Genomic DNA, 56,055 nt, shown 5'->3' with positions numbered 1-56,055 from the left:
TAGGCGGCCAAACGCTTCGGCGGCGGACGCCACGGCGGCCTCGACGGACTCCCGTGATCCGACGTCGCAGGTGAACGCCCGTGCCGCGCCGCCCTGTTCACGGATTTCTGCGGCTGTTCGCTCCGGGGCTTCCGGATCCAGGTCGGTGACGGCGACCTGGGCCCCTTCGCGGGCGAACCGGAGCGCGGTGGCGGCGCCAATACCGCGAGCCGCGCCGGTGATCAGGACCGCGTAGCCGTCGAAACGGCGCTCTGTGCGAGGCATTTCGTGACTCATGGGCGGACGCTACCTCGGTGAGCCCTCGGTGAGCCCTCGGCGATCCGTCGGGGACCCGTCAGGGACCCCTCGGGGACCCGTCAGGGACCCCTCGGGGACCCGTCAGGGATCAACCAGGGCTTTCCCTGATCGAGTTGCGGCGCGGGGGCGGCCACTATGGATCACACGGGAACGGCGGCGGCGGCTGTTCGGCGACGGCGGTGGCAACTACGCAGCGAGCGAGGCGCGTACGGCCTTCACCAGCGCTTGGGCGCGCGGATCGGCGGTGACGCCCTTCTGCAGACCGTTCGTGACGTACCCGAAGGCGATCCCGGACTCCGGGTCCGCGAAGCCGAGCGCGCCGCCCCGGCCGGGGTGGCCGAAGGAACCAGGTCCGAGGAGTGGGGAGGCGACACCGTGGAGCATGTAACCGAGTCCGAAGCGGGTCGGTACGACGAGGACGCGGTCGGGTCCCGCAGAGGCCTCCTCTCGCGCCTTCTCCATCGTCTCCGGCGTGAGAAGCCGGCTGCCGCCGTCGACGTCGCCGATCAGGGACGCGTAGACGCGGGCCAGGCCGTCCGCCGTACCGATGCCGTTCGAGGCTGGCAGCTCGGCCGCGCGGTAGGCCGGGTCGTTCTCGTCGGGGAGGGGGTCGATGGCGCCGAAGGCGCGGCGGGTGACGGAGTCGGGGTTCTTGTACGCCTCGGAGATGCTCCGCTTGGGGCGGGAGCGCAGGGCTCCGGGGGTGGCGGGCGGCTCGACGGGACCGATGCGTCCGGCGCGGTGGGCCTCGGCGGCGGGCAGGCCCACCCAGAGGTCGGCGGCCACGGGGCCGGTGACGTTCTCGGCTGTCCAGGCACCGACGGTCCGGCCGGTGATACGGCGCACGAGCTCGCCGGTGAGCCAGCTGTAGGTCTGCGCGTGATAGCCGTGGTCGGTGCCGGGTTCCCAGACGGGGGCCTGGTCGGCGACGGCGGCGGCGCCCAGGTCGGGGTCGGCGGCCTCGGCGGGGGTCAGGGGGTGGTCGAGCAGCGGGACGCCGGCGCGGTGTGCGAGGAGGTCGCGCACGAGGACCCGCTCTTTGCCGTGCTGCTTGAACTCGGGCCAGTAGTCGCCGACCGGCGCGTCCAGGTCGAGCGCGCCGCGCTGGTGCAGGAGGAGCAGCGCGGCGGCGGCCACGCCCTTGGTGGCGGAGCGCATGATCTGGGCGGTGCCCTGCTCCCAGGGGGCGTCGCCGTCCACGTCACGGGTGCCGGCCCACAGGTCGACGACCTTGTGTCCGTCGCGGTAGACCACCACGCCGGCGCCGCGCTCGCCGAGCGCGTCGAAGTTACGGGCGAACGCGTCCCTGACCGGTTCGAACCCGCTGACCACTGTGCCGTTCATGTCACTCACGGTCGTTGCAACCACCATCGACCACCGGGGATTCCCAGGGCGCCGTCCCGGGGACCCCCGCGGCGCTCCTCAGGCGGACGTGACCTTCACCGAGCTCGGGTCGAAGCCGAAGGGCAGTTCCAGGCGGTGTTCGCGCATCAGGTCCTCGTCGGCGAGGAGGTCGCCGGTCGTCCCGTCGGCCGCGATCACGCCGTCGCTGAGGATCACGGAGCGGGGGCAGAGTTCGAGCGCGTACGGCAGGTCGTGCGTGACCATGAGGACGGTGACGTCCAACGACCGGAGAATGTCGGCGAGTTCACGCCGGGAGGCCGGGTCGAGGTTCGACGACGGCTCGTCCAGGACGAGGATCTCGGGCTCCATGACGAGGACGGTGGCTACGGCGACGCGGCGGCGCTGCCCGAAGGAGAGGTGGTGCGGCGGCCGGTCGGCGAACTCGGCCATGCCGACCTGGGCGAGGGCCTTGTGCACCCGCGCTTCCAGCTCGGGCCCCTTGACCCCGGCCGCGGCGGGCCCGAAGGCGACGTCCTCGCGGACGGTCGGCATGAAGAGCTGGTCGTCGGGGTCCTGGAAGACGATGCCGACCTTGCGCCTGATCTCGGCCATGTGCTGCTTGCCGACGGGCAGCCCGGCGACCTTCACGCTGCCGGCGCCGCCGCTGAGGATGCCGTTGAGATGCAGCACGAGGGTCGTCTTGCCCGCACCGTTGGGGCCGAGCAGCGCGACGCGCTCGCCACGGCCGATGGTGAGGTCGACGCCGAACAGGGCCTGGTGCCCGTCGGGGTAGGCGTAGGCGAGGCCGCTGACCTCGAGTGACGCGGTGGAGTTTTCGGGGGAGTCAGTCACAGCACCCATCCCAGCAGACAGACGACAAGGGCGGCACAGGGGAGGGTCAGGGCGTACGACCACTGGGCGCGGGACGCGGTGACGTCGTCGATGACCGGCATCGAACCGGCGTAGCCGCGGCTGACCATGGCGAGGTGGACGCGCTCGCCGCGCTCGTAGGAGCGGATGAAGAGGGCGCCGGCGGACTTGGCGAGGACGCCCCAGTGGCGCACGCCGCTGGCCTCGAAGCCGCGGGACTCGCGGGCGATCCGCATCCGGCGCATCTCGTCGGTGATCACATCGCCGTAGCGGAGCATGAACGACGCGATCTGGACGAGGAGGGAAGGCAGCTTGAGCCGTTGCAGGCCGAGCAGCAGCTCGCGCAGTTCGGTGGTGGAGGCGAGCAGGACGGACGCGGCGACGCCGAGGGTGCCCTTGGCGAGGACGTTCCAGGCGCCCCACAGGCCGTTGACGCTGAGGGACAGGCCGAGGACGTCGACGCGCTCGCCCTGCGCCACGAACGGCATGAGCACGGCGAACGCCACGAACGGGATCTCGATGAGGAGGCGCTTGAGGAGGAAGGCGGCCGGGACGCGGGCCACGTAGGCGACGGCGGCGAGCAGAGCCGCGTACAGGGCGAACGCCCACATCGCCTCGCGGGGCGTGGAGACGACCACGATCACGAAGCAGAGGACGGCCGCGAGCTTGGTCTGCGGCGGCAGAGTGTGCACGGGCGAGTGCCCGTGCCGGTAGAGCCTGTGCGCGTGCCCGGCGCCCATGTCAGACGGTTTCCGTGATCTGGCTCGGGGAGGTCTGGGCGCTGCGGCGCCTGCGCAGCGCCCAGAAGATGCCGCTGCCGGCGACGACGGTGACGCCGACTCCGATCACGCCGGCGAGGCCGCCGGAGAGGCGGGCGTCGGTCACGTCCTTGACGCCGTAGCCGGCGAGCGGGGAGCCGTCGGAGGCGTGCTTCTGGGTCTTCTTGTCGATGCCCTTGTCGTGGGCGACCTTCTCCAGGCCGTCGGGGTTCGAGGACGCGTAGAAGGAGACGAAGCCGGCGAGGACGAGGGAGGTGACGAGGCCGGTGATCCAGATCTTGCGGTGGGAGCCGGGGGCGCTGACGGGCTGCGCGGGGGTGTCGGCGGCGTCGACGAGTTCGCCGTTGACGCGGAGCTTGAGCGGCTGGTTCAGGCCGCGGGCGCCGTAGACGAGGTCGGGGCGGACGGCGACGACGGCGCCGACGGTGAGGGCGGTGATGACGGCCTCACCGATGCCGATGAGGACGTGCACGCCGACCATCGCGGTGGCGACCTTGCCGATCGAGACGTCGGTGGTGCCGCCGATCGCGTAGATCAGGGTGAACACGACGGCGGCGGCCGGGACGGAGAGGAGGGCCGCGACGAAGGAGGCGACGGTGATCGAGCGGCGCCCCCGGGGCAGCACCTTCACGAGACCGCGGAAGACGAGGTAGGCGACGACGGTCGTGGTGATCGCCATGTCGGTGATGTTCACGCCGAGCGCGGTGAGGCCGCCGTCGGCGAAGAGCACGCCCTGCATCAGGAGGACGACGGACACACATAGGACACCCGTATAGGGCCCGACGAGGATCGCCGCGAGCGCTCCGCCGAGGAGGTGGCCGCTGGTGCCGGCCGCGACGGGGAAGTTCAGCATCTGCACGGCGAAGATGAAGGCGGCGACGAGGCCGGCGAGGGGCGCGGTGCGCTCGTCGAGTTCGCGCCGCGCGCCACGGAGGCTGACGGCCACGGCACCCGCGGCGACGACACCTGCCGCCGCCGAGACGGGGGCGTTGATGAATCCGTCGGGGACATGCATGGGTGGGGGGCTCCGCTTCGGCACGTGTCGGGGGTCAGACGAACCGTTCGATGATAGTGCCTTGTTGCGAACGGCTCGCAAGAGCGGTGCAGAGACAAGTAGCCCGCCGAATGGACCCCGTACATAGCCTCACATATGTGTTTTATGGGACATTGGATGGCAGCAGATACGTGAGAGATGAGGAGTCTCCCGATGTCCGCCGTCGAGCAGAAGGCACGAGCCCGCGTCGTCACCGACTCCCTCGACGAGCCGCCGGCCGTCCCCGCGCTGCTGAGCTACGACGGACGCGTCCATCTCACCGTCCCCGAAGAGGGCGACTGGAGCTTCACCCGCGACCTCCTCGAGAAGGGGCTGCGCGCCCCCGCCACCGACGGCGACATAAGCATCTGGCCGTGCGGCCGCGTCCAGGCGGTCATGGAGTTCCACTCGCCGAAAGGGGTGGCGGTCGTGCAGTTCGAGAAGAAGGCGCTGGTGCGCTTCCTTCGCCGGACGTACACGTCCACCACCCCAATGGCTAACTGACCGGACCTAATAACAAGGGCTAGACCCGGACCAGCTCCCGGTCCCCGTCGGCGGCGCCGCCCCCACCGGGCGCGTCATCGTCGGAGGCCTTCAGCCCCTCGCCCTCGACGTCGACGTTCGGCAGGATCCGGTCGAGCCACTTCGGCAGCCACCACGCCCGCTTCCCGAGCAGCGCAAGGACCGCCGGCACGATCGCCATGCGTACCAGGAACGCGTCGAAGAAGACCGCGATCGCGAGGCCGAAGCCGATCATCTTGATCATCTGCTCGCTGGAGCCGATGAAGCCCGCGAAGACCGCGATCATGATGACGGCCGCGGCCGTGACCACGCGCGCCCCGTGCTTGAAGCCGGTGACGATCGCCTGCGCGGGCCGCTCCCCGTGGACGAACGCCTCCCGCATCCGGGTCACGAGGAACACCTCGTAGTCCATCGCGAGGCCGAAGACCACGCCCACCATGAAGATCGGCATCATCGACATGATCGGGGTCGTCTGGTCGACGCCGAAGAGCGAGCCGAGCCAGCCCCACTGGAAGACGGCCACGACGGCACCGAGCGCGGCGAGCACCGAGAGCAGGAAGCCGAGCGCCGCCTTGAGCGGCACGAGCACCGACCGGAACACGACCATCAGCAGCAGGAAGGCCAGGCCGACGACCAGCGCCAGATAGGGAACCAGCGCGTCGTTCAGCTTCTGCGACACGTCGATGTTCATGGCGGTCGAGCCGGTGACGCTCAGCTCGGCGCCGGTGTCCGCCTTGATGTCCTTGCCCTCGGCACGAATGGCGTGGACGACGTCCTCGGTCTCGGTCGAGGACGGCTTGTACTTGGAGATGACGGTGACGATCGCGGTGTCGCCGGCCTTGTTGAACGTGGCCGGGGTGACCGCGGCGACGCCGTCCGTGCCCTTGATCGAGGAGACGACCCGGTCGACGGCGGCCTTCGGGTCGTCCGCGCCCTTGGCGTCTACGACAGTGAGCAGCGGCCCGTTGAAGCCCGGCCCGAAGCCCTCGGACAGCAGGTCGTAGGCCTTGCGCTGGGTGGTGTCGGTGGGCTGGACCCCGTCGTCGGGCAGGCCCAGCTGGAGCGAGGCGGCCGGGACCGCCATCACGCCGAGCCCGACCACACCGGCGAGCAGGACAACCACCGGCCGGCGCAGCACGAAGCGCGCCCAGCGCGTGCCCATGTTGGTCTTGGGCTCGGACTTCGCCTCTGCGGCCAGTGCCTTACGGGCCTTGCGGCCGTGCGCCCGCTTGCCGACGTAGCCGAGCAGCGCCGGGATGAGGGTCAGCGCGATGAGCACGGCGATGGCGACGGTGCCGGCGGCGGCGACGCCCATCTTCGTCAGGATCGGGATGTTGACGACGGCGAGGCCGACGAGCGCGATCAGGACGGTGAGTCCGGCGAAGACGACCGCCGAGCCCGCGGTGCCGACGGCTCGCCCTGCGGCTTCCTCGCGTTCCCGGCCCTCGGCCAGTTCGGCGCGGTAGCGGGAGACGATGAACAGCGCGTAGTCGATGCCGACCGCGAGGCCGATCATCATCGCGAGCGTGGACGTGGTGGAGCCCAGGTCGAGGACGTTGGCCAGCGCGGTGATCGCGGAGACGCCGATGCCCACGCCGATGAGCGCGGTCAGCAGCGGCAGTCCGGCCGCGACGAGCGAACCGAAGGTGATCACGAGGACGACGGCGGCGATCCCGACGCCGATGACCTCGGTGGCGCCGGTCTCCGGGATGGCCTGGAGCGCGTCACCGCCGACCTCGACGGTCAGACCGGTCCCCTTGGCCTCGTCGATGACGTGCTGCAGCGCATCCCGGTCGCCGTCGGTCAGCTCCATGCCCGGGACCTTGTACGAGGCCGAGGCGTAGGCGATCGTGCCGTCCTTGCTCACCGTGTGCACGACGAACGGGTCGGCGACCGAGGCGACCTGCTTCGAGCTGGCCTTGATCTGCGCGACGGTGTCCTGGATGTCGGCCTTGTTGGCCGCGTCGGTGAGCTTCTCGCCGGCCGGCGCCTTGAAGACGACACGGGCGGTCGCGCCGTCCGCGGCGGAGCCGGGGAAGCGCTGGTCGAGCAGGTCGAAGGCCTTCTGGGCCTCGGTGCCCGGGATCGAGAAGGAACTGGAGGCCGCCGTCGGCGCGGTGGCCGCGCCCACGCCCGCGAGGGTGAGCAGCGCGACCCATATCAGGGCGACGAAATGCCGTCGGCGGAAGGCGAGCTTGCCGAGTCTGTAGAGGAATGTGGCCATGGAGGGGTGCTCCCGGTCAGGTCGTTGGGGGGTTGGGCAGAGGCCCTTTGGGCAGGGGGGATCAGCCCGACGACGTGAGCGGTCGCGTCAGGTGCTCGGTACTGCTTGGGGGGTGGGGTGAGGATCAGGCGCCGAGGGCGGGGAGGACCACGGCGTCGATGTACGAGATGACGAAGTCCTGCGTGGGTGGCAGCTCGTCGATGAGGGTCCGGGTCGCGAACGCCCCGACGATCATGTGCAGGACGTAGTCGAGCGCCGGATTGTCCGCACGGATCTCGCCCCGGTCGATCGCGCGCTTGAGCACGTGCCGGAACTCCTCCGTCTCGGGTTCGATCAGCAGCTCGCGGAAGGCGCGCAGCAGATCGGGGTTCGAGTGGACCGCCATGGCGAGGCCCCGGATCAGCGCGGATCCCTGGGCCAGCTCGCAGTCGTCCTCGCGCAGGGCCAGGGCGTGGAAGTCGCCCCGCAGCGACCCGGTGTCGATCTCGCTGAGCCCTGACGGCTTCTGGTGCCGCAGCGCCTTCACGACCAGTTCGGCCTTGCTGCCCCACTGGCGGTAGAGCGTGGCCTTGCTGGACCGGGTACGGGTGGCCACGGCGTCCATGGTCAGGGCGTCGTAACCGACCTCGCGGAGCAGGTCGAGCACGGCGCCGTACAGCTCGGCCTCGCGCTCGGGCGTGATCCGGCTGCGACGCGTCGTCGCGGCTTCAGCCATGCCACACACACTCCTTCACTCACGCCTTCACTCGGTACGAAACGGTTTCGTACACCTCGACTGTACGACTCCCCCTTAACGAAACGAAACCGTTTCGTACGTGGCCTGCACCACAGACCGCACGCACCTCCCCACCCAGCCCGTCGAAACCCACAAGTTGCCGGGGCCCCTGGAGCGGAAAAGCATGTGTAGGTGAGCGACGACGCGTACCTCCGGTTCCCTCATCTGCACGACGACCGGCTCTGCTTCGTGACCGAGGACGATCTCTGGGTCACCCCGCTGGATCAGCCGGGCCGCGCGTGGCGGGTCACGGTCGACCGCACCAAGGTGGGCCACCCGCGGTTCTCGCCCGACGGCCGCCACATCGCGTACACGACCTGGCGCAGCCTCGATCCGGAGATCCATCTCGCGCCCGTGGACGGCGGCCCCGCGCGCCGCCTCACCTACTGGGGCAGCACGGACACCCAGGTCCGCGGCTGGACTCCGCCCGACAAGGACGGCCGGTCCGCCATCCTCGCGGTCGCCTCGCACGGCCAGCCGTTCTCGTACTTCACCTGGGCCTACGACGTCCCCACCGACGGCTCGCCCGGCGGCCGCCTCCCCTGGGGCCCGGTCTCGGACATCGCCGTCGCCGACTTCGACGGCGAACGCAAGACCCTGCTCCTGACCGGCACTCCCCCGCACGAACCCGCCTCCTGGAAGCGCTACCGCGGCGGCGCCCAGGGCCGCCTCTGGCTGCACGGCGAACGGCTCCTCGCCGACCTCGACGGCCACCTGGAAGCACCCATGTTCGTCGCCGGACGCATCGCGTTCCTCTCCGACCACCAGGGCATCGGCAACGTGTACTCGTGCCTGCCCGACGGCTCCGACCTGCGGCGCCACTCCGACCACGACGCGTTCTACGCCCGCAACGCGTCCAGCGACGGAACCCGGATCGTCTACCAGTGCGCCGGCGACCTCTGGATCATCGACGAACTCACCCCCGGCTCCGTGCCGCGCAAGCTGGACGTGCGCCTAGGCGGCCCGCGCGTCGGCCGCCGCACCTACCAGGTACCGGCCGCCCACCACGTCGACGGACTCTCCGTCGACGAGACCGGCCGCGCCAGCGCGGTCGTCGTACGCGGCAGCCTCTACTGGCTCACCCACCGCGACGGCCCCGCCCGCACCATCGCCGACACCCCGGGCGTACGCGTCCGGCTCCCCGAGATGCTCGGCCCCGGCGGCGAGGTCGCGTACGTCACCGACGCTGAGGGCGAGGACGCGGTCGAGATCTCGTACCTGCCGCGCGCGACCGGAGACCGCGCGCCCCGCCGCCTGGCCTCCGGCGAACTGGGCCGGGTCCTGGAGATGGTCAGCGACCCCGACGGCGACCGCCTCGCCATCGCCTCCCACGACGGCCGCCTGCTCCTCATCGACACCTCCGAAGAAGTCGAGGAGGTAGAGGCAGTCGCGGAGGAATCCTCCGAAGAGGCTGGGGAGCCGGAGCTGACCCCGCGAACCGTCAGCGGCGAAGTCACCGAACTCGTCCGCTCCGTCAACGGCCCCGTCCGCGACCTCGCCTTCTCGCCGGACGGCGCCTGGCTGACCTGGTCCCACCCCGGAATCGGCCGTTCCCTCCGCCAGATCAAGATGGCCCGGATCGCGGACCGCACGATCGTCGACGTCACCAACGGCCGCTTCGAGGACGAGAACCCGGTCTTCACGCGCGACGGCCGCTATCTCGCGTTCCTCTCCTGGCGCGGCTTCGACCCGGTCTACGACGTGCACACCGGCGACCTGTCCTTCCCGCTCGGCTGCCGCCCGTACCTCGTACCGCTGTCGTCCGCGACCCCCTCGCCGTTCGCCCTGTCGCCCGACGGGCGTACGGCCGCGGGCGGGCTCGACCCGACCGAGGACTCGGGCGCCGACGGGGCGCCGACCGTCGAGATCGAGGGCCTGGAGAACCGGGTCGTGCCGTTCCCCGTCTCGGCGTCCAAGTACTCGGCGATGTACCCCGTCTCGGGCGGTGGTCTCGTGTGGCTGCGCTGGCCGATCTCCGGCGCGCTCGGCGAGACGTTCGTCAACCCGGCCGACACCTCGGGCCGCCCGACCCTGGAACATTTCAGCCTCGGCAAGGGCAAGAAGACCGAACTGGTCACCCACCTCGACTGGTTCGCGCTCAGCGGCGACGGCACCCGGCTCGTCGTCGTCGACGAGGGCGACCTGCGCGCCGTCCCCTCCACGGAGACCGGCGACAGCGACACCACCGTCTGGATCGACCTTCGCCGCATCCTGCACGACGTCGACCCGGCCGCCGAGTGGCGCGGCGCGTACGAGGAGGCCGGCCGCATCATCCGGGGCTACTACTGGGAACCGGACATGTGCCACATCGACTGGGACGCGATCCTCGCCCAGTACCGGCCACTCGTCGGACGGGTCGCGTCCCCCGACGAGTTCGCCGACCTCCTGCGCGAAGTCCTCGGCGAACTCTGCACATCGCACGCCTACGTCTCCGCCGCCCGCCGCAACGAGGGCCCGCCCCACTACCAACGCGCCCAGGGCCTCCTCGGCGCCAACTTCGTTCACCGTGAGGGCGGTTGGCGGCTCGTACGCATCCTGCCCGGCGACTCTTCCGACTCCAAGGCGCGTTCTCCGCTGGCCGGCAGCGGTATCCGCGAGGGCGCCGTCCTGACCCATGTCGACGGCCGCCCGGTCGACCCGGTGGCCGGGCCCTACCCGCTGCTCGCGGGCGCGGGCGGCACGACGGTCGAGCTGACGTTCCGGCCTGCGGAGGGCGACGGCCCGTCCCGCCGCGTCGCGATCGTCCCCCTCATCGACGAACGCCCGCTGCGCTACCAGGACTGGGTGGCCAAACGCCGGGAGGTCGTACGGGAGTTGAGCGGCGGCAAGTGCGGCTACCTGCACATCCCCGACATGGGCGGCTCGGGCTGGGCCCAGTTCAACCGCGACGTCCGCATGGAGGTGTCCCGGCCCGCGCTCATCGTCGACGTACGGGGCAACGCGGGCGGCCACATCAGCGAACTCGTCGTCGAGAAACTGACCCGCAAGATCCTCGGCTGGGACCTCACGCGCAACGCCCAGCCCGTCTCGTACGCGTCGAACGCCCCACGCGGCCCGGTCGTCGCCCTCGCCGACGAGGCGACCTCGTCCGACGGCGACATGATCACGGCGGCGTTCAAACTCCTCGCCCTCGGCCCGGTCGTGGGCCAGCGCACGTGGGGCGGAGTCGTCGGCATGACGGGCCGCCACACTCTGGGCGACGGCACGGTCATCACTGTCCCGATGAACGCGGCCTGGTTCCCCGAATACGGCTGGTCGATCGAGAACAAGGGCGTAGAACCGGACATCGAGGTCCTACGCACCCCCCTGGACTGGGCGGAGGGCCGCCACGCCCAACTGGACGACGCGGTGTACCTGGCCCTGGACCTCTTGGCCACCTCCCCCGCGAAGACTCCCCCCGACTACACAAACACCCCCGACCACACCCGCCCCAAACTCCCGCCCCGCTAATGGCGCTTACCTGGCTGTGCCCACCCGTTCCGCCCCTCCCACCCGCCGCCCCACCTCGCCACCCGCTACGGGCACTCCGGCCACCCCCGCCCCGCCCACCCCCACCCTGCCCACGCGCCGCCGCACCTCGCTGCCCCCTACCTCTGTGGGCAGCTGGCCCGCTCCCCTCCCCCTCCCCCGCCCCTACCTCTGTGGGCAGCTGGTCCGCCAGGGGCGGAACGGGTGGGCACAGCCCATGCGCCGAGCGCCAACACAGAGGCGCCCACCACAAAAAACGGGGTGCACCCGGCATCCCGGGTGCACCCCATCCCACCTAGCTCAACCCAGCGTCACGCCCCGGGCTCCTCATCGAGCCGCTCCTGCGCATCCCGCGCAGACCGCTCCCGCCCCTGCGAGGCCCGCTCCCGCGAAGCGCCCCCCGCCTCGTCCTTCCCCTGCCCCATCTTCTCCTTGGCCTGCGCAGCCATCCGCTCCGCCTTGTCCTGGAACTGGTCCTTCATACCCATGCGATTTCACTCCCATATCGGGTGAGGGGGGTTCGGGCCTCGACCAGCCTGACACGCCAGGACATACGCCGCATTTCGATCAGTAACGCACCGTACCCACCCCAGCCCCACCCCGGAAAACCGCCCTCAGCCACCCCGCACAGACTCGTCGGCAGCCCCACCCGCACCCACAAGCCCGGTCGACACACTCCCAAGACGCGGCTCGAACCGCCGCATCTCCCGCTGCCCGACCGACCCGATGACGGAGGGCAGATACCCGCGAATGCCCTGCATCCCCCGCAGCCACCACTGCGCGTACACATGCGACGACCGCCGCTCGATCCCCGCCACGATCCGGTCCACGGCAGGCCCCAGCGGATACGTCTTGTTGGACGGCCACGGCAGCCGCTGCCGCAACTCCCGCATCACGTCGTCCTGATCGGCCCCGCGCACCATGTCGGTGTCGGTCCACGACAGGTAACCGACGCCGACCCGCACACCCTTGTAGCCGACCTCGGCCCGCAGGCTGTGCGCGTACGCCTCCACGCCCGACTTCGACGCGCAGTACGCGGTCATCATGGGCGCCGGCGTGATCGCGGCGAGGGACGCGATCTGGAGCAGATACCCGCGGCTCTCCATCAGCACCGGCAGGAACGCCCGCGCCGTGACCGCCGACCCGATGAGGTTGACCTCGATGACCCGCCGCCAGGCGACCGGGTCGGACTCGAGGAACGGCCCGCCGTTGGCGACACCCGCGTTCGCCACGACGATGTCGACCTTGCCGAAGCGCTGCTTGACCTCCTCGGCGACCTGCGCCATCGCCACATGGTCGGTGACGTCGGCGTGCCAGAAGTCGCTGTCCGTGGAAAGACGCTCCGAGACCGCCTTCAGCTCGTCCGGCTCCAGGCCGACCAGCGCGATCTTCGCGCCGCGCGCCGCCAGCTTGCGCGCGAGAAGCTCCCCCACACCGCGCGCGGCGCCGGTGACGACCGCGACCTGCCCTTCGAGGCTGACCCTGCTCATGCGGATGCCGCTCCCTTCATCTCCACGTAGCTCGCGGACAGTTCACGTATGCGTTCGGTGACGAGCTCCGGCGCCTCGACGGGCGTCATGTGCCCGATGCCGGTGAGTTCGGTGAGCCCCACACACTGAGGCAGCGTCGCAGCCAGGCGCCGAGCGTGCACGACGGGCGTGAGCCGGTCGGCCGTACCGGCGACGACCGCCGTGGGAACCCGCAACTCGGTGACGCCCTCGTCGAGTTCGAGCCCGGCGAGGACCTGTGACCAGTGATAACGCGGCTTGACCGGGCAGGCGTGCACGATCCGCGCACACGCCTCGACCTTGTCCGGCGACGAACCAGGGCCCATGGTGGCGTACCGCAGGACCTTCTTGCCGACCGGCGTGACGGGCCCGAGCGGCGCCTTCGCACCGAGCACGGACGTGGTCATCCGGGTCCGCAGAGGCCCCGCCTTCATCGGCAGCACCGTCGACTCGGCGACCAGCCGCGAACTGCCCGTACTGCACAGCAGCACCGCCGCCGCGTGCTCCCGGAACTTCGGCCTCCGCGAGGCGGCCATCATCGTCATGCCACCCATGGAGTGCCCGGCCAGCACAGCCTTCTCCCCCGCCCCGAGCGTCGCCCCGAGCACGGCCTCCAGGTCGTCCGCCAGCATCTCGGTCGCATACGGAGCCTGCGCCGCCGGGCTGCGCCCATGCCCCCGCTGGTCGTACGCGACGACCCGGTGACCGGAGGCGAGCGCCCGTATCTGTGCCGCCCAGAAAGCGGTCGAGCAGGTCCACCCGTGCGCGAGCACCACGGTCGGCGCGCCCTCGGGACCATGCACCTCGACATGCAGCCGGGCACCGTCGGCGGACACGGCCGTCAGCTCACGGGCGGCCACCGGCGGCGCGTAAGGGCCGCTCGTCACATGCATCAACCGGCTCACGCGGCCGCCTCCACCTTGTCGCCCCGGCCCTTCTTCGTACGCGCGGCCGGCTTCGCCTTCGCCGCCCGCACCACCTCGTACTCACCGAGGTCGACCCGGCGCGTGGCGGACCGGAACTCGCTCGTCGTGCCCGGCCACAGCGTGGTGTTCACGCCGTTGTCGTCGAGGTACCAGCTGTTGCAGCCGCCCGAGCTCCACACCGTGCGCTCCATCCGGTCCTGGACGCGCCGGACCCAGCCGCCCACGGCGGACGGGCGCGCGTCGAGGGCGACACGGCCACCGAGCACGTCCAACTGGCGCATGTAGTCGGCCAGATAGTTCAGCTGCGCCTCGATCATCAGGATCATCGAGGAGTTGCCGAGACCGGTGTTGGGGCCGATCACCGTCATGAAGTTCGGGAACCCGGCCGCCGTCGCGCCGCGCAGCGACTTCATGCCGTCCTTCCAGGACTCCATGAGCGTCACGCCCTCGGCGCCGACGACGCGGTTCGCGATCGGCATGTCCGTGACGTGGAAGCCGGTGCTGAAGACGATCGCGTCGACCTCGACCTCGCTCCCGTCCGACCCGACGAGCGTGTTCCCGCGGATCTCGCTCAGACCGGAGGCGACGACGTCGACATTCGGCTGGGCGAGCGCCGGGTAGTACGTGTTGGACAGCAGGATGCGCTTGCAGCCGATGCGGTAGTCCGGGGTGAGCTTGGCGCGCAGGGCCGGGTCCTTGACGGACCGGTGCATGTTCCGCTTGGCGAGCTGCTCTACGAGCCCCAGCTCGTTCGGCCGCTTCGTGAACGCCTGAACCTGCAGCTCACGGATGCCCCACAGGATGCCGCGGCGGGCCTGCGTCGTGAACGGCAGCTGACGGTGAAGCCAGCGCTCGGCGCCCGAGATGGCGCGGTCGGCGCGCGGCATGACCCACGGCGGCGTCCGCTGGAACAGCGTCAGCTTGGCCACGTCGCGCTGGATGGCCGGCACGATCTGGATGGCGGAGGCGCCGGTGCCGATCACGGCGACGCGCTTGCCGCGCAGGTCGTAGTCGTGGTCCCAGCGCGCCGAGTGGAACACCTTGCCGGGAAAGGAGTCGAGGCCCTTGATGTCCGGCGTCTTCGGGTCGGACAGCGGCCCGGTCGCCGAGATGACGACGTCGGCTGTGAGCGTCCCCTGCGAGGTCTCGACCTCCCACCACAGCTTCTCGGTGTCCCAGCGCGCCTCCATCACCTCGTGGTCGAAGCGGATGTGCGGGCGCAGCCGGAAGGTGTCGGCGACGCCCTCCAGGTACTCGCGGATGCGCTCCTGGCCGGAGAAGGTGCGGGGCCAGTCGGGGTTGGGCGCGAAGGAGAAGGAGTAGAGGTGGGAGGGCACGTCGCACGCGCATCCCGGGTAGCTGTTGTCGCGCCACGTGCCGCCCACGGAGTCCGCGCGTTCCAGGACCACGAAGTCGGTGATGCCCTCGCGCCGCAGCCGGACCGCGGCCCCGAGGCCGCCGAACCCGGACCCGATCACCGCCACCCGTACGTGCTCATGCTCGTGCTCAGTCATCCCGGCGCCTCCCTGGTCGCACGACCTTGCCAGTGAACACTGGCACAATGGGGAGAGTAGAGCAGCTACGTACTCATGGGTAGGGGTCGGACCCACGAATGTGACATCAGCGGCTCCGCCGCGGGTACTGGCGGTACAACATAGGGTTCCCCTGTGGCGAAGGCAGGGACGAGGACAGCGGCGGAAGCACCGATGAAAGACGCGTCGAAAGACCCGGGCACCCGCGAGTTCCGCATGGAGGAACTGGCGCGGGAGGCCGGCATCACCGTGCGCACCCTGCGCTTCTACCGCGAGCGCAAGCTGATCCCGCCCCCGCGCCGCGAGGGCCGCATCGCCTGGTACGACGAGAGCCACCTGGCCCGCCTGCGCACCATCGCCGCCCTCCTGGAGCGCGGCCACACCCTTAACGGCATCGCGGAACTCTCCGAGGCCTTCGACCGGGGCCGCGACGTCCGCGAACTCCTCGGCCTCGGCGAACCCTCGGAGGAAACCCCGGTCCGCCTCACCCCCGAGGAACTCGCGGACTACTTCGCCGGCCAGGTGACCCCCGAAAACCTCGAAGCCGCGATGGACCTCGGCTACGTAGGAATCGACGGCGAAGAAATAGTCCACGTCAGCCGCCGCCTGCTGGACGTCTCGGCGGCCCTGGTCCGCGAGGGCGTCCCGCTGGCCGACGTCCTGGCCGCGGCCGCCACCGTCCGCGAACACGCGAACGCCCTGGCCACTCTCTTCTCCGACCTCGTCCTCGCCCACGGCACAGAGAAGGACGTCGAACGCCTCCGCCCCTTGGCCAAGTCGGTCGTCGAGGCCGAACTCTCACTGGCGCTGGACCGCAAGATCGCGGACCGGACGACTTAATCGAGGCAGTCACCTTTTCGGGGGAATGCCGCCCCGAACAAACCCGGATCACCGTTCGGAACCCGAGAGTTAGGCCGAAAGAGAAGACCCCGGCGGCTGTCCTACCAGCCCCGGGGCGTGGCCGACCCTTCGAAGGAGTGTCGACGTGTCCGAGCATAACGCTGCCCATTTCCCCCTGAGTTCGCTGCCCGACAGGGCAAAGCGAGCCCTCGGTGCCGTACGCCTCAGCGTCCACACCGAGGTGACCACCTCGCCCGGCCGACAGAGCGCCACCATCCAACTGGCCGCACAGCAGCTGGGCTTGATCCTTATCGCTGAAGCGACCGATCTCGGCGTCTCCGCGCGCCAAGCCTCCCCATTCGACAGGCCGGCCCTGTCTCACTGGCTGAATCGTCCCGGCGAGTACGGGCACATCCTCTGGTCGCACGTCGACCGCGCCGTACGCTCCGTCGCTCACATGTCCCGGTTGATCGACTGGGGCGAGGCGCACGAAACCACCCTCGTCTTCGTCATGCCCGAGGACCCGGGCCCCGTCGTCGTCCCCCCCGCGCGCGGCCGGCTCAGTGATCCGCCAATGCATGACCCTTGCGTACGCCGCCGAACGAGAGACCCATGCCCAGTCCGCCAGGCTCACCGGCGCGCACGAGGCACTGCGCGCGGCGGGGCGCTACGGCGGCGGTCTTGTGCCGTTCGGCTACCGTAAAGCTCCACACCCCTCCGGAACAGGCTGGTGTCTCGCGCCTGACCCCGAGACTGCCGACATTGTTCGGGCGGTGGTCGCCGACGTGCACGCAGGGCTGTCCCTGGTGGCCGTCGCCCTCAAGCTGGAAACAGCGGGTGTATTGGTACCGCGTGACCGCCACGCCCAGCTTCAGGGGCGGCCGACAGGCGGGCGACGCCACGGACGGGACTTCGAACGGTTTCGCTGGACTGCGGGCAGCCTCAGCAAGATCCTCCGCACACCGGCACTGATGGGGCACCGCGTGCACGGCGGGAGGACCGTACGCCGCGAGGACGGTTCACCTGTGCTGATCGGCCCGCCCCTGCTCACCGAGCAGGAGTTCCTGGCACTTCAGGAGCTGCTCGACGCCCGCTCGAACGGCCAGCACCCGAAGAGCAGGGAGACCTCACTGCTGATCGGTGTCGCCCACTGCGCCGGGTGCCAGGGCCGCATGTACTTTGCCGCCCGCAAGGCGTACTCGTACGGCGACTACGTCTGCCGCGCCGCCGCTCGGGGCACGACATGCCCGACCCCGGCGGGGATGCGCGCGAGCTGGCTGGACGAATACACGATCCGCCGGTACCGCGAAGTACGCCCCTCAGAATCCGCGATCACACGGGAACAGCTCCTCGAAGACGGAGTTCGCGTGACAGTCGCCAAGGGTTCCAGCGGTGGAGGGCCTGATCGACTGGCGGGACCGGATACATCCCGCCTGACCTTCACCATCAGGGGCTCCGAGGCCCGGTAACCACCCTGCCGAGTCGACGGGGCGCGCGGTCCGGCCGCGCGCCCCGCGTACGACCACTCAGAGCTCGTACACCGTCGTCACCGGGGCATGGTCCGACCAGCGCTCGGTGTAGCTGGCCGCCTTCTCCACGTACCCCTTGACCGCCCGCCGGGCGAGCCCCGGAGTAGCCACAGCAAGATCGATCCTCCAACCTGAATCGTTCTCGAAAGCCCGCCCCCGGTAAGACCACCACGAGTACGGCCCCTCTTCCTCCGGATGCAGGGCGCGCACGACGTCGACGTAGCCGCCGTCCGTGGCGTCGAGGACCTGGTCCAGCCACGCCCGCTCCTCCGGGAGGAAGCCGGAGTTCTTCTTGTTGGACTTCCAGTTCTTGAGGTCGGCCTCGCGGTGGGCGATGTTCCAGTCGCCGCACACGAGCACCTCGCGGCCCTCGGCGGCGGCGCGCTCGCGCAGGCCCTTCAGGTAGGCGAGGAACTCGCCCATGAAGCGGATCTTCTCGTCCTGCCGGTCGGTGCCGACCTCGCCGGAGGGCAGGTAGAGGCTGGCGACGGTGACGCCCGGGAGGTCCACTTCGACGTACCGGCCCGTTCCGTCGAACTCTTCCGACCCGAAGCCGATCTGTGTCCGCTCGGGGGCGCGGCGCGTGTAGAGGGAGACGCCGGCCCGGCCCTTCGCGGCGGCCGGGGCGTGGACGACGTGCCAGCCCTCGGGGTCACGCAGTTCCTCGGGGATCTGCTGCGGTTCGGCCCGCACCTCCTGGAGGCACAGGACATCCGCGGAGGTCCCGGCCAGCCACTCCACGAAGCCCTTCTTCGCGGCGGCCCGCACCCCGTTCACGTTCACAGTCGTCACAGTCAGCATCCGGGCACGATACCGGCACACTGAAACGAGCCACCTCACTCGCACTAGGCATAGAGATACGATACTTCGCATGACTATCCAGCCCCAGCCCATGGCGCCCGCGCTGCGCCGCGTCTCCTTCGGCCACCCCGACGCGGTCAAGCTCAACGACCGCGTCCAGCTCGAATACGCCGAGCGCTACGGCGACGAGGGCGACGTCACCCCGCTCGACCCGACGATGTTCGACGCCCCGCGCGGCCTCTACCTGATCGCGTACGACGACGCGGGCACCCCGCTCGCCACCGGCGGCTGGCGCGCCCAGGAGCGGAACGCGGACAACTACGCGGACGGCGACGCCGAGCTGAAGAGGATGTACGTCACTCCGGAGGCCCGCGGGCTGGGTCTCGCCCGCCGCATCCTCGGGGCCCTGGAGGACGACGCCCGCGCGACCGGCCGCACGCGCATGGTCCTGGAGACGGGCCTGAAGCAGCCGGAGGCCATCGCGCTCTACATATCGAGCGGCTACGAGCCCTGCGAGAAGTTCGGCCACTACCGCTTCTCCGACCTGAGCCGGTGCTTCGCCAAGACCCTGTGACGAGCGCCACATTAAGAAAGCCGGGCGCCGGATTCAGAAAACGACCGACAAGAAGGGCCCGCTCGCGACAAGGCACCGGGCAAAGCAAGAGCCCCACCGGACGAATCCGGTGGGGCTCTTAATTGCGGTGGACCTGTGGGGATTTGAACCCCAGACCCCCTCGATGCGAACGAGGTGCGCTACCAGACTGCGCCACAGGCCCTTGCAACGAGTGAAACTCTAGCATCACTTCCGGGGTGCTCGGAAATCCGGTCCTGGCTGGTCAGCCAGGGTGGCCCCGAACGGGGTCTCACTCGTTGGCAGCGCGGGGCCGGCCGTCGTCGTCGTACTGGTCGAAGAGCGGGGTGCGGCCGCGCTCGCGGGACCGGCGGGCGGACGCGGCCCGGCGGGCGTCACAGCGCTCGTCCCCGGCCTCGCCCTGCTCCCCGGTCACCGCGTCGTCGCTGTTGCCCTCGTGCACGTCCGGCTCGGCGGCGGTGCCGGTCTCGGCGACCGTGCCGGAGCGGGCCGAGCTCCACGCGTCCGGGGCGCCCAGGTCGACATTGCCCGTGGCGCGCGGGGCGACCGGCGCGGTGACGTAGGTGGGCAGGGGGACGGGGACCGGGTCCCAGCTGTCGCCGTGGCCGGGGCCGCGCTGCCGCTCGCGCTGCTGGTCCACCCACTCGGCGTGGTCCGTCTGCTCGACGAGCGCGCGCCGGTCGGCGGCGAGCGCCTCAAGACCGGGGTCGGTGTCCACGACTGGCGCGGGGCCTTCTTCCGCTTCGTCGACCACGACCCGGCTCCCGGCAGGCTGCCGCCTGCGCGGCTGGCGCTCACGCAGCCGCTGCGCCGCGACCTCGGCCTGCCGCCGGTCCATCGTGTACGCGAAGCGCCGCCGCTCCTGCGTCCGCAGATAGAAGATGTACGAGCTGAGCAGTACGGCGGGTACGGCGGGCGCCCACAGGAACGCGAGGCCGCCGACGGCGGCGACGACGGCGCCGGCCGTGAAGGCGAGGAAGAGCATGACGGTCGTCCGGCGCCGGCGGGCGAGCACCTTGGAGCGGCGGGCGCGGGCGGCGGCGTCCGCCGGGGCGGTCTGCCGCTCGGACGCGGAACGCTCGGCCGGGTGCGGGTGCCGCTCGGACCCGGAACCGGAGCGCTCGGCGTGCCGTTCGGTCGTCTGCCACTCGTGCTGCTGACGGTCGCTCACGGGGTGGCCGGTCGCCGACCGCCCGTTCGTGTGCGGGCCGCCCGGCGCGCCCGTGGTGCGGACGGTGACCTGGTGATCGGGGTGCTGCCGGGCGGGCGAGGTCCTGGGCCGGGGCTCCTGGCGCTGCTCGGATCCGGGGCGCCGCTCATGGCGGGCGTCCCGGTTCTCGCTCCGGCGCTCGCCGCGCGGGGGCGCGGCGAAGGCCCGGACGTCCACCGAGTCGGTGATCTCGTCCGGGTCGCTGCGCTCCTCCCCTTCGGGCGAGCGCGCCTGCAGGTCCTTGGCGTATCGGCGCTCCATGCCCGCCCGTCCGGACAGCAGCCGGATGGCGGTGCTGAAGCGTTCCGTCGGACGGGCTTCGTTCAGCTCGTCCTGCCTACGGAGCCACATCGGCACCAAGTAGGCGGCCCAGGCCCCGACGATGACTGCGTAGATGAGGCCGCTGCTGCTCACGCCTCACACCGTAGAGGGGTTTGCGGGGGGCCATCCGCCAATTGAGCCGGTGTGTCGCACGATCTGGCTGATATTTCGAGCTTTTTTTACGACTGAGGGGGCAACACGCCCTCGATCGAGCGAAATTAATGCCCCGGATGGACGATGTCCGACCGATCCCCGATCAATTTCGAACACTTATTTCATTTGGGCGGAGACCCTGGCTGTTCCGCGGTGTTCGAGCCGCCCGGACCAGCGCTGTTGCCGTCACGCTTACGCCGCCAGCGCGCCAGCAGGCCTTCCGGAACCTCTTCCGCGGTGAGCGCGAAGACGAGATGGTCGCGCCAGCCGCCATCGATGTGAAGATAACGTGGACGCAGGCCTTCCTCACGGAATCCGAGCTTTTCGACGACCCGTCGGCTCGGCCCGTTCTCCGGGCGAATGCAGACCTCGATGCGGTGCAGCCCGACGGTGCGGAAGCAGTGGTCGACCGCGAGCGCCACCGCCGTCGGCATCACCCCGCGCCCGGCCACCGACTGGTCGACCCAGTAGCCGACATGCCCCGAGCACATGGACCCCCAGGTGATCCCGGCGACCGTCAACTGCCCCACCAGGCGGCCCTGGTACTCGATGACGAACGGCAGCATCCGCCCCGCGCTCGCCTCGGCCCGCAGATGGCGCACCATCTGACGGTACGTCGGACGGTGCGCGATGGGACCGCTGGGCGTCGGGGGCGGAATGGTCGCTTCCCAGGGGCGCAGCCAGTCTCGGTTACGGCGGTTGACCTCCCGCCAGGCGCGCTGGTCGCGCAGCTTTATGGGGCGCAGAAGGACGTCACCGTCCGTCAGTTCCACGGGCCAGGACGGGCTGTTCAGCTCGCACCCCCGTCAGATCTGGGATGGTCGCCGCCGCGCAGCTGGTCGACGGCGTGGGTCAGCAGGGTGCCGAGGACGGCGAGACCGTCCTTGACGCCGCCGGACGACCCCGGCAGGTTCACGATGAGGGTGCGCCCGGCGACGCCGGCGAGCCCCCGGGAGAGCGCGGCCGTGGGCACCTTCTCGCGTCCGTAGGCCCGGATCGCCTCGGGGATGCCCGGCACTTCGTGGTCGAGGACGCTGCGGGTGGCCTCGGGGGTGCGGTCGGTGGGCGAGATGCCGGTGCCGCCGGTGGTGACGATGACGTCGTATCCGGCGTCGACCCCGGTCCGCAGTGCCTCGGCGACCGGGTCGCCGTCGGGGACGACGCGCGGCCCGTCGACCTGGAAGCCGAGCTCTTCGAGGCCCTGCGCGATCAGGGGGCCGCCCTTGTCGGCGTAGACGCCGGCGGCGGCGCGGTTGGAGGCGGTGACGACGAGGGCGCGGTAGCCGCTCATGCCCCGGCCTCCGGGCGGGTCCAGGTGCCGGACTTGCCGCCGGTCTTCTCCTCGACGCGTACGTCCGTGATGACGGCGCCCTTGTCGACGGCCTTCACCATGTCGACGACGGTCAGCGCGGCCACCGAGACGGCCGTCAGGGCCTCCATCTCGACGCCCGTGCGGTCCGTGGTCTTGACCGTCGCGAGGATCTCCACCGCGTCGTCGGCGACCTTCAGGTCGAGCTTCACCCCGGACACCGCCAGCGGGTGGCAGAGCGGGATGAGGTCGGGGGTCCGCTTGGCCCCCATGATCCCGGCGATGCGCGCGGTGGCGAGGGCGTCGCCCTTGGGCACTCCCTCGCCCCGCAGCAGCTCCACCACGCGGGGCGATACGAGGACGCGGCCGCTGGCACGGGCGGTGCGCGCGGTCACGTCCTTCGCGGACACGTCGACCATGCGGGCGGCGCCCGCCTCGTCGATGTGCGTCAGTCGGTCCTGCGAACTGCTCATGGTGCTGTGGCGCTCCCGGTCCGAGTGCCGCGGCGGTGCGGCGCGCGGCCTTGTGTGCGCGACACGGTATCGCGCGGACCGGGATCCAGGGTCTTCCGTGTGGATCAGGTCCCGCGAGCCCCGGCCCGATCCGGACGAAAGGCCCTAGCCGAGGAGGACCACGTCGACGTCCGTGCCCGGTTCGACCGACGTCGTCTTCTCGGGTACGACGATCAGCGCGTCCGCCTGTGCGAGCGCGGCGACGAGGTGTGATCCGGCGCCGCCCACCGGGGTGACCGTGCCGGACTCGGCGTCGTACGTGCCGCGCAGGAACTGGCGGCGGCCGGCCGGCGAGCTCAGCGCCTTCCCGGTGTTCAGCGCCGCCCGGACCGACGGCCGGTGGATCTCCTCCGCGGGCAGGCCCATCAGGGTGCGCACGGCGGGGCGTACGAAGAGCTCGAAGGAGACGTACGAGGAGACGGGGTTGCCCGGGAGGGCGAGGAGCGGGGTGTGGTCGGGGCCGATGGTGCCGAAGCCCTGGGGCTTGCCCGGCTGCATGGCGAGCTTGCGGAACTCGACGCCGCTGCCCGCCCCGATGCCGTTCTCGTCCTCGGAGTCGGCGACGGACGTCAGCGCTTCCTTCACGACGTCGTAGGCGCCGACGCTGACGCCGCCCGTGGTGACGATGAGGTCGGCGCGGATCAGCTGGTCCTCGATGGTGGAGCGCAGGGTGTCCGCGTCGTCGGCGACCGCGCCGACGCGGTAGGCGATCGCTCCGGCGTCGCGGGCGGCGGCGGTGAGGGCGAAGCTGTTGGAGTCGTAGATCTCGCCCTCGGCCAACTGCTCGCCCGGCTGGACGAGTTCGCTGCCGGTGGACATGACGACCACGCGCGGGCGCGGGCGCACGCGTACGGTGGCGCGGCCGATCGCGGCGAGCAGGGCGATCTGCGGCGGGCCGAGGACCGTGCCGGCGTCCAGGGCGCGGTCGCCGGCCTTCACGTCGCTGCCCTTCGCGCGTACGTGCGCGCGTGCCTCGGCGGGGCGGTGCACGCGGACCTCGCCGCTCGCGCCCTCGGGGGCCGCGCTGTGGGCGCGCATCCCGGAGACGGCACCCTCGCCCAGGCCGCCGTCGGTCCACTCCACGGGGACGACGGCCTCGGCGCCGGACGGCAGCGGGGCGCCCGTCATGATGCGGGCGGCCTGGCCGGGCCCGACGTGGAGCAGTCCGGCGCGGCCCGCCGCCACGTCTCCCACGACCGTGAGCACCGCGGGGAACTCCTCGCTCGCGCCCGCCACGTCGGCGGCCCTGACCGCGTACCCGTCCATCGAGCTGTTGTCGAAGGGGGGCAGCGAGAGGGGGACCGTGACGTCCTCGACGAGGACGCACCCCTGCGCGTCGAGGAGGTGGAGCTCGATGGGCTCCAGCGGGCGGACCGTGTCGAGGATGTCCTCCAGGTGCTCCGCCACCGACCAGACGTGCTGCTGACCGGTGGCGTGGGTGGTCGTGCTGCTCAAGGTGCTACATCTCCTCGGTGACGTAACGGCGAAGCCAGGTCCGGAACTCGGGGCCCAGGTCCTCACGTTCGCACGCGAGTCTGACAATGGCACGCAGATAGTCGCCGCGGTCGCCGGTGTCATAGCGGCGGCCCTTGAAGACGACTCCGTGGACGGGCCCGCCGATCTTCTCGTCGTCGGCGAGCTGCTGGAGGGCGTCGGTGAGCTGGATCTCGCCGCCGCGGCCCGGCTCGGTCTTGCGCAGGATGCCGAAGATCGCCGGGTCGAGCACGTAGCGGCCGATGACCGCGTAGTTCGACGGGGCGTCCGCCGGGTCGGGCTTCTCGACGAGGCCGGTGACCCGGACGACGTCGCCGTCCATCGTCGGCTCGACGGCGGCGCAGCCGTAGAGGTGGATCTGCTCGGGCTCGACCTCCATGAGGGCGACGACGCTGCCGCCGCGCTCCTCCTGGACGTCGACCATGCGGGCGAGCAGGGGGTCGCGCGGGTCGATCAGGTCGTCGCCGAGGAGGACCGCGAAGGGCTCCCGGCCGACGTGGGGGGCCGCGCACAGGACGGCGTGGCCGAGGCCCCTGGGGTCGCCCTGGCGGACGTAGTGGATGGTCGCGAGGTCGCTGGACTCCTGGACCTTGGCGAGGCGGGAGGCGTCACCCTTCTTCTGGAGGGCCGACTCGAGCTCGTGGTTACGGTCGAAGTGGTCCTCCAGAGGCCGCTTGTTGCGGCCCGTGATCATCAGTACGTCGTCGAGGCCCGCGGAGGCGGCCTCCTCGACCACGTACTGGATCGCCGGCTTGTCGACGACCGGCAGCATCTCCTTCGGCGTCGCCTTCGTGGCCGGCAGGAACCGGGTGCCGAGGCCCGCGGCGGGGATGACAGCCTTGCTGATCCTGGGGTGCGAGTCAGTCATGCGGTGAACCATATCCGTAGCGTCTGGGCGGAAGATTTACTTCCCATTGAGTTGGTACCTATATGAGGAGTTTGTGAACGGGCTATGTCATTGCCAAAGGCTGACAAGATCGCGTTGCGGAAAGAACTCCTGCAGGTGAGATCGGGGTTGCCCGCCGATGACGTCGAGAAGGCGGCCGGGCTGCTGGCCCGCCGGGCGCTGGACCTCCCTGAGCTGGCCGGAGCCCGCACCGTCGCCGCGTACGTCTCCGTCGGCCGGGAGCCCGGCACGCGCGCGCTGCTCGACGCCCTGCACGCGCGCGGGGTGCGCGTGCTGCTTCCCGTGCTCCTCGGCGACAACGATCTGGACTGGGGCGCGTACGACGGACCGGGGTCTCTCGCACGTGTGCAACACGCCGGAAAGATGGCCCTGTTGGAGCCTTCCGGTGAGCCACTCGGGGCGGAGGCGGTCGTGGCGGCGGACGCCGTCCTGCTGCCCGGCCTCGCGGTCGACGGGCGCGGGATGCGGCTCGGCCGCGGCGGCGGCTCCTACGACCGCGTCCTCGCCCGCCTGGAGCGCGCGGAGGCCGATCCCGCACTGGTGGTGCTCCTGTACGACGGCGAGATCGTCGCGCACGTCCCCGAGGAGGCGCACGACCGGCCGGTGCACGCCGTCGTGACACCGTCGGGGACGCGCCGGTTCCGGTGAGTGGCGCTCATGTGAAAAGGGCCCTCCACGCGTGCGCGTGGAGGGCCCTTTTCACATCACCTGCGGGTCAGGGGCGCAGCACCAGGCTGTCCTTCGTCGCCGCGTCGACCGCGCGCTCCGAGGACGGCCAGGAAAGCAGCTCGCCCTTGGACCACTTGTCGGTCTGGTCGGTGTAGTGCGCGCTGAACGCGTGCCCGGAGGCGCCCGTCAGGTTGATCCACTTGGACTTGTCGAGGTCCGCGAGGTTGACCACCATGCGCATCGACGGGACCCAGATCACGCCGTAGCCGCCGGCCGCGTCCCAGCCGGTCGCGTCCACGGCCGCCTCGCCGCCGCCGAGCTTCCAGGGGCCGCGGTTGAGCGTGTACTGGAGCCAGCCCGGTCCCTCGGTGCCGAGGGTCTGGTTCTTCAGGCTGAGCTGGTGCAGGCGGCCCCAGCTCCAGGTGTCGACGTCCTTGCCGAGCTTGGCGGTGACGTCCCAGCGGGCGTCGCGCATGGCCCGCGCGAACAGCTCGTCGCGGTTCTTGGCCTCGGGGTCGGTGCGGGTCGCCGGGGCCTTCCACCAGTCATTGTTCTCGTCGTTGATGATCTTGCGGACGACCTCGAACCAGCGGTCGCCGCCGTCCGGCTGCGCCGAGTCCGCGTCGCGCTCGCCGCACTCGCGCACCCGCTGCCCCGCGTCGACGGGACCGGTGTCACCGGCCGGCTCGACGCTCAGGCACTGGCCCTTGACCCGCAGCTCCTTGGGGAGCTTGTTGCCGAAGGACAGCTTGAGGATGTTGCGCCAGACCGAGTTGAAGTACGCGGCCGCCGCCGAGTCCGGGTTCTGGGTGTAGTCCCAGTTCTCGAGCAGCTTCTGCGCCTCACGGACGTACTTGTCCGAGACGTCGATCTTGAGCAGCTTGGGCACGAGCAGCTTGGCGATCTCGCTGCTGTTGTCCATCTGCATGGTGCGCATGTCGTCGGTGGAGATCTTGCCGCCGCCGGCGATCTTCGACTCGATGAGGTCGGTGATGCGCTGGCTGCGCGTGCCGTAACCCCAGTCGGACGTGAGGTGGTACGGGTACTTGTCCTTGTCGATGACGGCCTGGTTGGCGGTCACGATGTAGCCGCGCTTGGGGTTGTACTCGTAGGGCAGCGCGGCCTGCGGGATGTAGCTCTTCCAGCGGTACGCGGGGTCCCAGCCGGGCGCGGGCAGCGAACCGTCGCCCTTGCCGCGGACCGGGATCTTGCCGGGTGCCTGGTAGCCGATGTTGCCCTTGGTGTCGGCGTAGATCAGGTTCTGCGAGGGCACCTCGAAGTTCGCGGCGGCCTTGCGGAAGCCGGCGAAGTCCGTCGCCTTGTTCAGCTCGAAGACGGCGTCCATGGACTTGCCGGGCGTCAGCGCCGTCCAGCGCAGCGCGACTCCGTAGCCGTCACCGCGGTCGGGGGCGGCCGCGTCGACCTTCGCCTTCTTGCCGACATTGACAAGTTCACTGTCACGGTCGGAGATCAGCGGGCCGTTGTTGGTCGAGCGGACGGTGATGGTCTTCGAGTCACCGCCGGCGACCTTGATGGTCTCCTGGCGGGTCTTGAAGGGGACCGTCGTGCCGTTGTACTGGTAGCCGCCGCTGGTGACCTTCTCGAGGTACAGGTCGGTGACGTCGGCGCCGAGGTTGGTCATGCCCCAGGAGATGTCCTGGTTGTGGCCGATGATCACGCCCGGCATCCCGGAGAACGTGTAGCCCGTGACGTCGTACTGGCACGTGGGCGAAACGCTCCGGCAGTGCAGGCCCATCTGGTACCAGACCGACGGGAGCTGCGGTGACAGGTGCGGGTCGTTGGCGAGCAGGGGCTTGCCGGTGATCGTGTGCTCTCCGGAGACGACCCACGAGTTGGAGCCGATGCCGTTGCCGTTCGGGCCGACGGCGTCGGGGACCTGGTCGAGGGTGTCGGAGAGCCTGGTGAGCTGGCTCTGGAGGTCGGCCGGGGCCTTGGTGTCGCCGGCGAGACCGGTGCCGGCGGCCGTGGCGGTGCTGGTTCCGGTGCCGGTGCCCGTTCCCGTTCCCGTTCCGGTGCCCGTTCCGGTGGCCGTGGAGGTCGCCGTTCCCGTTCCGGTCTGGGTTCCGGACCCGCCGGTGCCCGCTCCGTAGGCGCCGGTCGCGGCGTTGTAGGAGCCGGACTGGACGATCGCCTTGTGCCGGTCGTACGGGTAGTCCGGGTACAGGTCGGCGATCTGCTTCGCGCTGAGACGGCTCGTCATCAGGGAGCGGTCGATCTCTTCCTGCATGTTGCCGCGCAGGTCCCAGGCCATCGCCTTGAGCCAGGCCACCGAGTCGGCCGGCGTCCACTTCTGCGGCTTGTAGTCGTTGGTGAAGCCCAGCGCCGCGTACTCGACGGAGATGTCCCCGCCGTTCTTGCCGGCGAGGTAGGCGTTGACTCCCTTGGCGTACGCCTGGAGGTACTTCTTCGTCTCCGGCGAGAGCTTGGAGTCGTACTCCTCCTGCGCCACCCGGTGCCAGCCGAGCGTCCGCAGGAACTCATCGGTCTTGACCGAGCCCTTGCCGAACATCTCGGAGAGCCGGCCGGAGGTCATATGGCGGCGTACGTCCATCTCCCAGAAGCGGTCCTGCGCCTGGACATAGCCCTGGGCCATGAACAGGTCCTCGTCGGACGAGGCGTAGACCTGCGGGATCCCGTAGGAGTCGCGTTTGACGTCGACGGGACCGGAGAGCCCGTCGAGTTTGATCGACCCCTTCGTCTGCGGGAAGGAGGCGCGCACGGTGTCGACGCTCCAGTAGGTGCCGTACCCGAAGCCCGCGACAATGGCCAGGACCAGCACGATCAAAATCAGTCGGGCTCTGCGCCCCTTCTTCTTGCCGGACTTCTGGCCGGAAGAGGCGTTGGTGTTCGAGGGCATCGCTGTCCTTGCTGTCCTTCGCGAGCGGCAGAGCGGGGCTGCGGGCGGGCTGTGGGGTCTCGGTCTCGGAGCGCTGGAGCAACCATAGGCGCAGGGCACGGCGGCTCCGGACGCGGTGTCAAGAACCCGGGCCCCGGGGCCACCCGAGATCATCCCCCTGCGCGTAAAGGAAGCGTTAACGATTAGGTAAGGTAACGAAGTAGTTGGCGTAGTAAGAAGTAGAAGCACGAAGTAGTCGGAGGAAGGAACAGCCCCTGACCGTCCACCACCTCAACCAGCTCCTGCTCGTCTCTTCACTGGTCCTGCTGATCGCCGTGGCAGCCGTGCGCATCTCGTCGCGCAGTGGCCTGCCGAGCCTGTTGCTCTACCTCGGGATCGGGGTGGCGATGGGCCAGGACGGCATCGGGAACGTGTCGTTCAGCAACGCGGAGCTGACACAGGTCATCGGCTACGCGGCCCTCGTCGTGATCCTGGCGGAGGGTGGCCTCGGCACGAAGTGGAAAGAGATCAAGCCGGCGCTGCCGGCCGCCGTCGTGCTGTCGCTGGTCGGCGTCGCCGTCAGCGTGGGCGTCACGGCCGCCGGGGCCCACTACCTCGTGGGCCTGGAGTGGCGGCAGGCGCTCATCATCGGCGCGGTCGTGTCCTCGACGGACGCCGCGGCGGTCTTCTCCGTGCTGCGCAAGGTGCCGCTGCCGTCCCGTGTGACGGGCATCCTGGAGGCCGAGTCCGGCTTCAACGACGCCCCTGTGGTGATCCTGGTGGTGGCCTTCTCCACGGCCGGACCGGTCGAGCACTGGTACCACCTCGTCGGCGAGATCGCCCTCGAACTGACGATCGGCGCCGCGCTCGGGCTCGCGGTGGGCTGGCTCGGCGCCTTCGGCCTGCGGCGCGTCGCGCTGCCCGCCTCCGGCCTCTACCCGATCGCCGTCATGGCCATCGCCGTCGTCGCGTACGCCGCCGGGGCCCTGGCCCACGGCAGCGGGTTCCTCTCCGTGTACCTCGCCTCGATGGTCCTCGGCAACGCGAAACTGCCGCACTGGCCCGCCACGCGCGGCTTCGCCGAAGGGCTCGGCTGGATCGCGCAGATCGGCATGTTCGTCCTGCTCGGCCTGCTCGTCACCCCGCACGACCTCGCGGCCGACTTCTGGCCCGCGATCGTCATCGGCCTCGTCCTGACGATGGTGGCGCGCCCCCTGGAGGTCGTCATCAGCCTCCTGCCGTTCCGGATGCCCTGGCAGGAGAAGGCCCTGCTGTCTTGGGCCGGGCTGCGCGGCGCGGTGCCCATCATCCTGGCGACCATCCCGATGGTGAACGGCATCGCGGACAACCGCCGCATCTTCAACATCGTCTTCGTGCTCGTCGTCGTCTACACCCTCGTCCAGGGGCCCACGCTCCCCTGGCTCGCCAGGAAACTGCGCCTCGGCGAGGACTCCGCCTCCGCGTCCGACCTCGGCATCGAGTCGGCGCCCCTGGAGCGGCTGCGCGGGCATCTGCTGTCGGTGTCGATCCCCGAGAAGTCCCGGATGCACGGCGTCGAGGTCAGCGAGCTGCGGCTGCCCGTGGGCGCGGCCGTCACGCTCGTCGTGCGCGACGAGAAGTCCTTCGTACCGCTGCCGAGCACGGTCCTGCGGCACGGCGACGAGCTGCTGGTCGTGGCGACGGACCCGGTCCGCGACGCTGCCGAGGCACGACTGCGCGCCGTGACCGAGGGCGGCAAGCTGGCGGGCTGGCTGAGCGGGAACGGGGGGCCTGGGCGGGGGCGGCGGCCTTCGCGGTGACGGAGCCGCTGGCTTTGCGTGACGGGGCGGCGGCCTTCGCGGTGACGTCGGGTGGCGGGCTTTGCGGTGACGGGGCGGCGGCCTTCGCGGTGACGTCAGGTGGCGGGCTTGCCCATGGGTGGGCCGGGGTTTCGCGGTGACGCGGAGTCCCTTGCCCGGGCGTTTAACATGGTGAGTACACATTTAATGCTCACCGACTCTGCCTGAAGTAGAGCCGGCGCGACCGCAAAGCGGCCGCGGTTCCCTTGCAGCACCCTGCATGGCCCAGGGCCTCCTGGCGCGGACCTCGGTATCACTCGGTTCCCGGCGCAAGAGGACGGCTCTCGGCGCACCCCACCGGGTCAGCGCTACCAGGCGGCAGAAAGGCAAGGACCGTGCCAGAGAAGCACCCGGCCACGGTCACCGACAAGCGCCCCGGATACGGACAGTTGCTGCGCACCCGCGGCGCGTGGACGTTCCTGCTCCCCGGCTTCGCCGCCCGGCAGCCGTTCGCGATGCTCACCATCTCGACGGTGCTGCTCCTTCAGCACACCACCGGCTCGTACGGGACCGCCGGTGCCGTCTCCGCCACCACGGGCGTCTCCATGGCGCTGTGCGCGCCCCTCACCGGCAAGCTCGCCGACCGTTTCGGGCAGCGCGCGGTCCTCGTGCCCGGCGTCCTCCTGCACGCGGCGTCCGTACTGGCGCTGACGCTGCTGGCGCTCGCCGGCGCACCCTTGTGGACCCTCTTCGTGGCGGCCGTCCCGACCGGCGCCTCCACCCCGCAGATCGGCCCCATGGTGCGGGCCCGCTGGGGCGTCAAGCTCCACGGCTCGCCCCTGATGACCACGGCCGCCGCCTTCGAGTCCGTCACGGACGAGTTCACGTTCGTCCTCGGCCCGCTCTTCGCGACCGCCCTGTGCACCGGCGTCCACCCGGCCGCCGGTCTGATCACGGAGGCATCGCTGACCCTGATCGGCGGCCTCCTGTTCGCCGCCCAGCGCGGCACGCAGCCGCAGCCCTCGCGGTCGGCGGGCGCGGGGCACGCGCGCGTGGAGCACGATGACGCTCACGCGCGCGTGGAGCACGTTTCCGCGCTGCGGGTACCCGGCGTGCGCGTCCTGATCGCGGCGTTCCTCGGCATCGGCGCGGTCTTCGGCGGGATGCAGGTCTCCATGGCCGCGTTCACCCAGTCGATCGGCGAGCCCGGCCTGAACGGTGTCCTCTACGGGACGTTCGCCGCGGGCAACATGCTCTCCGGCGTCGCCGTCGGGGCCGTCGCCTGGAAGATCACGCCGCAGCGGCGCCTCCTGTTCGCGTACACCGCACTGGCGCTGACCGCCTCGTGCCTGTGGGCCGCCCCGTCCGCGCCCGTCCTGGGCGCGACCGGCCTGCTCGTGGGCACGTGCATAGCGCCGACCCTGATCACCGGCTTCACGCTCGTCGAGGGACTGGTCCCGGCGACCTCCCGCACGGAGGCGTTCACCTGGCTGACCGGCTCCATCGCGCTGGGTCAGGCGACCGCCATCCTGGTGGCCGGCCAGCTCCAGGACCGCCTCTGGGACGGCGCCGGATTCCTCGTCCCGATGGGCGGCACGGTGCTCGCCCTGCTGGTCGTCGCGGCCCTGCGTTCCCGCCTCGTACCGCCGCCCGTGGGACGCACCGTCGCGCGTGGCCTCAATCACCGTGTGACGTTGACGGTGGACTGAACCCCGGGAATACGTCACTATGGACCGTCGTTAGCACTCATCGAGTGAGAGTGCCAGGAGGAAGCAAGTGCCGACGTACCAGTACCAGTGCACCGAATGCGGCGAGGGCCTCGAGGCGGTGCAGAAGTTCACCGATGACGCCCTGACCGTGTGCCCGAGCTGCGACGGACGCCTCAAGAAGGTGTTCTCGGCCGTCGGCATCGTCTTCAAGGGCTCCGGCTTCTACCGCAACGACAGCCGCGGCTCCTCGTCGAGCAGCTCGCCGGCGTCGTCGACGAAGTCGTCCGCCTCCTCCGACGCGAAGTCGTCGTCCTCGGACTCGTCGTCCGGTTCGTCGTCCACTTCGACGTCGTCGACTTCCACGGCGTCCGCCTCGTCGGGGTCGTCCACCAGCTCTTCCGCCGCGTAGGGCCTGGCCGGCCGGGTCTCCGGCCGGTTCGTCGGTCAGCGCTTCGGCCGGTTTCTCGGTCAGCGCTTCGGCCGGTTTCTCGGTCAGCGCTTCGGCCGGCTCTCAGGCCGATTCTGCGGCCGCTTCTTCGGCCAGTTCTTACGGAACCCTGTCGTCCGCCGACGGCAGGGTATTCGGCGTTCCCGGCCCCGCTACTGTGCGCCGCATGGCTACTGTGCCGGGCATGGCGAACAGTGTGAGCACCGTGAGCAGTGGGGACCGCGCGAGCACGGAGGTGACGGCCGAGATCGGCGTCATCGGCGGGTCCGGCTTCTACTCGTTCCTGGACGACGTGACCGAGATCCGGGTCGACACCCCGTACGGGTCGCCCAGCGACTCGCTCTTCCTCGGCGAGATCGCCGGCCGGAAGGTCGCCTTCCTCCCCCGCCACGGCCGCGGCCACCATCTGCCGCCGCACCGCATCAACTACCGCGCCAACCTCTGGGCCCTGCGTGCCGTGGGCGTCCGGCAGGTCCTCGGCCCGTGCGCCGTGGGCGGCCTGCGGCCGGAGTACGGGCCGGGGACGCTCCTCGTGCCCGACCAGTTCGTGGACCGCACGAAGTCCCGCGCGCAGACGTACTTCGACGGGTTGCCGCTGCCGGACGGGACCGTTCCGAACGTGGTACACGTGTCGCCCGCCGACCCGTACTGCCCGCACGGGCGGCGGGCCGCGGTGAAGGCGGCGCGGGGGCGCGGCTGGGAGCCGGTGGACGGCGGGACGCTCGTGGTCGTCGAGGGGCCGCGGTTCTCGACCCGGGCGGAGTCGCGCTGGCACGCGGCCCAGGGGTGGTCGGTGGTCGGGATGACCGGACATCCCGAGGCGATGCTCGCCCGTGAACTGGAGCTCTGCTACACGTCGTTGACCCTGGTCACCGATCTCGACGCGGGCGCCGAGTCGGGCGAGGGCGTCTCGCACGACGACGTGCTCAAGGTCTTCGCCGCGAATGTGGACCGGCTGCGGACGGTGCTTTTCGACGCGGTGGCGGGGTTGCCGGGGGCCGGGGAGCGCGACTGTTTGTGTACGCGGGCGCTCGGGGGGATGGATCCGGGGTTCGCGTTGCCGTAGGGGCGCCGGGGCGCGGCTGGGCCTCTGGCGGCCGGGGTTTTGTGGGTGAACTTCCCGTTCCGGTGAGGGAGTTGTCCACAACCGGTCGGTAGTCCACGGGGCTCAGCGGGGATCGGCAGGAGCGTGGATCGTGGAGCGCGAGACGGGCTCTCCAGCTCGTCCGCCGAACTCCGCACTCCGTTCCGATCCTGGTGGTGGTCCCGCATGTATCAGCCCGGCACTTCCTCACTCAGCACTCCCCCGACCTGCGAGGTCCCCCGGTTCGCGCCGCTGCGGGTGCGGGGCGGGCGGTGGCGGGCCCGGTCCGGGGTGCGGCACCGGCGGCGGGCCGTCGCGGTGGGGCTGGCGCTGACAGCGGCGGCACTGGTGGCCGCCGGGCCGTCCGGCGCCGGGCCGGGTCGGGAGCGCGTAGCGCCCGCACATGAGGGGGAGGCGCGGGAGTCGTCGCGCCGGCCCGTCGTGACGGTGTCCGCGCCGGTACGGATCGCGGACGCGGCGGCCGTGCGCCTGCTGCGGCCGGGCGACCGGGTCGACGTGGTCGCGGCTGGAGCCTCCCCCGGAGAAGGCGGCGGTCAGGGCGCCCGGATCGTGGCGGCGGGGGCGCGCGTCAGGTCCGTGCCGGAGTCGGCGGACGTGGCCGCGGAGGGCGGTGCGCTGGTCGTCCTGTCCGTTCCACGGGCGACGGCGGCGCGGCTCGCGGGGGCCGGTACGACCTCACGGCTGGCGGTGACGCTGTGGTGATCCTCGCCGACCCCACCAGCACATCTTCGGGGTCAAGTCCCTCGATCGAGTTACCGAATTGGACAGGTCTGCACCATGTTGTCGTAAGTTGCGGTGCTGTTTGCTCCACAACCTGTACATGTGAAGAAAGGCCTCCGGGTGAGCGAGAAGAAGAAGCCCAGTGTGTGGGAGGGCTTCAAGGCCTTCCTGATGCGTGGCAACGTGATCGACCTGGCCGTCGCGGTCGTCATCGGTGCCGCCTTCACGAACATCGTGAACGCGATCGTGAAGGGCGTCATCAACCCGCTGGTGGGCGCCTTCGGCACGAAGGACCTGGAGGGCTACAAGTCCTGCATCAAGGGCACGTGCCCGGGCCCGGACAGCATCGAGATCCTGTGGGGCTCGGTGCTCAGCGCGGCCCTCAGCTTCCTGATCACGGCGGCGGTCGTGTACTTCCTGATGGTGCTGCCGATGGCCAAGTACCTGGCCAAGAAGGCGGACCGGGACGCCGCGAAGGCGGGCGTGCACGAGACGCTGGAGGTCTCCGAGCTGGAGGTCCTGAAGGAGATCCGCGACCTGATGGTGGCGCAGCGAGGCTCCGGGCAGGCCTAGCGCCGGCTGCGGCTCAGATGTGGTGGGGCGGCTTCTCGTCGAGGAAGCGAGCCAGGTCGGCGGCGCTGTCGCCGCCGGTGGGCCGCTCGCCCCACCCACGGTCCGTGTCGTCCGAGGACTGTGCGTTCAGCGGGTCGTCGAAGACCAGCGCGCTCTTCGGATCGCGCGGTTCGGGGGCGGGAGCGGTACTCATGCCTCCAGCGTACGTCGCCCGGCGCGCGGGGGGCCGGGGTGCGGGAGACCGGGGTGCGGGTCCACTGGCGCTCTCAGCGACCCGCCCGGCGCGCACGGTGGACCGTCCGGCGCGTGCCAGGGGCCGCCCGGCGCGCACCGCTCGACGCGAGCCACCATCTCCGGCCGGGCGCCCCGTCTGCTGTGCTTGGCCAATGACACCCTCCCAGAGCGGCACCACCGGCCCAGGCGCAGAGAAACACCCCGGCCCCCGCCACCCCTTCCTCCGCATGACCTCCCGAGGCCGGGGCGAGGCGCACCGGGTCGCGACCCCGCTCGAGCTGCTCTTCGACCTGAGTTTCGTCGTGGCCGTGGCCCAGGCGGGCGCCCAGCTGGTGAAGGCCGTGACGGCAGGCCACGCCGGCGAGGGCGTGCTCGACTACGCGATGGTGTTCTTCGCCATCTGGTGGGCGTGGATGAACTTCTCCTGGTTCGCGTCGGCGTACGACACCGACGACGCGCTGTACCGGGTGGTCACCCTCGTGCAGATCGCCGGTGTGCTCGTGCTGGCGGCCGGGGTCTCGCAGGCCTTCGAGAGACACGAGTTCATGGCCGTCTGGCTCGGATACCTGATCATGCGAGTCGCGATGACCGCGCAGTGGCTGCGCGCGGCGGCCTCCACGACGGGTGCCGACCGGCGCACGGCGCTGCGGTACGCGGGCGGGGTGATGCTCTGCCAGGTCGGCTGGCTCGGCCTGCTGGTCCTGCCGGAGCCGGCGAGACCGTGGGTGTTCCTGGTGATGGCCGTCGCCGAGATGTCCGTCCCGGTGTACGCGGAGAGGAGCGCCATCACGTCCTGGCACCCGCGTCACATCGCCGAGCGCTTCGGCGCCTTCACGATCATCGTGCTCGGTGAGTCGATCGCGGCGGCGACGGTCGCCGTGAAGTCCGCGGTGGACGAGCACGGCGCGCTCGGCGAGCTGCTGTCGGTCGCCGCGGGTGGGCTGCTCATCGTGTTCGCCGCGTGGTGGATCTACTTCGCGGTCCCGATCCACGGGTATCTGCGCTCGAGCCGGGAGGCGTTCCTGTGGGGTTACGGCCACTACGTGATCTTCGCTTCGGCGGCGGCGATCGGCGCGGGCATCGCGGTGGCCGTGGTGGAGGCGGTGGGGCAGGCGCACATCTCGACGCTCGCCGCGTCGGCCGCGGTGACCGTGCCGACGACGCTGTACCTGCTGACGGTGTGGGCTCTGCACACCCGGCACTTCAAGGTCGGCGCCGCTCAGCAACTGGTGCTGCCGCTGGGCGCGCTGATGATCGCGCTGTGCACCTTCGCGGGCGGCTGGGCCGTCTTCCTGGCGGGCGTCGCGGCCTCGCTGACCGTAGCGGCGGGTGCGACGCTCACCGCCCGGGGAGAGCGCGCGGAGGACGGCTCCGGGGCCCAACTCTCGTGATACGGATGCCGTATGACGACTCCGACGCGCAACGCCCTGACCGATGTCGCCGGCCTGCGGGTCGGCCATGCCACCCGGGCCGGTGAAGGCGGCCGGCTGACCGGCACCACGGTCGTGCTCGCACCCGAGGGCGGGATGACCGCCGCCGTGGACGTGCGCGGCGGCGGGCCGGGCACTAAGGAGACGGACGCGCTCGACCCGCGCAACGTGGTGCGCCGTATCGACGCGGTGACGCTGACGGGCGGCAGCGCATACGGCCTTGACGCCGCGTCGGGCGTCATGGCGTGGCTGGAGGAGCAGGGCCGGGGCGTGCGGGTGGGGCCGGATCCGCGCCATGTCGTGCCGGTCGTGCCCGCCGCGTGCGTCTTCGATCTGGGGCGGGGCGGCGAGTTCCGGGCCAGGCCCGACGCGGCGACGGGCCGCGCGGCGGTGGAGGCGGCGGCCGCCTCGGCTCTGGGCTCCCCCGTCGCGGAGGGCTCGGTGGGCGCGGGCACGGGCGCGGTGATCGGCGGGCTCAAGGGCGGCGTGGGCACGGCGAGCACGGTCCTCGACTCGGGCGTCACGGTCGCGGCGCTGGTGGTGGCCAACGCGGCGGGCTCCGCGGTGGATCCGGCGACGGGAGCGCTGTACGGGCGGCTCTTCGACCCGGACCTCGCGAACCTTGCGAGGGGCGAGCACCCCTACTCGCACCCCGCACCGGAGGTACACGCGGCGGCACAGGAGCGCATCGCCGAGGCCAGGCGGGAGACGGAGGAGGCGGTCGGCGGGCCGGCGGCGCCGCCGCTGAACACGACGCTGGCCGTCGTCGCCACGGACGCGGTGCTGAGCCGTTCGCAGGCGCAGAAGCTCGCGGGCACGTCGCACGACGGGATCGCGCGCGCCGTCCGCCCGGTGCATCTGCTGAACGACGGGGACACGGTGTTCGCCGTGGCGACCGGCGCCCGCCCGCTGGACGAGGCGAACCCGCTCGCGCTCAACGACATCCTCGCGGCGGGCGCGGACATGGTGACGCGGGCGATCGTGCGGGCGGTACTGGCGGCGGAGACGGTGCGGGGACCGGGCGGCACGTTCCTCTCCTACCGGGAGCTGTACGGGAGTTGAGGTCCCGCACAGCTGCCAGAACGGCAGGTATTCACGGCGGAAAGGGCCCGCGCGGTTGCGGGTGCGGCACGTGTCTCCGTTCACATTAACCGGAAGGAACCTTTCCGGTGAGTTCACGCTCTCTACACACACTGGAGTAAGTGACGAATCCTGGAGTATCCCGTGACAAACACGGACACCGCCGTGTTTCAGCAGCATCCCCGACAGCCCGGACCGGGCCGCGTGCGCACCGCGCGGCGGACCCTGATGGCGACGGCCGCGCTCGCCGTCGGCGCGCTCGTGCTCACGGCCTGCGGCGGCAACGCCTCCGCGGACAACTCCGACAACAAGGAGGGCGGCGGCAACGGCAAGGGTTCGTCCGCCGCGCAGATCACGATCTCCGCGAAGGACGGCTCCACCGGCGCGTCCATCAACGCGACGGGCGTGAAGGTCACCTCCGGCAAGCTCACGGCCGTGACGATGACGGAGCCCGACACGGGCAAGACGGTGGCCGGTTCGCTCTCCGCCGACGGCGCGGTGTGGAAGCCGAAGGAGCAGCTGGACCGCGGCACGAAGTACCGCATTTCCGCCACCGCCAAGGACTCCGAGGGCCGCACCGCCGCCGCCAACTCGATCTTCACGACGGTCACCACGTCGGGCAGCTTCATCGGCACATACACGCCGGACGGCGACACGACGGTCGGCGTGGGGATGCCGGTCTCGTTCACCTTCGACAAGGCGATCACGAACAAGAAGGCCGTGCAGTCGCACATCACGGTCTCCTCCAGCAGCGGCCAGCAGGTCGTCGGCCACTGGTTCGGCGCGCAGCGGCTCGACTTCCGGCCCGAGGAGTACTGGAAGGCCGGCTCCAAGGTCACGATGAAGATCGCCCTGGACGGTGTGCAGGGCGCGGACGGCGTGACGGGCGTGCAGGACAAGACGGTCACGTTCACCGTCGGCCGCTCCCAGGTCTCCACGGTCGACGTCGACACCCAGACGATGACCGTCGTCCGGGACGGCCAGACGATCAAGACGATCCCGATCTCGGCCGGCAGCCCGCAGCACACCACGTACAACGGGCAGATGGTGATCTCCGAGAAGTTCGTGCAGACGCGGATGAACGGGTCGACGGTCGGCTTCGGCGGCGAGTACGACATCCCTGACGTGCCGCACGCGATGCGCCTGTCGTCGTCCGGGACGTTCATCCACGGCAACTACTGGTACCCGAAGGGCAATCCGCCGTTCGGCCGCACGGGCACCAGCCACGGCTGCGTCGGCCTCGAGGACGTCCAGGGCGCGGGCGGCGCGACGATCGCCAAGTGGTTCTACGACAACTCGCTCATCGGCGACCTCGTGATCGTCAAGAACTCCCCCGACACCACGATCGCCCCCGACAACGGCCTCAACGGCTGGAACATGGCGTGGGACCAGTGGACGGCGGGCAGCTCGGTCTGACGCGTACGTCCCTGATTCGAGGCGGGCCGCACGGGAACTTTCCCGGGCGGCCCGTCCGTTTCTGATTTCGAGACCACGAGGTCGGACCTAGGGGCTACGGTATGCACCCACAAGGTGACATGTAGCAACGCCGGGAGATGCCTTGAGCGTTCCGTACGACACCGCAGCGTACGAGCCACCCGAGTCGCACGGGTCGCGCCGGCCGGACGGCAGCCACCACCAGCCGGACGAGCAGCTCGGGCGCCTCCTGGGCCGTGCGCTGAACTCCTTCGAGCTGCCCGACGAGGCCCTCGCCCGCCTCGACTGCGCGCTCGCGTACGACAGTTCGCTTCACTCCGCGCACCACAGCGCGGGCCTGCACCGCGAGACGTACCGGCACACCTGGCTGCTCGCGGACGGCAGCGCGCTCACCCTGTGGGAGCTGGTCCACAACACGATGCCGGGCCGGCACACCCAGCACGAGCTCTACACCTCGGAGGACGACCTCCACCTGGCGACGGACCGCCTCCCGCTGCCCCCGGAAGCCGCGCCCGAGTTCGAGCTGCCGTTACCCCTCCAGCCCCCGTCGTTCCCCGAGCCCCGCCGCTCGTACGTGGCCGACGACTCGGCGGACCACGCCCGCCGCCTCCTGCGCCGCGCGGAGAACGAGGACTGCCCGGGCCCCGGCACCGCCCGCCTCCTGCGCACGGCCTGCGCGCACCAGATCACCCAGGCCTTCGGCCGCCCCTGCCTCGGCTTCACGCTCTACGAGCACGCGTTCCTGCTGGTCGACGGCAGCGAGGTCAGCCTCTGGGAGACCGAGCACACGGCGACGCCGGACGGCCGCCACATGTGCGAGGTGTACGCCACCCAGGACGACGCCCGAGCGGCGATGGAAGGCCGCGCCACGAACCGCTCCCGCCCGAGCTGCGGCTAGCGAAGCGCTGCGGCCGGCGGAGCGCCGGGCGACCAACGACGAATGAGCTACCGGCGGCGGCTGAACTGACGTACAAGCCCCGCGAACGCGTCGCACTCGGCCGGGGTCAGCGGCACGGACTCCATGGCGGGCGGACCGCTCTGGACCGGCATCGGGCTGACGGGCCGGGGCTTGCCCCAGACCACATGGCGGATCAGGCGGACGACTCCGACGACCCACATCACGGCCACGGCCGCGAGGAACGCCACGCCTATCGGCTGAAACATGGACACGTGCTCAGGCATAAGGCCAGTCAACACCACAGTCCGGGCCTTTGACCCGGACCGTGACGTATCTCGCAGGACCGGACAGAGGGGCGCCGAACGGGACGCCGAAGGGCCCGGCCCTCCGCGCGGAGAACCGGGCCCTTCGGCAGGTGTGCCGGGCGCGCCTACCGGCCGGCGTGCTTACTCGCCAGCGGCTTACCGACCGGCGCGCTTACCGACCGGCGCGCTTACTGACCGGCGGCTTACTGACCCATGACGTACTTGACCGTCGGGCCGGTGGTCCAGCCGCCGTCCACGGCGATCTCGGCACCGGTGACGTACGAGGAGTCGTCCGAGAGTAGGAACACGACCGCCTTCGCGATCTCGTCCGCCTCGCCGACGCGGCCCATCGGGGTGTTCGGGTAGTTGCCGTCGCCGCGCTGGATGCCGACCTGGGCGGTCATCGGGGTGTAGGTCATGCCGGGGTGGACGGAGTTCACGCGGATCTTGTTCGTGCCCTGCTCCACCGCGGCGACCTTGGTCAGGCCGCGCACGGCCCACTTGGAGGCGCCGTAGGAGCTGGTGAGGGCGAGGCCCATCAGGCCGGCGGCGGAGGAGATGTTGACGATGGAGCCGCCGCCGTTGTCCTTCATGGCGTTGATGGCCGTCTTCACGCCGATGAAGACACCGGTGAGGTTGATGTCGATGACCTTGCGGAAGTGGTCGACCGACTCCGTCTCGACCGGCATTCCGGTGGAGATGCCCGCGTTGTTGACCAGGCCGTCGAGCCCGCCGAACTCGGCGGTGGCGAACGCGGCGACGCTCGCCCAGTCCTCCTCGGACGTCACGTCGTGGCGCGCGAAGCGGGCGCGCTCGCCGAGCTCGGCGGCGAGGGCCTTGCCCTCGTCCTCCAGGACGTCGGTGACGACGACGTTCGCGCCGGCCTCGACGGCGATGCGCGCGATCTCGGCGCCGATACCGCGGGCTCCGCCGGTGATGAGGACGGTCTTGCCGGTGAGGTTGTTCATGTGAGGTCTCCTGAGGAAATCGGGGGTGTGGCAGGGGAGTTCGGGGAAGTCTTCGGGGGTTCGGGAAGTCTTCGGGGGTTCGGGGCGGTGCCCCTTCGGGAACCGGGAGTGGTGACCCTGTGCCGGGACACTAAGCAGGCGCCCATGGGAAGTCACCCAGCGACGCGAGGCATCGCGTGGCGAGCGCCGCGGGCCCTAGTTCGCCGCCGGCGGGGGCGTCACTCATGGCCCAGGTCTCGACGCCGACGCGGATGGCGGTGCAGGCGACTCCGGCGGCCATGCGTACGGAGAGGGGGGTGGGCGTAACAGACGCACCGGCGCCGACGGACGCCTCCGCACCCGAAGCCGACGCGGCGCCCGACCCGGCGCCCGAAGCCGAAGCCGAAGCCGAGCCCGACCCAACGCCCGAAGCCGAAGCCGAGCCCGACGCAGCGCCCAAGTCCGACTCCGAGCCCGCGCCGGCACCCGCGCCCGCGCCCGAATCGGCGCCCGCACGCTCCCCCACCCGCTCCTGAAGCACCGCCAGCACCGTGGCCTCCGACGTATGACAGGCGATGCCCCACACCGCCTGAAGCGCCGGGCTCTCGGCCGCCATGCGCAGCAGCGACCTGACCCACTCCAGGGATTCCACGTTGGCCGGGTCGTCAGCGGTCAGCGCCTCGGCGACCGCGTGCCGCAGCGCGGCGGGGACGGACAGTCCGGCCGGGGCGTCGCGCACGGCCTCGGCCCACATCTGGGCACCGGCGGCGAAGAGGGGCGCGACGGCTTCCTCTTTGGTCGCGAAGTAGCGGTAGAACGTACGCGGCGCGACTCCCGCCGCGCGGGCGATGTCCTCGGCGCGGGTGGCGCGCAGGCCGTCCGCCACGAACAAGGTGGCGGCCGTGCGGGCGATTTCCAGCCGGGTGGCGGCCTTCCGTCGCTCCAGCAGGGTCTCTGTCGTCGAGGTCAGCGTCTCAGTTTTCGAGCTACTGGCCATCAGGGTTTTGGAACTACCGGCCATAAAGTCATGCTATGCCTCTGTGGCAGAATCTGCCACTATTCCGGTGTTCAACCAAGGGTGGGCGAGAGCAGTGCGGCGGAGACGTTTCCTTCTTCAGACGGCCGGTCTGGCCGGTGCCGCGGCCTACGGGCTCAGTGGCTGTTCGAGTTCGTCGAAGACCTCGCTGCACCTGATGGTGGCGAGCTACGACAAGAGCGTCGGCTCCTCGATCGGCGACCAGTGGGCCGCCGCCGTGAAGGCCTACAAGAAGGTTAAGCCGGACGTCGAGATCCATCTCGAGCGGATCCCGTTCCTCAAGCTCGACAAGACTCTCGCCGATCGCGTGAAGGCGGGCAAGGCCCCGGACATAGCCCAGTCCAACGCGTTCGCCCCGTTCGCCGAAGCGGGCAAGCTCTACCCGACGTCCGAGCTGTTCGCCATCCCCACCCAGGCCGACTTCATCCAGTCGTTCGCCGAGGCCGGCGTGTCCCACTACGTCCAGTACGGCATCCCGTTCCTGGCGAGCACCCCGCGCCTCTTCTACAACACGAAGCTCTTCAAGCAGGCCGGCGTCTCCGCGCCCACCTCGTGGGACGAACTACGGTCCGCCGCACAGGCGTTGAAGGGCATCGGCGTACCGACGCCGTACGGGCTCCAGCTCGGCCCGGAGGCCGCCGAGGACGAGGCGCTCTCGTGGCTGCTCGCGGGCGGCGGCACGTACGCGGGTGTCACCGGCTACGAGTTCGCAAGCCCCAGCAACATCGCGACGCTCACGTGGCTGCGCGACAACCTGGTCACCGAGGGCCTGGCCGGTTCCGCCCCGCAGCGCCTGTCCAGGACGGCGGCGTACGGGCAGTTCCTGCAGGGCCAGGTCGGCATGATGCTGGCTCACCCCGTCCTGATGCGCGCCGCCGACCAGGCGAGGCTCCCGTACGCGCACACCGCCTTCCCCAGCAAGGGCGGGGGCGCCGCGCCGCCGCTCGGGCTCAACGACTGGCTGCTCGCGTTCAACCAGAACGGCAACAAGAAGGCCTGCGGCGAGCTGCTGACGTACCTGTACAGCAAGAAGTCGTCGGTCGCGTACAGCGGCGGGGAGGCGGCGCTGCCCGTGACGGCGTCGGCGTCGGACTCGCTGCGCTCCGACCCGAAGCAGCGCCCCCTGTGGGAGTTCATCGACCAGATGCCGAAGGCCGAGTTCCAGCCGGTGAACCTGGCGTCGTGGCCCGAGGTGCGGGCCGCCATCCGCACCGACATCGGTGCCGCGGTCCTGCGCGGCGGCGACCCGCGCGCCGTCCTCACGGCCCTGGACACGGCGGCGAGCCGCGCGGAGATCCACACCGCGTCCTGAAACGGCGGGTGGGCGGGCCCCCGCGCCGCAGCGCGAGAACCCGCCCACCCGGAGTACCGCGGGGCCGAAGCCCCGTCAGACCGGCCCTGTCAGACCAGCCCCGTCAGACCAGCTCCGTCGCCTTCTCGACCGGCCCGGCGGCCTCCGACGGCGCCGCGTCCTGGTCGCCGCCCCCTTCGATGTGCTGCGCGGGCTTCCGCGGCAGCGCGAACATCAGCACGAAGATCGAGCCGAGCACGCAGACGACCCACCACAGCGAGTTACGGAACGCGTCCACGAACGCCGGTCCGATCGCGGCCGGCGCGAGGTGGTCGCCGATCGTCCCGAAGAAGGCGACGGAGACCAGGCCGAGGCCGAGCGCCGTACCCATCTGCTGCACGGTGTTGATCAGGCCGGACGCCGAACCGGCGTGCTCCTTCGGCACCTCGGACAGCACCGCGTCCGTCAGCGGCGCGACGATGAGGCCCATGCCGATGCCCATCACGAGCAGCGGCAGCGCCATCTGCCACGAGGTGATCGCGGCGCCGTAGTGCCCCGCCTCCCAGATGTAGAGCAGCAGCCCGGACATCATCGACAGCGCGCCCGCCTGGAGCACCTTCCGCCCGAACCGCGGCACCAGCTTCTGTACGGAGATGCCCGCCGCCGCCGAGACGGCCACGGAGAACGGCACCCCGGTCAGACCCGCGCGCAGCGCCGTCCACCCCAGGCCCACCTGCATGTACAGCGTCCAGACCAGGAAGAAGATGCCGAGCGCGACACCGAAGACGGTCTGCACGGCGATGCCGGCCGCGAAGCTCTTCACCTTGAACAGGGACAGCTCGACCAGCGGCGAACCGTCACGGCGCGTCTTGTACTTCTCGTAGGCGACGAGCGCCGCGAAGACGAGGACGCTGCTCGCCATCATCAGGTGGCCCCACAGCGGCCAGCCGAGCTCGCGGCCGCGGGTCAGCGGGTAGAGCAGCAACAGCAGGCCGAGCGTGACCAGGACGACGCCGCCAAGGTCGAGCTTGAGGGCGCGCGGCGCCTTGGACTCGCTGATGAACGCGCGGCCGAGGAGCAGTCCGACGATGCCGACCGGCAGGTTGATCAGGAAGATCGGGCGCCATTCGAGACCGAAGAGGTTCCCCTCGGTGAGCAGGGCGCCGAGCAGCGGGCCGGAGACCGCGCCCAGGCCGACGATCATGCCGAACAGGCCGAAGACCTTGCCGCGCTCGTGGGCCGGGAAGGTGGCGTGCACGATCGAGAGGACCTGCGGCACCATCATCGCGGCCATGCCGCCCTGGAGGATGCGCGAGGCGACCAGCATCTCGGGGTTCACAGCGAAGCCGCAGAGCGCCGAGGCGAGGGTGAAGCCGGCGATGCCGATGAGGAAGAGCCTCTTGCGGCCGTAGATGTCGCCGAGTCGTCCGCCGGTGATCAGACCCGCGGCGAACGCGAGGGCGTAACCGGCGGTGATCCACTGGATCTGCCCGAAGGTCGCGCCCTCGTCGCGCTGGATGGACGGAATCGCGATATTGACGATCGTCACGTCGACCAGGTCCATGAAGGCCGCGGTCATCACGATCGCCAGGGCGAACCAGCGTCGCCTGTCGGGGGTGGTCACGGATGAAGTCATACCGTGAGACTAGAAGCCAAGTAGGTCAGGGGGCGTCCTAGATCCCACGCATCCTGAGTGGCATCGATAACAAACGCGCGGCGAAACGACGAACGAGATTGGGGACGCACCATGACCACCGCCACCCCGGCCCGGCTGCTCCAGCTGCTCTCCCTGCTCCAGACCCCGCGCGAGTGGCCCGGCGGCGAACTCGCCACGCGCCTCGGCGTCTCGCGGCGGACCGTGCGCCGTGACGTGGACCGGCTGCGGGAGCTGGGCTATCCCGTGCAGGCGTCGATGGGCGCGGAGGGCGGCTACCGCCTGGTCGCGGGCAAGGCGCTGCCGCCGCTCGTCCTGGACGACGAGGAGGCGGTGGCCATCGCGGTCGGCCTGCGCGCCGGCGCCGGGCACGCCGTCGAGGGCGTGGAGGAGGCGTCGGTACGGGCGCTCGCCAAGCTGGAGCAGGTGCTGCCGTCGCGCCTGCGGCACCGGGTCTCCACACTGCAGGCCGCGACGATGCCGCTGACCAGCGGGGACGGTGCGTCGATCGCTACGGAGACGCTCACCGTTCTCGCGTCGGCGACGGCGGGGCAGGAGCGGCTGCGGTTCCGCTACAGCTCGGGCGACGGCACGCAGTCGCGGCGGCTCACGGAGCCGTACCGGATGGTGTCGACGGGGCGGCGCTGGTATCTGGTGGCGTACGACATCGACCGCGTCGACTGGCGCACGTTCCGCGTGGACCGGATCGAGGAGCCGTTCGCGACGGGCGCGCGCTTCGTACCGCGGGAGCTGCCGACGGGGGACGCGGCGGAGTACCTGCGGCGCTCCATGACGACCCGCGGCCGCCCGGGCTACGACATCGACGTGACGTTCGAGGCACCGGCGGAATTCGTGGCGGCGAGACTGCCTTCGGCACTGGGGGTCCCGGTACCGGGGCCCAACGGAACATGCCGCCTGCGCACGACGGCCTCCGACTCGGTGGAGTGGCTGGCGCTACGCCTGGCCCTGGTGGACTGCGAATTCACGGCACACGGCCCGGAAGAACTGGTCAGCTACATACGGGATTTGGGCGCACGCCTGAACAGAGCGACGGGCTCAGCCTGACCGGACCGGCGCACTCCGGCACCCTTCCAGCGCGCTCAGGCACCTTTCCAACCGGCTCCGGCACCCTTCCAGCCCGCTCAGGCACCCTTCCAGCCCGTCCGGCGTTTGAGGACAAGGAACGCGGGGGCCTGGGGGCAGAGCCCCCAGAAACCACGCCCCCAGCCGGTCAGGCCGCCGCGTCGAACCCAGTGTCCCGAGCCAATTTCTTCAGCTCGAGCAACGCGTGCTTCTCGATCTGCCGAATCCGCTCCCGCGTAAGCCCATGCTCCTTGCCGACCTCCGTGAGCGTCCGCTCGCGGCCGTCGTCGATCCCGTACCGCATCTTGATGATGGACGCGGTGCGCTGGTCGAGACGCCCGATGAGATCGTCGAGCTCCTCGCTGCGCAGCAGCGTGAGGACGGACTGCTCGGGCGACACGGCGGACGTGTCCTCGAGCAGGTCGCCGAACTGGGTCTCGCCCTCGTCGTCGACCGGCATGTTCAGCGAGACCGGGTCGCGGGCCCAGTCCAGGACGTCGACGACGCGAGCAGGCTTGGTGTCGAGCTCGGCGGCGACCTCCTCGGGCTCGGGGTCCCGGCCGTTCTTACGGTTGAACTCGCGCTGGACGCGGCGGATACGGCCCAGCTCCTCCACCAGGTGGACGGGGAGCCGGATCGTGCGCGACTGGTCGGCTATGGACCGGGTGATGGCCTGCCGGATCCACCAGGTCGCGTACGTGGAGAACTTGAAGCCCTTGCGGTAGTCGAACTTCTCGACGGCGCGCACCAGGCCGGCGTTCCCCTCCTGGATGAGGTCGAGGAGCGGGAGGCCGCTTCTCGGGTAACGGCGTGCGACGGCCACGACCAGGCGCAGGTTGGACTTGATGAAGATGTCCTTGGCCCGCTCACCCTCGGCGACGAGCGCCTCCAGCTCCTCGCGGGACGCGTCCCCCGCGGCCTTGCTCTCCGCCTCACCGTCGAGGATCTGCCGGGCGTACACACCCGCCTCGATGGTCTGTGACAGTTCGACTTCCCTGGCGGCGTCCAGCAGCGGCGTACGCGCGATCTCGTCGAGGTACATGCCGACCAGGTCGCGGTCGGCGATCTCGCCGCCTACGGCGCGAACACTGCGTGCGCCGTCGGTCTCGCCGGAGGCGGCGGACTTACGACGGGCGACGGCACGGGTTGCCATGCGTGCTCCCTTGCGATGGTGGGCGGGGGCCTGCGGTGGACAGGTCCTGTGGTCCTGTGGCGGCCGGACCACCTTCCCGGGTGCCCGGCATCCGATGGAAACAACGACTGGAATCCGGACAGAATTCCCATGCCGCCCATCGATTTTCGTGATCATGCAGTACCCTGTGCCGCCATTGGCCGGGCAGGGAGAGGCGCACACGGTGACGGAGTCCACGGACGTGCAGGTCAGACCGGGGTCCGAGGAAGACCTCGACGCCCTCACCGCCCTCTACAACCACTACGTGCGCGAAACGTCGATCACCTTCGACACGCACGTCTTCACCCCGCTGGAGCGGCGTTCCTGGCTGCTCTCCCACCCTGAAGACGGCCCGCACCGCCTACTGGTTGCCCAGGACCGCGATTCGGGCCGGATCCTCGGTTACGCGACCTCGGGCCCCTTCCGCCCCAAGCCCGCGTACGCCACATCAGTCGAGGTCAGCGTCTACTGCGCCCCCGACGCGGGCGGACGCGGCATCGGCACCCTGCTCTACGGCGCGCTCTTCGAGGCGCTCGCGGGCGAGGACGTGCACCGCGCGTACGCGGGCGTCACACAGCCGAACGAGGCCTCGGCCCGCCTGCACACCCGCTTCGGCTTCACGCACATCGGCACGTATCGCGAGGTCGGCCGGAAGTTCGGCCGGTACTGGGATGTGGCCTGGTACGAGAAGCCGCTGGGCGCTCCCGACGAGCCCGCACGCACTACCCCAGGCCAGTAGCTCCCTACCCGAACTGAACAGACCGCTTGGCCAGTCCCATCCAGAAGCCGTCGATGACGCTGCGCTGCGCGTCCAGCTCGCCGCTCGCCTCCGCCGCGCCCATCGTCACGAACAGCGGCGCGAAGTGCTCGGTGCGGGGGTGGGCGAGCTGGCCGGCCGGGGACTTGTGGGTGAAGTCGAGGAGGGCGTCGACGTCGCCGGCCTCCAGGGCTCGGTGGCCCCAGTCGTCAAACTCCGACGACCAGGCCGGGATGCCGCCCTGCCGCAGCGCCGCGAGGTTGTGCGTGAAGAAGCCCGAGCCGACGATCAGCACGCCCTCGTCACGCAGCGGCGCGAGCTTGCGGCCGATGTCCATCAGCTTCTGCGGGTCGAGCGTCGGCATGGAGATCTGCAGGACCGGGATGTCGGCGTCGGGGTACATCTCGACGAGCGGAACGTACGCGCCGTGATCGAGGCCGCGGTCCGGGATGTCCTGGACGGGTACACCGGGTCCGCGCAGCAACTTACGTACGGATTCAGCCAGTTCCGGGGCGCCGGGAGCGCCGTACTGCACCTGGTAGTAGTGCTCGGGGAAGCCCCAGAAGTCGTAGACGAGCGGTACGGTCTCGACGGCGCCGAGGGCGAGCGGGGCCTCCTCCCAGTGCGCGGAGACCATCAGGATCGCCCGGGGGCGCGGCAGGTCGGCGGACCAGTCCGCGAGCTGGCCGGTCCACAGGGCGTCGTCGGCGAGCGGCGGCGCGCCGTGGCTGAGGTAGAGAGCGGGCATACGCATGGCGACACTCCTGGATTCCGAGATTCCGCGACCCTGGATTTACTTGAAGTCTCAAGTGATGGCGAAAGAGTAGCGCCGAGTTGTTTAATTTTCAAGCAGGATGTACGTAGAGTGGATACATGACCACGGCACCCATCCCCGCCGCCCCCCGCTGGCTCACGGACGAGGAGCAGCGCACCTGGCAGGCGTACCTCCATGCGACCACGCTGCTCGAAGACCACCTCGACAGGCAACTCCAGCGGGACGCGGGAATGCCGCACATTTATTACGGGCTGCTCGTCCTGCTCTCCGAGGCGCCGCACCGGCGTATGAGGATGACCCAACTGGCCATGCAGGCCAAGATCACCCGCTCCCGCCTCTCCCACGCCGTCGCCCGCCTGGAGCGCAGCGGCTGGGTCCGCCGCCAGAACTGCCCCTCCGACCGCCGCGGCCAGCTCGCCTGCCTCACCGACGAGGGCTACGAGGTCCTGACGCGCACGGCACCGGGCCATGTCGCCGCCGTCCGCCAGGCCCTCCTCGACCGGCTCTCCCCGGAACAGCAGAAGACCCTCGGCGAGATCATGAGGATCGTCGCCGAGGGCCTTCAGCCGAAGGAGGCGGGGGCGGATCTCCCGTGGCTCCGGTAGTCCCCGCCCGCCCCCGTTCAGGGAGTCAGTGCGCCACCACCGGCACCGCCACCTCGTCCTCCGCACCCACCGTGCTCCCCGACGCCTTCAGCGAACCGCCGCCCGGCACCCCCGTGTTGATACGGGTCAGCGCGATCGTCGCCGCCGCGACCAGGATGCCGACGGCCCACCAGATGGCATGGGTGTAGCCGTTCACCATGGCCTGCGCCTGAAGCAGCTTGGGGTCGGCGGCACCCGCCGCGTGCGAGGCGACGTACGCCGTGGTCGCCGACGCGGCGATCGTGTTCAGCAGCGCCGTACCGATCGCACCGCCCACCTGCTGCGACGTGTTGACCATCGCGGAGGCGACACCGGCGTCACGCGGCTCCACCCCGTGCGTCGCGAGCGACATCGCGGGCATGAACGCCGTACCCATACCGAGCCCGAGCAGCAGCTGCGCCGGCAGGACGAGCGCCGGATACGAGGAGTCGACCTTCAGCTGGGTCAGCAGCAGCATCCCGAGCGCGGCGACCAGGAACCCGGGACCCATCAGCAGCCGCGGCCGGACCCGGGTCATCAGCCGGGCCCCGATCTGCGTGGACCCCGTGATCATGCCGACGATCATCGGCAGGAACGCGAACCCGGTGGTCACCGGCGAGAACCCGCGCACGACCTGCAGGTAGTACGTCAGGAAGAGGAACAGGCCGAACATCGCGATGACGGCGAGCCCGAGCGACAGATAGACGCCGCCGCGGTTGCGGTCGAGCAGGACGCGCAGCGGCAGCAGCGGCGAGCGCACCTTCGACTCGGTGAGCACGAACGCGAGCAGCGCCACGGCCGAGGCGACGAACATGCCCACGGTCACGGCGTCCGACCAGCCATTGGACTCGGCGCGCGTGAAGCCGTAGACGAGGGAGACCAGACCGAGGGTCGACAGGACGACACCCGGAATGTCGAGCGACGAGCGGTTACGCGAACCGGCCGGCTCCCGCACGACGAAGTACGCACCCACCGCCGCGATGATCGCGAACGGGATGTTCACGAAGAACGTCCAGCGCCAGTTCAGGTATTCGGTGAGGAAGCCGCCGAGAATCAGGCCGACGGCACCGCCGCCTCCGGCGATCGCACCGTAGATACCGAACGCCTTCGCGCGTTCCTTGGCGTCGGTGAACATCACCGCGAGCAGCGAGAGCGCGGCGGGCGCGAGCAGCGCGCCGAACATGCCCTGGAGCGCGCGGGCGCCGAGCATCATCGCCTCGCCCTGGGCCGCGCCGCCGAGCGCGGACGCGAAGGCGAAGCCGAGCAGGCCGGTCACAAAGGTCCGCTTACGGCCCCACAGGTCGGCGATCCGGCCGCCGAACAGGAGCAGTCCGCCGAAGGCGAGGGCGTAGGCCGTGATGACCCACTGCTTGTTCCCGTCGGATATGCCGAGGTCCCGCTGCGCCCACGGCAGCGCGATGTTCACGATGGTCGCGTCGAGCACGACCATGAGCTGGGCGAGCGCGATGAAGACGAGCGCTTTCCAGCGCAGGGGATCGGTGGCCGGCAGAACGGGCGCCGGACCTGTTTTTGGCAAGGGGGTACCCATGACGGGACTCCAAGTCTCGAATAAGCGCGAAATGTCTAGTGGGTAAAAGGGCGCGGCCGGCGCGGGTGGTCAGCCCTGCCGGAGATCCTCCAAAGTCGCGGCCGTCCCCGGGAGTTCCGAGCGGGCCGGTGCCATCAGGCCGTCCAGGAACACCTGAAGATGGCGGTGGACGAACCGGTCGGCCTCCATGCAGCCGGTGCCCGGCAGCGGCCGGGTCAGCTGGGAGAGGGCGACCATCAGATCCCCGACCGCGATGTCGGCGCGCAGCTGCCCGGCGGAGCGGGCTCGCGCCATGACGCCCTCGGTGCCGGCGTCGAGCCGGTCGCGGGCGGCCAGCAGATCAGGGTGTTGCAGGTCGAAGACGGCCGAGAGCATCGGGCACAGGGCGCCGATCCGCTCGTCGGCCGCGGCATGGACGAACGTACGCAGAGCACTGAAGGACGCCTCCGGGTCGGCGTCCGCGACGGCGATCGCCCGCTCGGCGTGCTCGGTGACGCTGTCCATGACGGACAGGACGACGTGCCGGAGCAGTTCGGTGCGGTCTGCGAAGTGCCGGTAGACGGTGGCGTTGCCGACACCCGCGCGGCGGGCGATCTCGTCCATCGGGACCTCTGCCCCGTACTCGACGATCATCTCCCGGGCCGCGGCGACGATCCGCTCCCGGTTGCGCAGCGCGTCGGCGCGCGGCTTCGGCACGCGGCGCGGCTGCTTGGCGGGGGTGGGGGCCGAGGCGGCGGCACTCATGGGGATCGCTCCTTCCGGCGGGCGTTCCTACGATTCTCCGACGCCGCCTGAAAGCCGAAGCGCCGGACCCTTCCGATCCGGGGACTCAGTCCCCGTTTCATCCGGACACCCAGCTAAACGGGGACTCGCTCCCCGGTTATTTCCCACCCTCAATGTGACCTGCGTCACACTCGCCAGAATCCCCTGATCGGCGCACTCAGCGAGCGCCCCCGCACCCCCCGCCACAGGGTGATCGAAGCGGCGTGTCCCGCCTTCGGGCCCGCCGGAGTACGAGGGTGAGGCGATCTCATGCGGCAGCGCATACGCGGAGCCCGGCGCAGCGCAGGGCTCGCCGGGCTCGCCGCCATGGCCCTCGCCGTCAGCACGTCGGCGAGCACGGGCCGCTTCATACCGGAGTCCCCGTCCCCGGCCGGCGCGGGCCCCGTCGCCCTGTCCCGTTCGGCCGAGCTGAACCCCTGCATGATCCAGGGCGCCATGGGCGTACAGATGTCGGAAGGGATGCCCACGCAGCCCGGCTACGCCCGCTCCACGGGCACCGTCCACGCCCTGAACCTCATGGTCGACTTCTCCGACGCCCCCGGCCAGGGCTCCGCGATGGACCGCTTCGGCGAGTTCTTCCCGCAGACCCAGGAGTGGTTCCGTACCGCGTCGTACGGGCGTCTCGACTACCGCCCCGAGGCCCCGATCAGGCACTGGCTGCGGATGCCGAAGCCGTTCGCCGCGTACGGGATACAACGCGGCGCCCCCTTCGACCCCGGCTACCGCAACCTCGTCGACGACATCGTGGCCAAGGCCGACCCCGACGTGAACTTCCGCGACTACGACCTGGTCAACTTCCTGATGACCCCGAACGCGGGCCCCTCGGCGCTCGACACCGTGCTGTCGGTGACGTTCGCCGGCAACCGCGAGGCGCCGGTCGCGGACGGCGTCGCGATCTCCAACGCCTCGTTCGTCTACAGCCGCCAGGACGACGGCTCCGGCTCGTACGCGCAGACCGGCTACCGCGTGCTGCCGCACGAGAACGGCCACACCTTCGGCCTGCCCGACCTCTACACCCAGGACGGCGGCGGCGCCGTCGGCCACTGGGACATCATGAGCGAGGACTGGGGCGCCGACAACGACATGCTCGGCTGGCACAAGTGGAAGCTGGGCTGGCTCGGGAACGACCAAGTCAGCTGCGCGTCGACGAGCGGCACGACGGAGCACGACCTGTCGCCGCTCGGCCGCAACGACGGCCGCACGAAGCTCGCGTTCGTCCCGCTCACCACGAAGACGGGTTACGCGATCGAGGTCCGCACCCGCGAGGGCAACGACGAGGCGGTGTGCCGCCCCGGCGTCCTCATCTACAAGGTCGACGCGAGTGTGGACACGGGCCACGGCCCGATCACCGTCGAGGACGCCACCCGCAACAGCGGCGGCTGCACCCGCAGCCCGAACGTCCACGCGCAACTCTCCGACGCGGCGTTCACCCCCGGCGAGACGTTCAAGGACACCCGTACCGGAGTGCAGATCAAGGTCGAGGCGGCGGAGATGAACGGGGACTATCGGGTGGCGGTCACGCGGAGGTAGGCGGTGCTTTTACGCAGGAGTGGTGGGCGGCCGGCGAATCGCCTCCCCCACCGGCCCCCGCAGCTCCCGCTTCAGCAGCTTCCCCGTCGCGTTGCGCGGCAGCGGCCCCTCCCTGAGGAGCACGTACGCCGGCACCTTGAACGCCGCGAGGGACTTGCCGACGTGGGCCCGAAGCGCGTCGGCGTCCAGCGCCGCCCCGGCCCTGACCTGCACGACGGCTGCGACCTCCTCACCCAGCACCGGGTGCGGCACCCCGAGCACGGCCGCGTCCACGACGTCGGGATGGTCGTGCAGAACGGCCTCGACCTCGACGCAGTACACGTTCTCGCCGCCCCGGATCACCATGTCCTTGATCCGGTCGACGACGCTCACGCGCCCGTCCCGCAACGTCGCCAGATCCCCGGTCCGGAACCACCCACCGGGCGCGAACGCCGTGGCAGTAGCCTCCTCGTCCCGCCAGTAACCGCGTATCACCGACTGCCCGCGCAGCCACAGCTCCCCCACCTCACCGTCGGCGACGGCTTCGCCGCCGGGCCCCGCGACCCGCACCTCCACGGCGGGCGCGGGCCGGCCCACGCTCTCGGGGTGGGCCCGGTACTCGGCACCGAAGTTGGCGGTGACGCCGCCGAGAGTCTCGGTGAGCCCGTAGCCGTTGCGCGGCTCGACACGGTCGCCGAAACGGGCGGTGAGGCGGGCCACGAGGTCGGGCGGCGCGGCGGCGCCTCCGGTGTTGAACATGGCCATGGTCGGCATGTCGTCGCCGGCGGCCTCGGCGGCGGCGAGCAGTTGCAGCGCGGTCGCGGGCACCCCGCCGTAGTTGGTGATCCCGTGCTCGCGGATCGCGGCGAGCGCCTTGCCGGCGTCCCACTTGTGCAGCAGGACGAGGGTGCCGCCGGCCGACATCGCCGCGTAGAACCCGGTGAACGCGGCGACGTGGAAGAAGGGGAAGGTGAGCAGCGCGACGGGAGTGGGCCCCTGCCCCGGGATCTGCCCGCGCCTCAACGCCGAAAGGGCCGCGAAATAACGGGGGTTGGCGATGGCACCCACGTGCGCGCGGTGCGTGGCGACGGCACCCTTGGGCCGCCCGGTGGTCCCGGAGGTGTAGATGATGGTGGCGTCGTCGTCGGGCCGCACGTCGACATCGGGCGGCCCGAGCGCGGGATCGGCGACGGGCAGCTCCTCGTACCGCTCGAACCGGTCGCCGCCCGGCAACTCCCCGTCGTAATGACAGACAAGCGTCCACACCCGCGACCGCCCCTCCACCCACGCCCGGACCCTCTCGAACCGCTCCCCGTCGACGATGAGCACGCCGGGCTCGCAGTCATCGAGGGCGTACGCGAACTCGTCCTCGGTCCACCAGGCGTTCAACGGCACGGCAACAAGCCCGGCCAACTGGGCAGCCCAGAAGGCAACTTGCCACTCGGGATAGTTCCGCATGGCAACGACAGCACGGTCCCCGGGCCGCAGCCCATACACATCCACAAACCGCCGAGCGAGCGCCGACGCGGCGGCAAAGAACTCCGAGTAGGTGAGCCGCTGACCCCCGGCGATGAGAAAGTCCGTGTCCCCGAACGCCCAGGTGGTCTCAACAAACTCCCGCAGAGTCCCCGGCCCATCGACATACTCAAGCCCCCCACCCTCGCCCCGCACAACAGCGAAGGGAGCCCCGGGCGAGGTGAGCAACGCGAGAACGGGATCGGCAGGGACTGACGGCTGCGGCTCCATGTGGGGTGGAACCCCTTTCGACTGACCGAACGAGACAGGGACGGCCAGTGTGTACGCGCCGCCGCCCGCGATTCCAGCAAACCCACAAAACCCTGATCCGGAAGCTCCCCCGCCCGACCACCGAGGGCAACCCGACACAACCACCCCGCCCGCGAAACACCAGCGAACCCCACCGACAGCATCCGCTACGCTGTCACTGGTTGCACGCCTTCGTAGCTCAGGGGATAGAGCACCGCTCTCCTAAAGCGGGTGTCGCAGGTTCGAATCCTGCCGGGGGCACAGACAGAAGGGCCAGTTCAGAGGCTTGATCCTCTCGAACTGGCCCTTTGCCATGCCGGGATGGAGGGGGCGCCGTACGCGAGTGCCGGCCCATCGTGGTGAGCGCGCGGGGAGAGAGTGGTGGGTTGGGGCAAAGGGACAGGCTGCGGCCTGGAACGTCCTGACTCCGAAGTCGCGGCTATGCCGCGGCAGGCTCGGCCGACCTGGATCTGCCACGCTCGAAGCGGCAAACGCTTGACAGCCCGCCCAAGATGCGATCGCTCAAGGGACGACTAGTGTTACGTAAGTGGGAGCCGGAACCCGGCAGTAAGCCCTCTTCCGGCGAATCCTTGAAGACCGCGGCCTCCAGGCTCGTGAAACCCCCGCACTGCGGGGCAACGGAGCCGGACAGGGAAGTTCTTCCCGCATGACACGCGGCGAATTCAAGATCACGCCGCGCATCTTGCTGTGGCCACGGCCGACAATCGCGCGTCGGACCAGCGCGCGAGTCGATCAAAGGGAAGGCATAGATCATGCAGGCGCAGCGTCTGAAGCACATCTTTGCGGTTTCCGCAGCTGGCGCTCTCGTGGCAGGTGCTGCCGCGATCGGTGCGGCGGGGACCGCAGCTGCCAGCACTCCTACTCACGCCCCGCAGACCTCCGTGAGCTCCTACGGTGACCACGGTG

Annotated in this window: 50 protein-coding genes, 2 tRNA genes and 1 pseudogene (1 of these 53 running past the window's edge); 23 read left to right on the top strand and 30 right to left on the bottom strand. The window is 70.6% G+C overall.

The window, feature by feature from the left end:
• The 5 genes from ABZ893_RS16715 to ABZ893_RS16695 all read right to left on the bottom strand — a co-directional run.
• Positions 1-264 carry the start of an SDR family NAD(P)-dependent oxidoreductase gene (locus tag ABZ893_RS16715; protein WP_361403591.1) on the bottom strand. The gene continues 522 nt to the left of window position 1, outside the view, so only the first 264 of its 786 coding nucleotides appear in the window; the start codon lies at positions 262-264; the stop codon falls past the left edge of the window.
• 219 nt (positions 265-483) lie between these two features.
• Positions 484-1,641 (bottom strand): serine hydrolase domain-containing protein, encoded by a 1,158-nt coding sequence (locus tag ABZ893_RS16710; RefSeq protein ID WP_361403341.1) that lies wholly within the window; start codon positions 1,639-1,641, stop codon positions 484-486.
• A gap of 78 nt (positions 1,642-1,719) precedes the next feature.
• Positions 1,720-2,493, bottom strand: coding sequence for an ABC transporter ATP-binding protein (locus ABZ893_RS16705; protein ID WP_361403338.1), 774 nt, complete (start codon positions 2,491-2,493; stop codon positions 1,720-1,722).
• On the bottom strand, positions 2,490-3,251 hold the full coding sequence (gene cbiQ / locus ABZ893_RS16700; RefSeq protein ID WP_361403335.1) for a cobalt ECF transporter T component CbiQ: 762 nt from the start codon (positions 3,249-3,251) through the stop codon (positions 2,490-2,492). Before cbiQ ends, ABZ893_RS16705 begins: the two co-directional genes overlap by 4 nt.
• Before the next feature lies 1 nt (position 3,252).
• Complete coding sequence (locus tag ABZ893_RS16695; protein WP_361403333.1) at positions 3,253-4,305, bottom strand: energy-coupling factor ABC transporter permease; 1,053 nt, start codon at positions 4,303-4,305, stop codon at positions 3,253-3,255.
• 192 nt (positions 4,306-4,497) lie between these two features.
• Between ABZ893_RS16695 and ABZ893_RS16690 the strand changes: the two genes are divergently transcribed.
• On the top strand, positions 4,498-4,827 hold the full coding sequence (locus tag ABZ893_RS16690; RefSeq protein ID WP_361403330.1) for an SsgA family sporulation/cell division regulator: 330 nt from the start codon (positions 4,498-4,500) through the stop codon (positions 4,825-4,827).
• A 19-nt stretch (positions 4,828-4,846) separates the two neighbouring features.
• Here ABZ893_RS16690 and ABZ893_RS16685 read toward each other — a convergent pair whose 3' ends face one another.
• Positions 4,847-7,069, bottom strand: a complete 2,223-nt coding sequence (locus ABZ893_RS16685; protein WP_361403328.1) for an MMPL family transporter — start codon at positions 7,067-7,069, stop codon at positions 4,847-4,849.
• Positions 7,070-7,193: 124 nt separating this feature from the next.
• On the bottom strand, positions 7,194-7,784 hold the full coding sequence (locus ABZ893_RS16680; protein ID WP_361403325.1) for a TetR/AcrR family transcriptional regulator: 591 nt from the start codon (positions 7,782-7,784) through the stop codon (positions 7,194-7,196).
• 192 nt (positions 7,785-7,976) lie between these two features.
• Between ABZ893_RS16680 and ABZ893_RS16675 the strand changes: the two genes are divergently transcribed.
• The gene (locus ABZ893_RS16675; protein WP_361403323.1) at positions 7,977-11,294 is read left to right on the top strand and encodes a S41 family peptidase; all 3,318 of its coding nucleotides are present in this window, start codon (positions 7,977-7,979) and stop codon (positions 11,292-11,294) included.
• A 329-nt stretch (positions 11,295-11,623) separates the two neighbouring features.
• Here the strand turns inward: ABZ893_RS16675 and ABZ893_RS16670 are convergent, their stop codons facing one another.
• From ABZ893_RS16670 to ABZ893_RS16655, 4 genes are all read right to left on the bottom strand, one after another.
• Complete coding sequence (locus tag ABZ893_RS16670; RefSeq protein WP_361403320.1) at positions 11,624-11,800, bottom strand: hypothetical protein; 177 nt, start codon at positions 11,798-11,800, stop codon at positions 11,624-11,626.
• Positions 11,801-11,926: 126 nt separating this feature from the next.
• Entirely contained in the window at positions 11,927-12,802 is an 876-nt protein-coding gene (locus ABZ893_RS16665; protein WP_361403318.1) for an SDR family oxidoreductase, read from the bottom strand.
• The gene (locus tag ABZ893_RS16660) at positions 12,799-13,725 is read right to left on the bottom strand and encodes an alpha/beta hydrolase (RefSeq protein ID WP_361403315.1); all 927 of its coding nucleotides are present in this window, start codon (positions 13,723-13,725) and stop codon (positions 12,799-12,801) included. Before ABZ893_RS16660 ends, ABZ893_RS16665 begins: the two co-directional genes overlap by 4 nt.
• Positions 13,722-15,260 (bottom strand): NAD(P)/FAD-dependent oxidoreductase, encoded by a 1,539-nt coding sequence (locus ABZ893_RS16655; protein WP_361403312.1) that lies wholly within the window; start codon positions 15,258-15,260, stop codon positions 13,722-13,724. Before ABZ893_RS16655 ends, ABZ893_RS16660 begins: the two co-directional genes overlap by 4 nt.
• A gap of 192 nt (positions 15,261-15,452) precedes the next feature.
• On the opposite strand from ABZ893_RS16655, the gene ABZ893_RS16650 reads away from it, so the two are divergent.
• The 3 genes and pseudogenes from ABZ893_RS16650 to ABZ893_RS16640 all read left to right on the top strand — a co-directional run bounded on the left by ABZ893_RS16650 (position 15,453) and on the right by ABZ893_RS16640 (position 17,587).
• Positions 15,453-16,118 carry a MerR family transcriptional regulator gene (locus ABZ893_RS16650; RefSeq protein WP_361403309.1) on the top strand — a complete coding sequence of 222 codons (666 nt, stop codon included), beginning with the start codon at positions 15,453-15,455 and terminating at the stop codon, positions 16,116-16,118.
• A 145-nt stretch (positions 16,119-16,263) separates the two neighbouring features.
• A pseudogene (locus tag ABZ893_RS16645) lies at positions 16,264-16,572 on the top strand (recombinase family protein); the annotation flags it as partial.
• A gap of 124 nt (positions 16,573-16,696) precedes the next feature.
• Positions 16,697-17,587: a recombinase family protein gene (locus ABZ893_RS16640; RefSeq protein ID WP_361403307.1), complete on the top strand. Its 891-nt coding sequence runs from the start codon at positions 16,697-16,699 to the stop codon at positions 17,585-17,587.
• Positions 17,588-17,644: 57 nt separating this feature from the next.
• Here the strand turns inward: ABZ893_RS16640 and xth are convergent, their stop codons facing one another.
• Entirely contained in the window at positions 17,645-18,448 is an 804-nt protein-coding gene (gene xth, locus ABZ893_RS16635; RefSeq protein ID WP_361403304.1) for an exodeoxyribonuclease III, read from the bottom strand.
• A 70-nt stretch (positions 18,449-18,518) separates the two neighbouring features.
• On the opposite strand from xth, the gene ABZ893_RS16630 reads away from it, so the two are divergent.
• Positions 18,519-19,022 (top strand): GNAT family N-acetyltransferase, encoded by a 504-nt coding sequence (locus ABZ893_RS16630; RefSeq protein ID WP_361403301.1) that lies wholly within the window; start codon positions 18,519-18,521, stop codon positions 19,020-19,022.
• Positions 19,023-19,150: 128 nt separating this feature from the next.
• Here ABZ893_RS16630 and ABZ893_RS16625 read toward each other — a convergent pair.
• The 7 genes from ABZ893_RS16625 to galU all read right to left on the bottom strand — a co-directional run bounded on the left by ABZ893_RS16625 (position 19,151) and on the right by galU (position 24,907).
• Positions 19,151-19,224, bottom strand: a tRNA-Ala gene (locus tag ABZ893_RS16625).
• Between the two features lie 87 nt (positions 19,225-19,311).
• Positions 19,312-20,664, bottom strand: coding sequence for a gephyrin-like molybdotransferase receptor GlpR (gene glpR, locus ABZ893_RS16620; RefSeq protein WP_361403298.1), 1,353 nt, complete (start codon positions 20,662-20,664; stop codon positions 19,312-19,314).
• A gap of 182 nt (positions 20,665-20,846) precedes the next feature.
• A complete protein-coding gene (locus ABZ893_RS16615; protein WP_361403295.1) occupies positions 20,847-21,497 on the bottom strand; it encodes a GNAT family protein in 651 nt (216 codons plus the stop codon).
• 17 nt (positions 21,498-21,514) lie between these two features.
• Positions 21,515-22,015 (bottom strand): MogA/MoaB family molybdenum cofactor biosynthesis protein, encoded by a 501-nt coding sequence (locus tag ABZ893_RS16610; RefSeq protein WP_361403292.1) that lies wholly within the window; start codon positions 22,013-22,015, stop codon positions 21,515-21,517.
• Positions 22,012-22,506, bottom strand: a complete 495-nt coding sequence (gene moaC, locus ABZ893_RS16605; RefSeq protein ID WP_361403289.1) for a cyclic pyranopterin monophosphate synthase MoaC — start codon at positions 22,504-22,506, stop codon at positions 22,012-22,014. Before moaC ends, ABZ893_RS16610 begins: the two co-directional genes overlap by 4 nt.
• 144 nt (positions 22,507-22,650) lie before the next feature.
• Positions 22,651-24,000, bottom strand: a complete 1,350-nt coding sequence (gene glp, locus ABZ893_RS16600) for a gephyrin-like molybdotransferase Glp (RefSeq protein WP_361403286.1) — start codon at positions 23,998-24,000, stop codon at positions 22,651-22,653.
• Between the two features lie 4 nt (positions 24,001-24,004).
• Entirely contained in the window at positions 24,005-24,907 is a 903-nt protein-coding gene (gene galU, locus ABZ893_RS16595; protein WP_361403283.1) for a UTP--glucose-1-phosphate uridylyltransferase GalU, read from the bottom strand.
• 84 nt (positions 24,908-24,991) lie between these two features.
• Between galU and ABZ893_RS16590 the strand changes: the two genes are divergently transcribed.
• Positions 24,992-25,594 (top strand): 5-formyltetrahydrofolate cyclo-ligase, encoded by a 603-nt coding sequence (locus ABZ893_RS16590; RefSeq protein WP_361403280.1) that lies wholly within the window; start codon positions 24,992-24,994, stop codon positions 25,592-25,594.
• A gap of 67 nt (positions 25,595-25,661) precedes the next feature.
• Here the strand turns inward: ABZ893_RS16590 and ABZ893_RS16585 are convergent, their stop codons facing one another.
• The gene (locus ABZ893_RS16585; RefSeq protein WP_361403277.1) at positions 25,662-28,493 is read right to left on the bottom strand and encodes a penicillin acylase family protein; all 2,832 of its coding nucleotides are present in this window, start codon (positions 28,491-28,493) and stop codon (positions 25,662-25,664) included.
• A gap of 254 nt (positions 28,494-28,747) precedes the next feature.
• Between ABZ893_RS16585 and ABZ893_RS16580 the strand changes: the two genes are divergently transcribed.
• The 6 genes from ABZ893_RS16580 to mscL all read left to right on the top strand — a co-directional run bounded on the left by ABZ893_RS16580 (position 28,748) and on the right by mscL (position 34,805).
• Complete coding sequence (locus ABZ893_RS16580) at positions 28,748-30,271, top strand: potassium/proton antiporter (RefSeq protein ID WP_361403588.1); 1,524 nt, start codon at positions 28,748-28,750, stop codon at positions 30,269-30,271.
• A 374-nt stretch (positions 30,272-30,645) separates the two neighbouring features.
• Positions 30,646-31,959 carry an MFS transporter gene (locus tag ABZ893_RS16575; RefSeq protein WP_361403274.1) on the top strand — a complete coding sequence of 438 codons (1,314 nt, stop codon included), beginning with the start codon at positions 30,646-30,648 and terminating at the stop codon, positions 31,957-31,959.
• Positions 31,960-32,026: 67 nt separating this feature from the next.
• On the top strand, positions 32,027-32,368 hold the full coding sequence (locus ABZ893_RS16570; RefSeq protein WP_361403271.1) for an FmdB family zinc ribbon protein: 342 nt from the start codon (positions 32,027-32,029) through the stop codon (positions 32,366-32,368).
• Between the two features lie 223 nt (positions 32,369-32,591).
• On the top strand, positions 32,592-33,473 hold the full coding sequence (locus tag ABZ893_RS16565; protein WP_361403585.1) for an S-methyl-5'-thioadenosine phosphorylase: 882 nt from the start codon (positions 32,592-32,594) through the stop codon (positions 33,471-33,473).
• A 204-nt stretch (positions 33,474-33,677) separates the two neighbouring features.
• Positions 33,678-34,214, top strand: coding sequence for a hypothetical protein (locus ABZ893_RS16560; protein WP_361403268.1), 537 nt, complete (start codon positions 33,678-33,680; stop codon positions 34,212-34,214).
• Between the two features lie 138 nt (positions 34,215-34,352).
• Positions 34,353-34,805, top strand: a complete 453-nt coding sequence (mscL, locus tag ABZ893_RS16555) for a large conductance mechanosensitive channel protein MscL (protein ID WP_361403265.1) — start codon at positions 34,353-34,355, stop codon at positions 34,803-34,805.
• Positions 34,806-34,818: 13 nt separating this feature from the next.
• Here mscL and ABZ893_RS16550 read toward each other — a convergent pair whose 3' ends face one another.
• Positions 34,819-34,998, bottom strand: coding sequence for a hypothetical protein (locus ABZ893_RS16550; RefSeq protein WP_361403262.1), 180 nt, complete (start codon positions 34,996-34,998; stop codon positions 34,819-34,821).
• A 268-nt stretch (positions 34,999-35,266) separates the two neighbouring features.
• Between ABZ893_RS16550 and ABZ893_RS16545 the strand changes: the two genes are divergently transcribed.
• The 4 genes from ABZ893_RS16545 to ABZ893_RS16530 all read left to right on the top strand — a co-directional run bounded on the left by ABZ893_RS16545 (position 35,267) and on the right by ABZ893_RS16530 (position 39,881).
• Positions 35,267-36,430, top strand: a complete 1,164-nt coding sequence (locus ABZ893_RS16545) for a low temperature requirement protein A (RefSeq protein WP_361403259.1) — start codon at positions 35,267-35,269, stop codon at positions 36,428-36,430.
• A 12-nt stretch (positions 36,431-36,442) separates the two neighbouring features.
• Positions 36,443-37,531 carry a P1 family peptidase gene (locus tag ABZ893_RS16540; protein WP_361403256.1) on the top strand — a complete coding sequence of 363 codons (1,089 nt, stop codon included), beginning with the start codon at positions 36,443-36,445 and terminating at the stop codon, positions 37,529-37,531.
• A gap of 246 nt (positions 37,532-37,777) precedes the next feature.
• Positions 37,778-38,965: an Ig-like domain-containing protein gene (locus ABZ893_RS16535; RefSeq protein ID WP_361403582.1), complete on the top strand. Its 1,188-nt coding sequence runs from the start codon at positions 37,778-37,780 to the stop codon at positions 38,963-38,965.
• 142 nt (positions 38,966-39,107) lie between these two features.
• Positions 39,108-39,881 carry a DUF6227 family protein gene (locus tag ABZ893_RS16530; protein ID WP_361403253.1) on the top strand — a complete coding sequence of 258 codons (774 nt, stop codon included), beginning with the start codon at positions 39,108-39,110 and terminating at the stop codon, positions 39,879-39,881.
• Between the two features lie 47 nt (positions 39,882-39,928).
• Here the strand turns inward: ABZ893_RS16530 and ABZ893_RS16525 are convergent, their stop codons facing one another.
• From ABZ893_RS16525 to ABZ893_RS16515, 3 genes are all read right to left on the bottom strand, one after another.
• Entirely contained in the window at positions 39,929-40,147 is a 219-nt protein-coding gene (locus ABZ893_RS16525; RefSeq protein ID WP_361403250.1) for a hypothetical protein, read from the bottom strand.
• A 242-nt stretch (positions 40,148-40,389) separates the two neighbouring features.
• A complete protein-coding gene (locus ABZ893_RS16520; RefSeq protein ID WP_361403247.1) occupies positions 40,390-41,154 on the bottom strand; it encodes a glucose 1-dehydrogenase in 765 nt (254 codons plus the stop codon).
• A 130-nt stretch (positions 41,155-41,284) separates the two neighbouring features.
• Positions 41,285-42,154: a TetR family transcriptional regulator gene (locus ABZ893_RS16515; RefSeq protein WP_361403244.1), complete on the bottom strand. Its 870-nt coding sequence runs from the start codon at positions 42,152-42,154 to the stop codon at positions 41,285-41,287.
• 70 nt (positions 42,155-42,224) lie between these two features.
• Here ABZ893_RS16515 and ABZ893_RS16510 point away from each other — a divergent pair, with 70 nt between their 5' ends.
• Positions 42,225-43,481: an extracellular solute-binding protein gene (locus ABZ893_RS16510; protein WP_361403241.1), complete on the top strand. Its 1,257-nt coding sequence runs from the start codon at positions 42,225-42,227 to the stop codon at positions 43,479-43,481.
• A gap of 103 nt (positions 43,482-43,584) precedes the next feature.
• Here the strand turns inward: ABZ893_RS16510 and ABZ893_RS16505 are convergent, their stop codons facing one another.
• A complete protein-coding gene (locus ABZ893_RS16505; RefSeq protein WP_361403238.1) occupies positions 43,585-45,096 on the bottom strand; it encodes an MFS transporter in 1,512 nt (503 codons plus the stop codon).
• Positions 45,097-45,207: 111 nt separating this feature from the next.
• Here ABZ893_RS16505 and ABZ893_RS16500 point away from each other — a divergent pair, with 111 nt between their 5' ends.
• Positions 45,208-46,179: a WYL domain-containing protein gene (locus ABZ893_RS16500; RefSeq protein ID WP_361403235.1), complete on the top strand. Its 972-nt coding sequence runs from the start codon at positions 45,208-45,210 to the stop codon at positions 46,177-46,179.
• A 166-nt stretch (positions 46,180-46,345) separates the two neighbouring features.
• Here ABZ893_RS16500 and ABZ893_RS16495 read toward each other — a convergent pair whose 3' ends face one another.
• Entirely contained in the window at positions 46,346-47,350 is a 1,005-nt protein-coding gene (locus ABZ893_RS16495) for a sigma-70 family RNA polymerase sigma factor (protein ID WP_361403233.1), read from the bottom strand.
• Between the two features lie 202 nt (positions 47,351-47,552).
• On the opposite strand from ABZ893_RS16495, the gene ABZ893_RS16490 reads away from it, so the two are divergent.
• Positions 47,553-48,107 carry an N-acetyltransferase family protein gene (locus ABZ893_RS16490; RefSeq protein WP_361403230.1) on the top strand — a complete coding sequence of 185 codons (555 nt, stop codon included), beginning with the start codon at positions 47,553-47,555 and terminating at the stop codon, positions 48,105-48,107.
• A gap of 4 nt (positions 48,108-48,111) precedes the next feature.
• On the opposite strand, the gene ABZ893_RS16485 is transcribed toward ABZ893_RS16490, so the two are convergent.
• Entirely contained in the window at positions 48,112-48,879 is a 768-nt protein-coding gene (locus ABZ893_RS16485; RefSeq protein WP_361403227.1) for a class III extradiol ring-cleavage dioxygenase, read from the bottom strand.
• Between the two features lie 119 nt (positions 48,880-48,998).
• On the opposite strand from ABZ893_RS16485, the gene ABZ893_RS16480 reads away from it, so the two are divergent.
• A complete protein-coding gene (locus ABZ893_RS16480) occupies positions 48,999-49,505 on the top strand; it encodes a MarR family transcriptional regulator (RefSeq protein WP_361403225.1) in 507 nt (168 codons plus the stop codon).
• Positions 49,506-49,530: 25 nt separating this feature from the next.
• On the opposite strand, the gene ABZ893_RS16475 is transcribed toward ABZ893_RS16480, so the two are convergent.
• Both ABZ893_RS16475 and ABZ893_RS16470 read right to left on the bottom strand, forming a co-directional pair.
• Positions 49,531-51,072, bottom strand: a complete 1,542-nt coding sequence (locus ABZ893_RS16475; protein WP_361403222.1) for an MFS transporter — start codon at positions 51,070-51,072, stop codon at positions 49,531-49,533.
• Between the two features lie 69 nt (positions 51,073-51,141).
• On the bottom strand, positions 51,142-51,816 hold the full coding sequence (locus ABZ893_RS16470; protein WP_361403219.1) for a helix-turn-helix domain-containing protein: 675 nt from the start codon (positions 51,814-51,816) through the stop codon (positions 51,142-51,144).
• Positions 51,817-52,104: 288 nt separating this feature from the next.
• Here ABZ893_RS16470 and ABZ893_RS16465 point away from each other — a divergent pair, with 288 nt between their 5' ends.
• Positions 52,105-53,385, top strand: coding sequence for a M6 family metalloprotease domain-containing protein (locus ABZ893_RS16465; protein ID WP_361403217.1), 1,281 nt, complete (start codon positions 52,105-52,107; stop codon positions 53,383-53,385).
• A 9-nt stretch (positions 53,386-53,394) separates the two neighbouring features.
• On the opposite strand, the gene ABZ893_RS16460 is transcribed toward ABZ893_RS16465, so the two are convergent.
• Complete coding sequence (locus tag ABZ893_RS16460; protein ID WP_361403214.1) at positions 53,395-55,110, bottom strand: class I adenylate-forming enzyme family protein; 1,716 nt, start codon at positions 55,108-55,110, stop codon at positions 53,395-53,397.
• Positions 55,111-55,316: 206 nt separating this feature from the next.
• On the opposite strand from ABZ893_RS16460, the gene ABZ893_RS16455 reads away from it, so the two are divergent.
• Positions 55,317-55,389: transfer RNA gene (locus ABZ893_RS16455), tRNA-Arg, on the top strand.
• Positions 55,390-56,055: the final 666 nt, after the last annotated feature.

It is taken from the genome of Streptomyces sp. NPDC046821 (assembly GCF_040645335.1).
Lineage (GTDB): Bacteria > Actinomycetota > Actinomycetes > Streptomycetales > Streptomycetaceae > Streptomyces.
Note: the sequence above shows the minus strand (reverse complement) of the source record. Positions and strands in the feature narration are given on the sequence as shown.

Bases quoted from the DNA above. Each gene is read 5' to 3' on its own strand.
- ABZ893_RS16710 (WP_361403341.1), bottom strand. From the start codon at position 1,641: ATGAACGGCACAGTGGTCAGCGGGTTCGAACCGGTCAGGGACGCGTTC.
- cbiQ (WP_361403335.1), bottom strand. From the start codon at position 3,251: ATGGGCGCCGGGCACGCGCACAGGCTCTACCGGCACGGGCACTCGCCC.
- ABZ893_RS16695 (WP_361403333.1), bottom strand. From the start codon at position 4,305: ATGCATGTCCCCGACGGATTCATCAACGCCCCCGTCTCGGCGGCGGCA.
- ABZ893_RS16690 (WP_361403330.1), top strand. From the start codon at position 4,498: ATGTCCGCCGTCGAGCAGAAGGCACGAGCCCGCGTCGTCACCGACTCC.
- ABZ893_RS16685 (WP_361403328.1), bottom strand. From the start codon at position 7,069: ATGGCCACATTCCTCTACAGACTCGGCAAGCTCGCCTTCCGCCGACGG.
- ABZ893_RS16680 (WP_361403325.1), bottom strand. From the start codon at position 7,784: ATGGCTGAAGCCGCGACGACGCGTCGCAGCCGGATCACGCCCGAGCGC.
- ABZ893_RS16670 (WP_361403320.1), bottom strand. From the start codon at position 11,800: ATGGGTATGAAGGACCAGTTCCAGGACAAGGCGGAGCGGATGGCTGCG.
- ABZ893_RS16665 (WP_361403318.1), bottom strand. From the start codon at position 12,802: ATGAGCAGGGTCAGCCTCGAAGGGCAGGTCGCGGTCGTCACCGGCGCC.
- ABZ893_RS16655 (WP_361403312.1), bottom strand. From the start codon at position 15,260: ATGACTGAGCACGAGCATGAGCACGTACGGGTGGCGGTGATCGGGTCC.
- ABZ893_RS16650 (WP_361403309.1), top strand. From the start codon at position 15,453: ATGAAAGACGCGTCGAAAGACCCGGGCACCCGCGAGTTCCGCATGGAG.
- ABZ893_RS16640 (WP_361403307.1), top strand. From the start codon at position 16,697: ATGACCCTTGCGTACGCCGCCGAACGAGAGACCCATGCCCAGTCCGCC.
- xth (WP_361403304.1), bottom strand. From the start codon at position 18,448: ATGCTGACTGTGACGACTGTGAACGTGAACGGGGTGCGGGCCGCCGCG.
- ABZ893_RS16630 (WP_361403301.1), top strand. From the start codon at position 18,519: ATGACTATCCAGCCCCAGCCCATGGCGCCCGCGCTGCGCCGCGTCTCC.
- ABZ893_RS16610 (WP_361403292.1), bottom strand. From the start codon at position 22,015: ATGAGCGGCTACCGCGCCCTCGTCGTCACCGCCTCCAACCGCGCCGCC.
- moaC (WP_361403289.1), bottom strand. From the start codon at position 22,506: ATGAGCAGTTCGCAGGACCGACTGACGCACATCGACGAGGCGGGCGCC.
- galU (WP_361403283.1), bottom strand. From the start codon at position 24,907: ATGACTGACTCGCACCCCAGGATCAGCAAGGCTGTCATCCCCGCCGCG.
- ABZ893_RS16590 (WP_361403280.1), top strand. From the start codon at position 24,992: ATGTCATTGCCAAAGGCTGACAAGATCGCGTTGCGGAAAGAACTCCTG.
- ABZ893_RS16585 (WP_361403277.1), bottom strand. From the start codon at position 28,493: ATGCCCTCGAACACCAACGCCTCTTCCGGCCAGAAGTCCGGCAAGAAG.
- ABZ893_RS16565 (WP_361403585.1), top strand. From the start codon at position 32,592: ATGGCGAACAGTGTGAGCACCGTGAGCAGTGGGGACCGCGCGAGCACG.
- ABZ893_RS16560 (WP_361403268.1), top strand. From the start codon at position 33,678: ATGTATCAGCCCGGCACTTCCTCACTCAGCACTCCCCCGACCTGCGAG.
- ABZ893_RS16550 (WP_361403262.1), bottom strand. From the start codon at position 34,998: ATGAGTACCGCTCCCGCCCCCGAACCGCGCGATCCGAAGAGCGCGCTG.
- ABZ893_RS16545 (WP_361403259.1), top strand. From the start codon at position 35,267: ATGACCTCCCGAGGCCGGGGCGAGGCGCACCGGGTCGCGACCCCGCTC.
- ABZ893_RS16540 (WP_361403256.1), top strand. From the start codon at position 36,443: ATGACGACTCCGACGCGCAACGCCCTGACCGATGTCGCCGGCCTGCGG.
- ABZ893_RS16535 (WP_361403582.1), top strand. From the start codon at position 37,778: ATGGCGACGGCCGCGCTCGCCGTCGGCGCGCTCGTGCTCACGGCCTGC.
- ABZ893_RS16525 (WP_361403250.1), bottom strand. From the start codon at position 40,147: ATGTTTCAGCCGATAGGCGTGGCGTTCCTCGCGGCCGTGGCCGTGATG.
- ABZ893_RS16520 (WP_361403247.1), bottom strand. From the start codon at position 41,154: ATGAACAACCTCACCGGCAAGACCGTCCTCATCACCGGCGGAGCCCGC.
- ABZ893_RS16515 (WP_361403244.1), bottom strand. From the start codon at position 42,154: ATGGCCGGTAGTTCCAAAACCCTGATGGCCAGTAGCTCGAAAACTGAG.
- ABZ893_RS16505 (WP_361403238.1), bottom strand. From the start codon at position 45,096: ATGACTTCATCCGTGACCACCCCCGACAGGCGACGCTGGTTCGCCCTG.
- ABZ893_RS16500 (WP_361403235.1), top strand. From the start codon at position 45,208: ATGACCACCGCCACCCCGGCCCGGCTGCTCCAGCTGCTCTCCCTGCTC.
- ABZ893_RS16495 (WP_361403233.1), bottom strand. From the start codon at position 47,350: ATGGCAACCCGTGCCGTCGCCCGTCGTAAGTCCGCCGCCTCCGGCGAG.
- ABZ893_RS16485 (WP_361403227.1), bottom strand. From the start codon at position 48,879: ATGCGTATGCCCGCTCTCTACCTCAGCCACGGCGCGCCGCCGCTCGCC.
- ABZ893_RS16480 (WP_361403225.1), top strand. From the start codon at position 48,999: ATGACCACGGCACCCATCCCCGCCGCCCCCCGCTGGCTCACGGACGAG.
- ABZ893_RS16475 (WP_361403222.1), bottom strand. From the start codon at position 51,072: ATGGGTACCCCCTTGCCAAAAACAGGTCCGGCGCCCGTTCTGCCGGCC.
- ABZ893_RS16470 (WP_361403219.1), bottom strand. From the start codon at position 51,816: ATGAGTGCCGCCGCCTCGGCCCCCACCCCCGCCAAGCAGCCGCGCCGC.
- ABZ893_RS16465 (WP_361403217.1), top strand. From the start codon at position 52,105: ATGCGGCAGCGCATACGCGGAGCCCGGCGCAGCGCAGGGCTCGCCGGG.
- ABZ893_RS16460 (WP_361403214.1), bottom strand. From the start codon at position 55,110: ATGGAGCCGCAGCCGTCAGTCCCTGCCGATCCCGTTCTCGCGTTGCTC.